General features: G+C 49.4%; 46 protein-coding genes and 1 other RNA gene (1 of these 47 running past the window's edge). 30 read left to right on the forward strand and 17 right to left on the reverse strand.

The window, feature by feature from the left end; all coding sequences use genetic code 11:
- From FYJ73_RS15710 to FYJ73_RS09100, 4 genes are all read left to right on the forward strand, one after another.
- Nucleotides 1-253: hypothetical protein (locus FYJ73_RS15710; RefSeq protein WP_206081751.1), on the forward strand; the 253-nt coding region annotated here is incomplete at its 5' end.
- A 23-nt stretch (nucleotides 254-276) separates the two neighbouring features.
- Nucleotides 277-459, forward strand: a complete 183-nt coding sequence (locus tag FYJ73_RS15715; RefSeq protein ID WP_154533302.1) for a hypothetical protein — start codon at nucleotides 277-279, stop codon at nucleotides 457-459.
- Nucleotides 460-608: 149 nt separating this feature from the next.
- A complete protein-coding gene (locus FYJ73_RS09095; protein ID WP_154534398.1) occupies nucleotides 609-1,397 on the forward strand; it encodes a GLPGLI family protein in 789 nt (262 codons plus the stop codon).
- A 12-nt stretch (nucleotides 1,398-1,409) separates the two neighbouring features.
- Nucleotides 1,410-3,962 (forward strand): peptidase associated/transthyretin-like domain-containing protein, encoded by a 2,553-nt coding sequence (locus FYJ73_RS09100; RefSeq protein WP_154534400.1) that lies wholly within the window; start codon nucleotides 1,410-1,412, stop codon nucleotides 3,960-3,962.
- On the opposite strand, the gene FYJ73_RS09105 is transcribed toward FYJ73_RS09100, so the two are convergent.
- From FYJ73_RS09105 to FYJ73_RS16235, 11 genes are all read right to left on the reverse strand, one after another.
- Nucleotides 3,957-4,736 carry an EFR1 family ferrodoxin gene (locus FYJ73_RS09105; RefSeq protein WP_154534401.1) on the reverse strand — a complete coding sequence of 260 codons (780 nt, stop codon included), beginning with the start codon at nucleotides 4,734-4,736 and terminating at the stop codon, nucleotides 3,957-3,959. The two genes, FYJ73_RS09100 and FYJ73_RS09105, sit on opposite strands and share 6 nt — an antisense overlap.
- Nucleotides 4,737-4,746: 10 nt before the next feature.
- A complete protein-coding gene (locus FYJ73_RS09110) occupies nucleotides 4,747-4,902 on the reverse strand; it encodes a hypothetical protein (RefSeq protein ID WP_154534403.1) in 156 nt (51 codons plus the stop codon).
- Nucleotides 4,903-4,928: 26 nt separating this feature from the next.
- Entirely contained in the window at nucleotides 4,929-5,819 is an 891-nt protein-coding gene (locus FYJ73_RS09115; protein WP_154534404.1) for an RluA family pseudouridine synthase, read from the reverse strand.
- A gap of 21 nt (nucleotides 5,820-5,840) precedes the next feature.
- Nucleotides 5,841-7,040: a cell division FtsX domain-containing protein gene (locus FYJ73_RS09120; protein ID WP_154534405.1), complete on the reverse strand. Its 1,200-nt coding sequence runs from the start codon at nucleotides 7,038-7,040 to the stop codon at nucleotides 5,841-5,843.
- Nucleotides 7,037-7,681, reverse strand: coding sequence for an ATP-binding cassette domain-containing protein (locus tag FYJ73_RS09125; protein ID WP_154534407.1), 645 nt, complete (start codon nucleotides 7,679-7,681; stop codon nucleotides 7,037-7,039). Before FYJ73_RS09125 ends, FYJ73_RS09120 begins: the two co-directional genes overlap by 4 nt.
- Nucleotides 7,682-7,737: 56 nt before the next feature.
- The gene (locus FYJ73_RS09130) at nucleotides 7,738-9,072 is read right to left on the reverse strand and encodes a DUF4836 family protein (protein ID WP_154534409.1); all 1,335 of its coding nucleotides are present in this window, start codon (nucleotides 9,070-9,072) and stop codon (nucleotides 7,738-7,740) included.
- Between the two features lie 79 nt (nucleotides 9,073-9,151).
- Nucleotides 9,152-9,877, reverse strand: a complete 726-nt coding sequence (locus FYJ73_RS09135) for a 16S rRNA (uracil(1498)-N(3))-methyltransferase (protein WP_154534413.1) — start codon at nucleotides 9,875-9,877, stop codon at nucleotides 9,152-9,154.
- A gap of 12 nt (nucleotides 9,878-9,889) precedes the next feature.
- The gene (locus FYJ73_RS09140) at nucleotides 9,890-10,486 is read right to left on the reverse strand and encodes a UvrB/UvrC motif-containing protein (protein WP_154534415.1); all 597 of its coding nucleotides are present in this window, start codon (nucleotides 10,484-10,486) and stop codon (nucleotides 9,890-9,892) included.
- Between the two features lie 13 nt (nucleotides 10,487-10,499).
- On the reverse strand, nucleotides 10,500-11,747 hold the full coding sequence (locus FYJ73_RS09145) for a nucleoside permease (RefSeq protein ID WP_154534417.1): 1,248 nt from the start codon (nucleotides 11,745-11,747) through the stop codon (nucleotides 10,500-10,502).
- Nucleotides 11,748-11,795: 48 nt separating this feature from the next.
- Entirely contained in the window at nucleotides 11,796-12,497 is a 702-nt protein-coding gene (locus FYJ73_RS09150) for a DUF3256 family protein (RefSeq protein WP_206081752.1), read from the reverse strand.
- Nucleotides 12,498-12,646: 149 nt separating this feature from the next.
- Nucleotides 12,647-16,996, reverse strand: coding sequence for a translocation/assembly module TamB domain-containing protein (locus tag FYJ73_RS16235; protein WP_206081753.1), 4,350 nt, complete (start codon nucleotides 16,994-16,996; stop codon nucleotides 12,647-12,649).
- Between the two features lie 274 nt (nucleotides 16,997-17,270).
- On the opposite strand from FYJ73_RS16235, the gene FYJ73_RS09160 reads away from it, so the two are divergent.
- From FYJ73_RS09160 to FYJ73_RS09230, 15 genes are all read left to right on the forward strand, one after another.
- On the forward strand, nucleotides 17,271-18,626 hold the full coding sequence (locus FYJ73_RS09160; protein ID WP_154534422.1) for a Na(+)-translocating NADH-quinone reductase subunit A: 1,356 nt from the start codon (nucleotides 17,271-17,273) through the stop codon (nucleotides 18,624-18,626).
- Nucleotides 18,627-18,659: 33 nt separating this feature from the next.
- The gene (locus FYJ73_RS09165) at nucleotides 18,660-19,817 is read left to right on the forward strand and encodes an NADH:ubiquinone reductase (Na(+)-transporting) subunit B (RefSeq protein WP_154534423.1); all 1,158 of its coding nucleotides are present in this window, start codon (nucleotides 18,660-18,662) and stop codon (nucleotides 19,815-19,817) included.
- 30 nt (nucleotides 19,818-19,847) lie between these two features.
- A complete protein-coding gene (gene nqrC / locus FYJ73_RS09170) occupies nucleotides 19,848-20,552 on the forward strand; it encodes an NADH:ubiquinone reductase (Na(+)-transporting) subunit C (protein WP_154534424.1) in 705 nt (234 codons plus the stop codon).
- A 12-nt stretch (nucleotides 20,553-20,564) separates the two neighbouring features.
- Entirely contained in the window at nucleotides 20,565-21,194 is a 630-nt protein-coding gene (locus FYJ73_RS09175; protein ID WP_154534425.1) for an NADH:ubiquinone reductase (Na(+)-transporting) subunit D, read from the forward strand.
- A gap of 41 nt (nucleotides 21,195-21,235) precedes the next feature.
- Nucleotides 21,236-21,862, forward strand: a complete 627-nt coding sequence (nqrE, locus tag FYJ73_RS09180) for an NADH:ubiquinone reductase (Na(+)-transporting) subunit E (RefSeq protein ID WP_154534426.1) — start codon at nucleotides 21,236-21,238, stop codon at nucleotides 21,860-21,862.
- A 19-nt stretch (nucleotides 21,863-21,881) separates the two neighbouring features.
- Entirely contained in the window at nucleotides 21,882-23,150 is a 1,269-nt protein-coding gene (gene nqrF, locus FYJ73_RS09185; RefSeq protein WP_154534427.1) for an NADH:ubiquinone reductase (Na(+)-transporting) subunit F, read from the forward strand.
- A gap of 211 nt (nucleotides 23,151-23,361) precedes the next feature.
- On the forward strand, nucleotides 23,362-24,636 hold the full coding sequence (locus FYJ73_RS09190; protein ID WP_154534428.1) for a replication-associated recombination protein A: 1,275 nt from the start codon (nucleotides 23,362-23,364) through the stop codon (nucleotides 24,634-24,636).
- A 106-nt stretch (nucleotides 24,637-24,742) separates the two neighbouring features.
- Nucleotides 24,743-25,693 carry a D-2-hydroxyacid dehydrogenase gene (locus FYJ73_RS09195; protein WP_154534429.1) on the forward strand — a complete coding sequence of 317 codons (951 nt, stop codon included), beginning with the start codon at nucleotides 24,743-24,745 and terminating at the stop codon, nucleotides 25,691-25,693.
- An 83-nt stretch (nucleotides 25,694-25,776) separates the two neighbouring features.
- A complete protein-coding gene (locus FYJ73_RS09200) occupies nucleotides 25,777-26,433 on the forward strand; it encodes a trimeric intracellular cation channel family protein (protein WP_154534430.1) in 657 nt (218 codons plus the stop codon).
- Nucleotides 26,434-26,536: 103 nt separating this feature from the next.
- Nucleotides 26,537-27,193, forward strand: coding sequence for a DUF3575 domain-containing protein (locus FYJ73_RS09205; protein ID WP_154534431.1), 657 nt, complete (start codon nucleotides 26,537-26,539; stop codon nucleotides 27,191-27,193).
- Nucleotides 27,194-27,201: 8 nt separating this feature from the next.
- Nucleotides 27,202-28,224, forward strand: coding sequence for a DUF5119 domain-containing protein (locus FYJ73_RS09210; RefSeq protein ID WP_206081754.1), 1,023 nt, complete (start codon nucleotides 27,202-27,204; stop codon nucleotides 28,222-28,224).
- A gap of 647 nt (nucleotides 28,225-28,871) precedes the next feature.
- Nucleotides 28,872-30,341, forward strand: a complete 1,470-nt coding sequence (locus FYJ73_RS09215) for a fimbrillin family protein (protein ID WP_154534433.1) — start codon at nucleotides 28,872-28,874, stop codon at nucleotides 30,339-30,341.
- A 63-nt stretch (nucleotides 30,342-30,404) separates the two neighbouring features.
- Nucleotides 30,405-31,796: a fimbrillin family protein gene (locus FYJ73_RS09220; RefSeq protein WP_206081755.1), complete on the forward strand. Its 1,392-nt coding sequence runs from the start codon at nucleotides 30,405-30,407 to the stop codon at nucleotides 31,794-31,796.
- Between the two features lie 30 nt (nucleotides 31,797-31,826).
- On the forward strand, nucleotides 31,827-34,475 hold the full coding sequence (locus FYJ73_RS09225) for a fimbrillin family protein (RefSeq protein ID WP_154534435.1): 2,649 nt from the start codon (nucleotides 31,827-31,829) through the stop codon (nucleotides 34,473-34,475).
- 52 nt (nucleotides 34,476-34,527) lie between these two features.
- Nucleotides 34,528-35,709 (forward strand): fimbrillin family protein, encoded by a 1,182-nt coding sequence (locus FYJ73_RS09230; protein WP_154534436.1) that lies wholly within the window; start codon nucleotides 34,528-34,530, stop codon nucleotides 35,707-35,709.
- A 308-nt stretch (nucleotides 35,710-36,017) separates the two neighbouring features.
- Here the strand turns inward: FYJ73_RS09230 and FYJ73_RS09235 are convergent, their stop codons facing one another.
- The 6 genes from FYJ73_RS09235 to FYJ73_RS09260 form a co-directional block, all read right to left on the reverse strand.
- A complete protein-coding gene (locus tag FYJ73_RS09235) occupies nucleotides 36,018-40,844 on the reverse strand; it encodes a hypothetical protein (RefSeq protein WP_154534437.1) in 4,827 nt (1,608 codons plus the stop codon).
- A gap of 108 nt (nucleotides 40,845-40,952) precedes the next feature.
- Entirely contained in the window at nucleotides 40,953-41,240 is a 288-nt protein-coding gene (locus tag FYJ73_RS09240) for a PqqD family protein (protein ID WP_154534438.1), read from the reverse strand.
- Nucleotides 41,241-41,318: 78 nt separating this feature from the next.
- Complete coding sequence (locus FYJ73_RS09245) at nucleotides 41,319-41,783, reverse strand: S24/S26 family peptidase (protein WP_154534439.1); 465 nt, start codon at nucleotides 41,781-41,783, stop codon at nucleotides 41,319-41,321.
- Nucleotides 41,770-42,708, reverse strand: a complete 939-nt coding sequence (locus tag FYJ73_RS09250; RefSeq protein WP_419471144.1) for a hypothetical protein — start codon at nucleotides 42,706-42,708, stop codon at nucleotides 41,770-41,772. The genes FYJ73_RS09245 and FYJ73_RS09250 overlap by 14 nt, the downstream gene beginning before the upstream one ends.
- 8 nt (nucleotides 42,709-42,716) lie before the next feature.
- Nucleotides 42,717-43,127, reverse strand: coding sequence for a hypothetical protein (locus tag FYJ73_RS09255; protein ID WP_235899303.1), 411 nt, complete (start codon nucleotides 43,125-43,127; stop codon nucleotides 42,717-42,719).
- A 159-nt stretch (nucleotides 43,128-43,286) separates the two neighbouring features.
- Nucleotides 43,287-44,759 (reverse strand): Do family serine endopeptidase, encoded by a 1,473-nt coding sequence (locus FYJ73_RS09260; RefSeq protein WP_154534440.1) that lies wholly within the window; start codon nucleotides 44,757-44,759, stop codon nucleotides 43,287-43,289.
- 308 nt (nucleotides 44,760-45,067) lie between these two features.
- Between FYJ73_RS09260 and rnpB the strand changes: the two genes are divergently transcribed.
- The 11 genes from rnpB to pheT form a co-directional block, all read left to right on the forward strand.
- Nucleotides 45,068-45,459, forward strand: an RNA gene (gene rnpB / locus FYJ73_RS09265) — RNase P RNA component class A.
- A 128-nt stretch (nucleotides 45,460-45,587) separates the two neighbouring features.
- Complete coding sequence (locus tag FYJ73_RS09270; protein WP_154534441.1) at nucleotides 45,588-46,022, forward strand: hypothetical protein; 435 nt, start codon at nucleotides 45,588-45,590, stop codon at nucleotides 46,020-46,022.
- A 32-nt stretch (nucleotides 46,023-46,054) separates the two neighbouring features.
- Nucleotides 46,055-46,459, forward strand: a complete 405-nt coding sequence (locus FYJ73_RS09275) for a YkvA family protein (protein WP_154534442.1) — start codon at nucleotides 46,055-46,057, stop codon at nucleotides 46,457-46,459.
- Nucleotides 46,460-46,653: 194 nt separating this feature from the next.
- Nucleotides 46,654-47,466 carry a hypothetical protein gene (locus FYJ73_RS09280; protein ID WP_154534443.1) on the forward strand — a complete coding sequence of 271 codons (813 nt, stop codon included), beginning with the start codon at nucleotides 46,654-46,656 and terminating at the stop codon, nucleotides 47,464-47,466.
- Nucleotides 47,463-48,644 (forward strand): GH25 family lysozyme, encoded by a 1,182-nt coding sequence (locus FYJ73_RS09285; protein ID WP_154534444.1) that lies wholly within the window; start codon nucleotides 47,463-47,465, stop codon nucleotides 48,642-48,644. Before FYJ73_RS09280 ends, FYJ73_RS09285 begins: the two co-directional genes overlap by 4 nt.
- 101 nt (nucleotides 48,645-48,745) lie before the next feature.
- Nucleotides 48,746-51,034 (forward strand): aconitate hydratase, encoded by a 2,289-nt coding sequence (locus FYJ73_RS09290; protein ID WP_154534445.1) that lies wholly within the window; start codon nucleotides 48,746-48,748, stop codon nucleotides 51,032-51,034.
- A gap of 13 nt (nucleotides 51,035-51,047) precedes the next feature.
- Nucleotides 51,048-52,232 carry an NADP-dependent isocitrate dehydrogenase gene (icd, locus tag FYJ73_RS09295; protein WP_154534446.1) on the forward strand — a complete coding sequence of 395 codons (1,185 nt, stop codon included), beginning with the start codon at nucleotides 51,048-51,050 and terminating at the stop codon, nucleotides 52,230-52,232.
- Nucleotides 52,233-52,250: 18 nt separating this feature from the next.
- A complete protein-coding gene (locus FYJ73_RS09300; protein ID WP_154534447.1) occupies nucleotides 52,251-53,597 on the forward strand; it encodes a citrate/2-methylcitrate synthase in 1,347 nt (448 codons plus the stop codon).
- A 141-nt stretch (nucleotides 53,598-53,738) separates the two neighbouring features.
- Nucleotides 53,739-54,290: a 30S ribosomal protein S16 gene (locus tag FYJ73_RS09305; RefSeq protein WP_154534448.1), complete on the forward strand. Its 552-nt coding sequence runs from the start codon at nucleotides 53,739-53,741 to the stop codon at nucleotides 54,288-54,290.
- 130 nt (nucleotides 54,291-54,420) lie between these two features.
- Nucleotides 54,421-55,119, forward strand: coding sequence for a DnaJ domain-containing protein (locus FYJ73_RS09310; RefSeq protein WP_154534449.1), 699 nt, complete (start codon nucleotides 54,421-54,423; stop codon nucleotides 55,117-55,119).
- A gap of 288 nt (nucleotides 55,120-55,407) precedes the next feature.
- Nucleotides 55,408-57,671 carry the 5' portion of a phenylalanine--tRNA ligase subunit beta gene (gene pheT, locus FYJ73_RS09315; protein WP_154534450.1) on the forward strand. It continues 205 nt past the right edge of the window, so only the first 2,264 of its 2,469 coding nucleotides appear in the window; its start codon is at nucleotides 55,408-55,410; its stop codon lies off the right edge, out of view.

The following is a 57,671-nucleotide window of genomic DNA, read 5'->3' on the forward strand; positions in this document are numbered from 1 at the left end:
GCTAAGGAAGGACAGATGCTCTCGCAAGAATGTAACTGTAAAGATTATCGGAACAAGTTCCAATGCGCAAGAATTGCTTGCTTTGGAACGTAAGGCCCGTGAGTTTATAGACTCACAACTTGGTCAGTCTATTCCGATGGACTATCATTACCCTTTCGAAGACGATCTTGAGCGTTTCCTCTCTGGTATTTCCAATACGCAGATTCAAGTGATTGGCCCCGAGCTATATATGGACGTCTTTACGACAAGATAGGTTATAGCGGGATAAACAACGAGATGTTCCGTCATTTGGTCATTTGTCGCCTATTTAATCCAGGCAGCAAACTCCGCACAGTGGAGTATCTCCGCCAATACCTGAATAAAGACTACGACGTGGAAGCCATATACAAGTTCCTTGATAACCTTTGTTTCCGCAAAGACAATATGCTCATAAAATCGGCTTTGGGTGGCGCAAAATAGGTAAACAGGATGAAGGATTTGACGATTAGATATGAATGTCCATGAATTGATCAATCATTCTATTTCTTGCATCATAATTTGCAATTCTGATTATTTATGCCTATCTTTGCATAAATTATTAAACCTATAGGTCAAATACCTTCATACTTATGAAAAGATATATTGTTTTAATACTTCTATTCAATTTCGTATCTTCTATGTATGCACAACAAATGGTTGTGGATACCATTCGCTATCGTTTCTCTTATGCAATAAAAGGGACTTTGTCAGAAACGTCTAAACGACAATACGATGATGAACTAAGTGTGGAAGTTGGAGATAGCGTGACGTATTGTTATAGTCGTTATCAGAAGGACAATGATGATTTATGGAAAAAAATAAAGTCATCCGGTGGCTCTGCCAATGACTTTCTTGCGCAGCAAGGCCCAATAAGCTTATACGATGAGGTGGATATTAAGCATTATCCTAACTATAACAAGATGACTGTTATTACCCTTCTTTATAAGCATTTTATCTACTCGGAGGATTTGGCTGAAATGAATTGGACTTTATTACCAGGTGATACTGTGATTTTGGATATTCCATGCAAGAAAGCTCAATGCACTTTTAGAGGTAGAACGTGGTATGCCTATTATACATTTTCGATTCCTATTCATGATGGGCCTTGGAAACTTGGAGGCTTGCCGGGTATGATCCTTTATGCAAAGGATCAAAAAGAGCAGTTCTCCTTTAGTTGTATTGGCATCAAAACAAATGTGAACATGCCAATGGTGGTGGACTTTAAAAATGCTCTTAAGTCAACCCCTCTTAAGGTTCAGAAATTGAAGCAATTGCAAGAGGCTAACCATCAAGCTTATTCCAAAATAATGGGTATTACCGGCATTCATTATGGTACCAAGTCAAAGTCTCGTGTGGCTTGTCTGAAAGAATATTACTAAACAGTTGCAGTATTGAAAAATTTAATATTACTGGTATTGTTGGCATTGCCTTTCAGTACAATCGCACAGGACTTCAGAGGCTTTGTTAAGGATGCTAAAACGCATAAACCTTTGGATTATGCGTCTGTAGTGGCAATGGACAGTATTGGCAATCCTGTAGCATTCAAGAATACAGTTGGCGACGGCAGCTTTTCTCTGAGCGTGTCTGACGATCAACGAGTGAAAAGCTTGTCTGTGAGTTATTTGGGCTATGCGATGGCCGAAGTACCAATAACAGAATATCGTCCCGGAATGACGATCTTTCTGCGTCAGGATGCCATTAACATCAAAGAAGTGGAAGTGAAGAGTAAGCGCTTACAACAGAAAAGTGATACTCTCATCTATTCTGTTGCCGGTTTTCGTCAGAAACAAGACAGAAGCATAGCTGATGTTATTGCGAAGATGCCGGGACTGGAGGTCTCCGACAAGGGAATGATCACCTATCAGGGAAAGCCCATTAATAAGTTTTATATTGAAGGACTCGACCTGATGGGCAGCAAGTATGGCATGGCTTCGGAAAATCTGTCAGCCAAGAAAGTAAAGAATGTGCAAGTGCTTAGAAACCATCAACCTATTAAAGCTTTGAAAGGTATAAATTTTTCTGATCAGGCAGCTTTGAATCTGATCTTAGAGGAAGATGCCAAAGAAGTGCTGAGTGGTGTGGCGGAAGTAGGCATCGGTGCTCAGATACAAAGTGGGGTAGGAAATGACTTCTTGCGTGACGGCAGAATAGTCGCGATGTTGTTTGGCAAGAAACATCAGAATTTTTCTATGTATAAATGGAACAATACAGGAAAGGACATACAGCATGAATTGAGAGATTTGACTTCGAGCTCTGATCTGGAAAGTGTTCAAAATGATTGGGTAAAAAATATTCCGGTCAGTGTGCCTGATCTGAAGTTGGAACGTTATAATTGCAACGATACACGAATCTTAGCCACCAATTGGCTTTCTAAGAAAGATGGAAACTCCACTCTTCGCTTTCAAGGTTCCTATCTGTTTGACAAAACCATAGGCTACAGAAAGGATGAGACGGTCTATACCACGATTTTGGGTATGCCAGTTATGGACGAGACGTATGACGCCAACAAATACAGACGGGAAGCAAAGATGGAAATACAGTATAAGCAAAATCAAGACAGTCTGTATTTGGAGAATCGTCTGAACGCGGCGGTCAACTGGAATGAATCTTCTGCTACAACAACGCTCAATGGAACTTCGGTTTACCAAAGCGTGCAACCAAGGAAAAGAGGCATCGATGACGATTTCAGCCTCATCAGGAAGCTGAGCAATGGGCGTAGCTTTCATATTGATGCGGGGATGAACTACAGCTATCTTCCGAGTAAACTGCTGACCTTGAGTGACACGATGCCGCAAAAATTGAATGTGGAGTCGCTTGACGCAAGGGTCTCTACAGCATTCCGCCATCTTCTCTTTGGTATGTATATCTCTTACGAAGCTCAGTTAAGCTATCATCATGATGGTCTTGATTTAGCAGGCAATGCGCCTCAAAAGGCCAACTATAGAGAAATAAAACTGAAGGTGTCGCCTCGCATTAGCTTTGAACGATATGGTATTCTGTCATCGTTGTCCGTGCCTTGCTATATTGGCGATTATCGGCTAGCAGGCAATGACGATAAGAAAATGTTTGTGAATCCCTATTTCAATATCGGTTACAAGGTTGACGCGACGATCGACATGGACTTTTATTATAGCCATCAGTATACTTGTTTTGGCATCAATAACAATGTGCCAATGAATTACTTTGTAGATTATGCGACTACGATAAAAGGCAGTGGTAAACTTGACTTCACTTCACTTGACAACTATAGCGGAGATTTTAAATATTCCAATCCCAACATTGGACTATTCTTTAATCTATCAGGGAGTTATGTCAAGACCAGTGATGTCCCTATGTTTACTTATGACTATCAAGACAATGTGTACACAATGCAAACGCTTGATAGAAAATCATGTAACGAACAGCTGCTTGGCTCTGCTGAGGTGAGCAAGGCTCTGGGGTATGGCAAAACAACATTTACGCTCGCTGGTCGTGTGATGCAAAACAACTATGGCGCATGGATCTCGCAACAGGAAAACCGCTGTCACTTGCAGTTTTGGTCAGCCTATTTCAAATTCTCTTTCATGCCAAGTACACGATTCTCTTTGGAAGAGATGTCTACATTCAATAGCGTGAAATCCAGTAACACCACACATCCTGAATTAAACACGACAGCAAAGAACTCGTTCAACCATCATATAACATTGTTCTTTATGCCCGGAAACTGGCAATTCGACTGGACTCATGAACTCTATCACAGCAATGATCATAGTGTCAATACCGCTTATTTCTCGGATTTCAAGGTGACGTACAGTCAGAAAAGATATGAGTTGAGTCTCTGTGCCAATAACATCTTTGGAACGACGAAATATGAGCGGACGACAATTTCAGACAGTTACATGCAGTATACTCTAAGTCGTCTGCGCCCAAGAGAGCTCATGGCGAAGATTGCATTCTCGCTATAGCTTTCTTCTGCCAAAGAAGTATTGTCCTTTATGCTTGGTTCTGTTGCCAAACTCGATGGCGTGGTGCGGACAATGGTGATAGCAGGCGAAGCAAGTCAGACATTGACCATTGTGGAGCCAACGGGGCTCTTTGCCGAGTCCACCGTCGATGTCGTGGACAGGACAGACAGAAGCGCAGATGCCGCATTTCACACAACGGTCTGAAACGACATGGAAAGGCTTGTCGGTGATCAGCCAGCGGTAGAAGGCTGCGCCGAGGACGCGACTGTTGATGCGCGGCCAACGGCCGATGGTCAGACGCTCTACGTGCTTCTGATGTTGTTCGATCAGTTGGGCAAACCCCTTCAGGTCTTCCGCAGCCTTGTCCTGCTTGGCTTTCTCCCGCTCTTTCTTGTCCACATCCATGAAGGGCAGGCCGACATACGACTCCGGCATCAGCAACGAGAAAGCGGCATCGAGCTTGATGCCTTTCTCGGACAACACGTGGCGGAAGATGTCCATGGCTTCGCCTACCGTGTCACCGGCAGTGCAGAGCGCATAGACATAGTGCCCGGTGGTATCGATGACGAGTTGCTTCACGAAGTCAACGACGATGCGCGGAGGACGCCAGCCGTGGATAGGGAAGCAAAAGCCGATGTCCTCGCCCGGTTCCAGCTGAGCGGTGAAAGGCTCGGCGCTGTTCTTGGCGATGTTGATGAGCCGGTCGCTGGTGTAGAAGCCCAACTGTTTGGCGGCCCAGGCGGTATTGCCTGTTGCGGAGAAGAAAAAGATCATGAGTGCTTAGTTAACCTTGCATGAGAAAATAAGCTGCCACCAACACCCCAAGGGTGACAGCAGCGACGATAAGTTTGAGAAGACAACTTGCTACCTTGCGCATGATGAGAATGCCAGCGACAAAGGCCAGTATCAGAATGACGTAGAAAGTGAAGTGAGTGTCCATAAATTGAGCTGTTGTAGTTAATGTCTCTATTGATGTTTTTGCGGATTACTGGTTCCAAAGAGCCGGCGGAAGGTCACGGGGATGGGCGTGCTGAACTCCATAGGCTTGTGCGTGACAGGGTGATAGAAGCAGAGCACGTAAGCATGGAGGCAGAGACGTCCGATCGGATCATCGCCATTGCCGTATTTGATGTCACCGCAGACCGGATGCCCCATGTCGGCGGAGTGCACACGTATCTGGTTTTTGCGTCCTGTCTCCAGTTTGAATTCCACGAGCGAGTGCTCTCTGCTGCGGTCGAGCGTATAGAAGTGGGTGATGGCCAGTTTGCCGTCGCCCTCCCGTTGACTGCTGTAGGTGACATAGGCCCGGTTCTCTTTGAGCCAGCTGGTGATGGTGCCCTGGTCTTGCTCCATCACACCGGAGAGCACTGCCACGTAGCGGCGGTCATAGACCGTATGGTGCCAGTCCTCTTCCAGTTTCAACTCAGTCTTCTTATCCTTGGCATAGATCATCAGTCCGCTGGTGTCGCGGTCGAGACGGTGCACCACGTGAGCAGTACAATGCTGTCGGGTCTGCTCGAAGTATTCGTCCAGCACCGACTTGACGTTCAGCGTGCTGTGACCGGCGGCCATGGAGAGGATGCCTACGTTTTTCTCTACCACGACGAGGTAGGGATCTTCGTAGACAATCTTCACGTAATGGTTTTTAAGCGTGAGGTTGCGTTTTGTCTTGCTGACGGCAATCTTCATCCCTGCCTTGAGTGGATAGTCGTATCGCGTGATCGTCTTGCCATTGACCTGAATGCCGCACCCTTGCAGTGTGGCTTTGATTTTGGAATGGCTGCCGTCGAGATGGGTGAGTAGCCAGTCCAGCAGTTGGGCATCAGCCTCAACCGTGTAGTGATCGAACTGTTTCATGCCAGAATAGTGTGTCGTTTTTTATTCTTTTCTCTTCCAAATGGAGACGATCTTGTGTCTGATGGCGATGATGTTGCAGATGCTCACCAAGGCAAAGAGACAGAGTCCGAGGAGGATAGCCGGCAGCATCGTACCACTGTCGATATCGGGGAAGAGCGTCTCGATGACACCCATGTAGTAGTCACGAACGAAGTAGAGCGTGCCCCAGGCAATGAGTAGCACACCGGTGTTGAGTCCGATGGTGAGCAATTGGTAGGGCCGTGCGACATTATTGGGGCTGTAGCCGATGAGCAGCAGGTTCTCAAGCTTCGATGAGTTCTTCTGTACGAGCAGGTAGATGCTCAGCATGAGAATGTAGAAACTCAGGATGGAGATGACCAGACCGACAACCATGACCATGGTGACGATCATTCTCAAGAAATATGTGGTCTTTTCTGCCTGCAACTTGTCGTCTTCCACCTCGTAGCCTTTTTGGTCGATATATTTCGTCACCTTCTCGTTGGCAGGATTGTCAACCTGCATGATCAGTCGGGTAGGATCGGAGTGGCTGCCCGGTGCGAAGTAGTTGTTGCTCCAGTCCATGAAGGCCTGCGGCACGAGAATCGTATTGAGTCGCGACGAGAAGCCGATGACCTTGCCTTTGAAGCGGTCGGCGTGTCCGTTGCCGTGGATGAAGATGTCGAAGTTGATCATCCCCACGAGGCCATCGCTGATCTTAGGCAGAGAACGGCTTTGGGCAAAGCCAAAGTTATACATGGTGATATAGGCACGCGGCAGGATGATGGGCACGACATGGTCGCCCGGCGTGTATTTCCAACTGCCCTTGGGCGCGTCGACGAAATGATCGGGGATGCTCTCGAAGAAGAGCTCGGAGTTGAGCACGTTGACCCCGTTGACACCCATATTGGCTTCCACCTTATATTCTGTGGAGGTGAAGGTGCCCACGCTGGAGGCAAACGGTTGATTCTCCACGTCGTTGACCTCAGCGGGCGTGAAAGTGTTGGTGCGGCCGGAGATGGTGTTGCCCATGCCAATCTTCTTGCTGACGATGATATAGTCGGACTTCATGAAGGAGTCTTCCGATGTGAAGACGGGCATCACGTCGCGATAGAACTGATAGCCCAGCAACACGATGAGCATGCCAAAGAGGTTGGCAAAGAAAAATCCCACAAACTGGGGTATGCTGATATGCTGACGGAGCAGCTTCCAAACTAAGTTCATAGCAATAATGTCTTTTCGTAGTTTAAGTCCATGTGTTTACCGATGCTGGTGACGACGACACCGGCTCCCTGTGCCTTGGCTTCGGTCATCATGATGTCTGCCATGATGCGTGAGTTGTTGTCGTCGAGGTGAGAGATCGGTTCGTCGGCGAGCAGGAAGTCAAACGGCTGTACGAGTGCGCGGATCATTGCCACGCGCTGCTGCTGTCCAAAGGACATGCGTCCGATCTTGGCATCGAGTTTGTCGCCGATGCCCAGCATGTCAAACCATTGGCGGATGGTGGCGTCGTCTTTGAAGTTGGTCAGCTTATTCTTGATTTGTACATTTTCCCAGGCAGTGAGTTCCGGAAACAATCTCAGCTCCTGAAACAGATGGCTGATATGCTGTTGACGCATTTCCACCCAGTCCTTGACTTTGAAGGTTTTAGTATCGCGGTCATCAAACATCACGGTACCGCTGTAATCGTGACGGTAGCCGACGATATAACTGCAAAAAGTACTCTTTCCCTTACCCGATTCCGCCTCTACTAGATAGAGGTGTCCTCGCTCGAATTTCACGTTTTGCTTCCATATCTCAGATTTCAGGTCTTTGCTCTGTTGGAACACCTGCGGCAGAACGGAAGTCAAATTAATGGTTTGCATATCTCTGAATGAATATAGTCCCATCCTTCTCTGAAATGAAGGGGATGGGCAGAATTTTATTTTAGTGTATATACGATGGCATTGAGTTTGCCGAAAAGCGGTGAAAGCATTCCAGTGACGGCCTGCGCCTTGCTGCCATTGACGGTGGCAAGGTTGATGACCATTACCAGTTTCTGTCCGATGATGGCTTGTTGCAACTGTGCGTCGATAGGATGAGTGGCTGCCTTGATGCTCTGTAAAGCCTTCTCCTTAGAGCTGCCGCTCATGTATTGCCAGTCCTGTGTGACACCAAAGAAGTAGGTGGTCTTCGAATCTGTATAGTAGTAGCAGTCTCTTCCCCAGTCACCGATGTGTCCGCCCTGCGGTACACTCTGCTTCCAATAGTCCACATCACCGAGCCAGTCAGCGTTTTTGAGTTGTGCGGCCATGGTCATCTGGAAATTGTCAGAGCCAAGGGAAGGCGCGATGATGGTCATGTCGCCATTGACGCCTTTGATGATGTTGTCCATATCGATGGCAGAGTTGATGCCGGCCAAGAGAGCCTGGAGCCCTCTGTTTTGTTGCATAAGTTTGATGAACTTCGTGCCGTTGACATTGAGGAACATGCCGATCATGTCGTTCTTGGCCATTGACTTCACATATTTGCCTTTGATGGGGCGGTAGATGGCATGAGCCTGCTGCAAAGCCTGCTCGATATTGCGCTTGAAGGAGAAGGTTTGCCCATTGATATGGAGGCGTCCATTGGCTACTTTCATCTCAGCGGCAATATACACGTCAGCAGGATTGGCGTCGCGCGGAGCACCTAAGGTGAAGGGAGCGACAAACTGGTCGGGTAGGGCACTGGTCTGACAGACGAGTGACATCGGTGCGTTGATGGAGTCGAGCTTGTCGTAGACGGGTGTTGCTTTGATGCCGTTGTCTTCGTCTTCCCCCAGATATTTAGCCATGAGCGACATCATCTCGGCTTGGGCGGCCGGTACGACGGGACCCATGAGCAATGCAGCCTGCTTTGACCAACCGAGAATCCAGTTGTTGGGCAAAGCCGCGAAGTTGTAGTCGCGCTTATGGTGTATGTCAATCTTCAGACGCTTGACGGTCTTTTCTAAGTCGTCATCGTCTTTAACTTTGGCACAGAGTCCCAAATTGCCTTGAGCGTCCTCAAAGAAGAATATATCCTCAGAGAGGTCGAGACCGGCATCCTCGATGTTGCTTACGTGAAGCATCGCTTTGAGCATGGTAGGGCTGCCGACGCCACTGAGCTTGGCAGGCTTCATGGAGATCAGCAGTGTGCTGTTGCCGGGGATGGCATTGATATAATCGTCATTGGAACATGAGCAGAGTGTCAATGCCAGTGCCATGAATAGTGAAAGTAAAAATGATATTCTTTTCATTGTCGTTACCCGTTATAGATCATCTATAGAGATTTCTGCTTTATACCTATATATAATAATGTGTCTGGCAATTGTCGCCTTAGACGTTTCGTTTGGACAGCTGAGCCATGGCGACAGCCATCAGTCCGGCAGTTTCTGTGCGCAGTCGGCTGCTTCCCAAGGTGATGGACTCATAACCTTGGCTGATGGCTTCCCTCACCTCCTCAATAGAGAAGTCGCCTTCCGGACCGATGAGTATGGTCACATCCTCCTCTTGTGGCGTTTGTTGTAAGGTTTGGAAGAGGTCGGCACGGTCGATTTCGTCATAGCAGTGGGCTATGAATTTCCGGCCTTCCCGGGGGGTATGGATGAAGTCGCTGAACTTTGTCAGTTCGTTGACAATTGGTTTCCATGCCTTGCGGCTTTGCTTGACGGCACCGACAACAATTTTCTCGATACGGTCGGTGCGGATCGTTGTGCGCTCAGAGAACTGACATCTGAGAAATGTGAGCTCGTCGAAACCGATCTCGGTGCATTTCTCTGTCATCCATTCCATGCGGTCCATCATCTTTGTAGGAGCGATGGCGAGATGGATCCGGCCGTTCCACGTCTTTTTCTGGGATAAAGTCTGCCGGATATTGTAGAGGCAGTGCTTGGTGCTGGCGGCAGAGATTTCAGCCTGATAGAAGGTGCCGCATCCGTCCATGAGAAACATCTCATCACCGGCTTGCATGCGCAGCACCCTCAAAGCATGTTGCGCTTCTTCTTTCGGCAGCTCGTTTTGATGGCTGGCATCTGGCACATAGAAATATCTTTCTTCCTTCATAGCTGTTGGATGTTATTGGGCATTCTCTGCTTTGTCTTTGTCTTCTTGGCTGCGTTTCTTATCCTCTTCCTCTCTTTTCTTCAACTCGTCCCTAAGCTCAGAGGCTATCTCGTAGCGTTCGGTCTTCACGGCATTGTCGAGGAGGTTGTGGAGCATAGGTTCGCTGAGGATGTTGAGAGGCAGTTGCAATCCTTTGGCATTGGGCTGATAGACAGAACTTTGTCTGCGAAACAAAGCCGCGTCCATGAAGATAGGGATCTCGTTGTGGCTCACAATCGAGAGCAGAATAGCCGTGTCGGCATTAATGGGAAGGCTGAACTGATTCTCTTCGTTGATAAGTAATGCCTTGTATATGCCATCTTCCAATGTGTTGATACGGACAGACAGTTCCAATGAGGTCTGCCAATGGATCATCTCCCAGAGAATCTTGGCAATGTCATCGTTGTTGATGTCATTGCTTTTTCTCTCAGTTATCTCTTTGAGAATCTTTCTGCTGCATGTGATCACGAGTTGACGTTGCTGCTCCTGATCAGAGAGGAGCAGCAGGCCGTCTTGTTCTTTGCCGTTAACCTCAGCGGCAGCTTGGAATTTAAGCTGTATACTTGCCATGGTCTGAAAGCGATTATTTTGTGGCTTTATCCTTCTTGGGACGGAAGATCAATGCGAAAGCGACGCCTACAATGAGGGCATAGCCTGCAAAGACATACCAGCATGCCTGCCATTGAGTGACACCACCGACAGTATGCAGGTCTACAACCTCTTGAGCGGCCAGTGAGCCGATCGTGGCGCCTAAGCCATTGGTCATGAGCATGAAGAGTCCTTGCGCCGAAGAGCGAAGGCAAGGGTCTGTGGCCTTATCGACAAACAAGGAACCAGAGATGTTGAAGAAGTCGAAGGCGACTCCATAGATGATCATCGAGGCCACGAACATCCAAACCTTGTTGCCCGGATCACCGGCACCGAGGAGACCGAAGCGAAGTACCCATGCAAACATAGCGATGAGCATGACGTTCTTAATGCCGAAATGCTTCATGAAGAAAGGAATCATTAGTATGCATAGCGTCTCGCTGATCTGGGAAATTGAATAGAGAATGACTGAGTGCTTCACACCAAAGGTATCAGCGAACTCCGGTATCTTGGCGAAACTCTCAATAAATGGAGTGGCAAAGCCATTGGTGATCTGCAGACTGACACCCAGCAGCATGGAAAAGATGAAGAAGATAGCCATCTTCTTTTGACGAAACAGCGTGAAGGCACGCAGACCGAAAGCATCGACCAGACTCTTATGCTTGTCGTCATGGCTGACAGGACAGGCTGGCAGGGTGAACGTATAGAGGAAGAGAAGGATGCTCAGTGCGCCGCTGACGACAAACTGCAACTCGTTGGCCTTGAATCCCATGATGTCGACAAACCACATGCTACAGATGAAGCCTACCGTACCAAAGACACGGATTGGCGGAAAATCCTTCACGGTGTCCATACCGGCTTGTGTGAGTGCACTGTAAGCTACAGAGTTGCTTAGTGCCAGGGTAGGCATATAGAATGCTACGCTGACGGAGTAAAGGGTGAACAAAGTGGCAAAGGTCACGTTCGTGCCTGCATAATAGCCATAGGCTGCAGCTCCCATCATAAAAGCGCCGGCCAACAGATGGCAGATGCCAAGAAGGCGCTGGGCCGGTATCCATCGGTCTGCTACAATGCCCATGAGAGCAGGCATGAAGATAGACACGATGCCTTGCATGGCAAAGAAGGAACCGATATGAGTGGACATTCCTGCATTGGTGAGGTAGATACCCATGCATGTAAGGTAAGCGCCCCATACAGCGAATTGCAGGAAATTCATGAATGCTAAACGCACTTTTAAGTTCATAGCTATTATTTACTTTATTGTTGTGATCAGTCTTGTTGCGTTAGTAACTTATTGTTGATTGACGGAATGATAGCTTCCGTTACTCCATGAGAGTTGTCTTATGACCAAGACCTGATGGAGTTCCTTGTATTCTTCATCGGACAGCAGAGGGCGGGATAATCTTAGACGGAGGGTGTTGTCTTCGGCACTTATTTCCGCCAACACCATTTTGGGATCGATCTTTTCCTTTAGTGCTTTGTAGGTCAGCTCCGACATTGTGTCGGGTTTTGTCGTCAGCATATCAGCGAGGTCGTTGACGGACGGTGCACCTAAGAATTGGGCCGTGGACAGCTCTTTCCAATCTTGTGTGAAGAAGCGTATGGCGCTTTCGCCTGTTGGGATGGAGTCCTTATCGACAGAACCGGCCAGCCAGGTTTCAACAAGACATACGATGGAATCCTGATTTGATGTGGGAAGTAATTTCAGTTGTATAGATTTGGTAGCATTGAGTTGGATATGGGCGTAACTGTTTGTCAATGTGTCCATTCTACATTTGCCTTCAAGCAGATTGTCGACACTTCCATCTACATGCATGGAAGCATAGGAGGGCATCTCCTGTCTTTGTTGCGGGTCGAGATAAGGAATAATAGTATCCGGCATCGTTTTCCAAATCTCAGCGACTGTCTTTGCCGGGAGGTGAATACTGAACGTTGTAAGCATCAGCACAAGAGTCATCAGCAGGGTCCGGCTGACGGCATGATCTTTTTCCATAACGATACTATTATTATATTGCATACTTAGATGGCTATTTGATTAAACCGGCAAATCATCTCATGGATGATCTTCCACTCTTCTTTTTGGCTTACAAAGTTATGAAAAAAGCGTGAAAGGAGGATGCATTTCTACTATTTATTTTCACCTTATTTCTTCTTATGCCATGTTTTCTTATGCCACAGTTCTTTCCAGTTGTCGAAGTCGTGTTTGATCACAAAGCCTACTCCCTGGGTGTTTAAGGAGTTGCGGGTGAAGTAACGGTCGTTGGTCTGATTGTAGATGCGTACGCTCAGATTGCCGTTGGGCACGATGAGATAACGGATGTCGAAGTCTCCGATAAACGACTGGTTTGCGGTGGCCGCATTGTCGCGATAGCCGAATTGACCGTTGAAGAGGAGCCGGTTGTTGAGGAGACTTCCACTGAGGATACCTTCATACTCGGCATTGTTCCAACCCTCCGTTCCTGTGGAGATATTGGCACCGAAGTTCCAATTCTTATTTTTCACGATAGAGCCGAGCACATTGTTGATCTGTTGACTCAGCTGTCCGCTGAGGATACTTTGCATGGCAAGTGTTGTCTGACTTTCTTTTGCCTCCATATCTTGGGCGTTGTTTTCTGTCTTGTTGTAGAAGCGGCCTACGGCAAGCAGATACAGCACTTGCTGCTTCATCTCGTCTTCGCTATTGATGATGCTGTAGATCATCTGCTTCACGTCGGCACTGACTGTTGGCATGTCCATGTCGAAGTCTACCTTTGGATCAGTCGGAGTGCCGGTGACTTTCATCAAACAGTTGACGCGAATGTTGTTGCCGGAGAATCTGCGACCCAGTTGCAGGTCGGCAAGATTCACGGAGTTGAGCATATATTGTGCTTCGAGGTTGAGGTTGGCTCTACCGGGATCACCGCCAAAGGTGATGGTGCCTCCTTGCTTGAAGGTGAAGTCACGCTTGATAATGTTTTGGATGGTCAGTTTATAGATGCCGCGATCTACAACATAGTTGCCATATAGGTTCACGCCACCTTTATTATAATAGGAGGCGCGAATGGTTCCAGTGCCGTTGAAGTCGATATAGTCGCCGCTTGTCTTGTCCATGATGATCTTCAGCGTAGCGTCGGGCGTGGCATGAATGAGAAAGTTGATGTGTATGTCGGTAGGAATGTCAACTGGTTCGGTGTCGTTGTCTGGAGGAAGGGCATGGGGCAGTATTGCTTGGAGGGAGTCTCTGGATACCCATTGGATAAACTCTTGCGTACCAATAGCTTCTGGGCTGGTAATGTCGTAGCACATCACAGAACCGCGGGAAGGTGTGGCATCTACCTTGATGTCTACTTCTCCTGGTTTGCCGTTGATGTCGACAGTTCCTGTGCCGGCTATTGTACCGTAGACAGTATTGCCGTTGTCGGGACCGAGCTCATAGCCCAAAAGATTGTTGGCCTTGACATGAAGGTTGTAGCTAAGGTGGGAGAGATGGGTATGGTATAGGGCACCGGTGAGAAGCCCACGGTTGCCGAGTCGGTCGTGGATGGTGTCATCCACAAACTGAATCTCATTTACTAAAAAGCGGATAGAGTCGTCGGCCAAATAATACCTTGTATTGATAGGCGTGATTGTTGTGGCTCCCGAAACCTTTGCTGCACCCGTGAGGTTTATCTTCTTCAAGTCGCCCCATAAACTGAGCTTGCCGTTGACCGAAAGGTCTATGTTGCTCATGAAGTTGGAGCAGAAGCCTTTGAGAAACTCTCCTCTGGTGTTGATGGCGTTGAAGGTGAGGTTGATGTCGTTGCGCTTGGGCGAGACGAAGCCATTGATGACAGTGCGTCGGTCTTGAATGCCTCTGGCGGTATGCATGGTGTCCAGGGCAAGGGCATCGATATCAATCTGTTTCTTCTCATTGTTCCATTTGACATTGGCATTCAGGGTTCCCATTTTCCCTTCTTCAAACTGGAAGTTCGAAACCATAATATTTCCTTTGGCTTTCGGTGTGTCGAAGAGCGAGGACAGATAGGCCTTGCCGTTGACATTGCCGGAGAAGTCCACTGAATGGAAGTTGACAAGGTCGAGGATATACTCGACATTGACATTGTTGAGGTCTACAATAATGGAATCTTCCCGATTGGGTGATGCTTGGCCATTAATGCGGATGGACTGAGAGTTGCTGGCAATATTGAGATTGTCAATGGTAAGATGCTTTTTACTGTATGTGAGTTGGTCGGCATGTATGGTGTACACAGAGTCGCCGACGAGCAGATGAGATTTCTTGACATCAAATGTAGCGACCACTTGTTTTTTTTCATTGGTGAGGAATGCCATGTTGGCATTGAGTAGTCCTCTCAACCTTTGCTTCTTGGCGTGGTTGTCCATACTCAAGCTTGTGCGTAAGGTATTGCCGACCGCTGTGGCTTGGAGTTGATAGTCAGTGCCCAGTCCACGATCGTCCGTCTTGGTGAGTGAGCCTCGGCAGTTGAGCTGATTGTTGGGTGAGGTGGCAATGACATTGACGTTCTGATAGTGGCCTCCGTTGTAGGCGAGATCTGGTACGACAACGTGACAGTCGATGGTCTCAGTCTTACTGTCCAAACTGCATGTGAGGGAGAGAGGTTGCAGAAGATTCAGGTCCACGCCGGTGAAGAAACGTAGCCAGTCGTCACGAAGTATGGTGGCAGTAAGTGCGAAGTTGTTGGAGTGGGTAGGACGATATCTGAAAGAGGTCAGCGTCTGAATACTGGGCAACTGATGGACAAAAACGTTTTGGATACTCTGCAATAACGTGGCATAATCAAATTGCCCTGTCACCTCGATATGTCCGAAATCGCTGAGCATCGTGACGAAGTGGTCATTGTTGCTTTTTCCTGCCTTTACTTGTAGGGACTGCAATTCATAGGTCTCATCACTTCTTTGTGCCTTGAAACTTGAAATCTTAAGAAGACCGTCAAGATTGTTAAGATTTGAACCTGAGATATTGGCCGAAATATTGGCTGCATAGTTAGTATCCCCTAATTTGCCTTTGAGAAGGTTGATAGCAGAAGGTCGGAAACGGGAAATCTCGGCGTTGAGAACATAATGATGTCGGGATAGAGATATTCCGCCCTTACTTTCTATGGTTGCAACGATATTGGGGTCGTTGATAGAGCAATGGCCCGAGAGAGTTTCATTCTTGAGTGCGCCATTGATGTCTATATGCTGATAGGAATAGCCTTTAAAGTCGATTCTGCCAATGCGTCCGTCTACCTGGAACATTTTTTGATGAAGGTTTCCTGCCACTTTTATGCTTGCTGCTAAGTCACCAAGATCGTTGTTGTCCGTGATCTGTTGGAGATTGAAACGTTGTGTCTCAATATAACAGTCAAGAGTTTGGTGATCCATTTTGAAATTCACCTTAGCATTTCCGGCGTCAGAAAGCAGGGCACCACTGACTTGGATTTGTTTTGAACCTTTTCCACGTCCACTGCCTGTGAAAGCAAGATGATCAAGACGGTCAGCCACTGCCGGGAGATTGATGTTAAATATGTTTTTACCTTCTTTGTTGATATAGAGGCTATGGCAGATGATGCTCCAGACAGGCTGGCGGTCGTCGAGTGTCGTATGTATGTCACCACTAAAATGGAGAATAGACGATTTACGGGCTGCATTGGGAAAGACGTCAAAAAGGATGTTCTCAATCGAGATGTGGTGTCTTGTGCCGCTGACTCGTGTACTGAGCTGGATATTGTTTGGGGATCTTTTGATCTTGTCAGTAAGGCAACTGATGTCGTAGGTGCTGATCATTGAAGGTTTAACGATACCTGTGTAAGATATTGTGTTCCAATCAATCATGTCATTGTTGCGTCGGAAGTCAGCAACGATCTCTTTCAGTGAAACCTTTGATGTCGGTGTGCGAAGGTATAGATGATCCAAAGTGATCTTGTGATTTAACAAAGACGCTTTGGCGGTGAGCTCTTTTATGTCCAAACCACACTGTTCTGTGAGGCTGAGTTTTTTGATGTTGATGCTGCCAGCCTCCTTTGTCAGATCAGACAACAGTATATGTGTGCTGATGTTCTGGATATGTAGATGGTGGAGATCAAAAGTGTGAATGTTTGGCATGTCAAGCTGGTCATAGCAGAAAGCACCGTGCCGGATGATCAGGCTATGAATCTGAAAATTGAGTTTAGAATGGCTTGTTGTGTCCTTGGAAGCCAGCGAGTCCACGATAAACTGATAATTCGGCTTGGCGCTTGCTGTAGCCCGGTTGATATGGATGTCAGCACCAAAGAGCTGAGCCGAGGTGATGCATATCTCGTTGTGTGGCAGTCGGAGCAAGTCGAGTTTCGCAGAGATACGTCCGGCACGAAGCATGGGATGACGTTGCTGGTCAAGCATCGTCACATCGTCAATGATGATTCTGTTGAACAGACCAACGTCAACACGGCCTACACATACCTTCGTGCCAAATTTTTCGGACAAGGCAGCGGCTGCTTGGCGTCCGAAATATTTTTGTACAGCAGGTATGTTCACAGCAATGGTAAGGGTGACGTAAAATGTCAATAAAACCCATACCACAGTATTGATTGTGTGCCTAAGCCATTTCATTTTATGTGCAAAAATATAAAATTAAACTCGAAAATGAAATAAAATGGCTGTCTTTATCATTTTTAATCTAAATTTTCAGTATATTTGCATCGCCAAAGATAGCTTCTCTGTAAGAAAGAGATGTTTAGATCTTGCATTTTGGGACCAGATAAGACAATTCAGCATCATATCATAAGAAGTATTACTTATTATTTTTTCTATGACAAATGTAGTTAAGATACGGAAAGGCTTAGACATCCATTTAAAGGGAAAAGCTTCGACGGAAAAACGTGTGGAAGTGATTTCGTCGGGAGAGTATGCCCTTGTGCCAAGTAGTTTCGTAGGTTTAAAGCCAAAAGTAGTTGTCAAGGAGGGTGATCATGTTCTTGCCGGTGATCCCCTGTTTGTGGACAAATTATCGCAAGAGGTGCGTTGTGCTTCTCCTGTGAGTGGCACTGTAGAGCAAGTACTTCGTGGAGAACGGCGTAAAGTGCTCTATGTGAAAGTAAAGGCTGATCAGGAGCAGAGCTTTCATGACTATGGCAAACACGATGCAACATCGTTGGACGGGGAAGCAGTGAAATCATTGCTGCTGGAGTCCGGACTGTTTGCTTATATCAATCAGCTGCCTTATGCTGTCGTGGCATCTCCTTCTTCGTCGCCTAAGGCTATCTTCGTTTCTGCCTTGCGCGACATGCCGTTGGCAGCGGACTTTGAAGTAGAGCTGAGTGGTAATGAAGCTGCTTTTCAGGCAGGTATTACTGCGTTGTCAAAGTTGGCACCAGTCTCTTTGGGTATCGGTGCTACACAGCAATCTGCTGCGCTTACTCAGGCAAAGGATGCAGAAATCACTATATTTGACGGTCCTTGTCCGGCTGGTAATGTGGGTGTACAAGTCAATCATCTCAATCCAGTCAACCGTGGTGAAGTGGTATGGACGGTCGATCCGTCAGCAGTCATCTTTATCGGGCGTTTGATGCTGACCGGTAAGGTGGATCTTCACCGTGTCATCGCCATCGCTGGCAGCCAGGTCAAGGAGCCGGCATACGCCAATGTGCTGGTGGGAACGAAGCTGTCTGACATTCTGAAGGATCGCTTGTCATCAGATCAGCACGTTCGTATCCTCAATGGCAATCCCCTGACGGGTGTGAAGAGTGGCTTGGATGATTATCTGGGTGCTCATACATCTGAGGTGACTGTCATTCCGGAGGGTGATGACCGTGACGAGATGTTGGGCTGGATCGCTCCTCGTACCAATGATTTCTCTGTGTCTCACAGCTATTTCTCTTGGCTTCAGGGCAAGCACCATGAATATGATCTTGATGCGCGCGTCAAGGGTGGCGAACGACATATGATCATGAGTGGCGAGTACGACAAGGTGTTGCCCATGGACATCTATGGAGAGTATCTCATCAAAGCCCTTATATCCGGCGACATCGACCGTCAGGAGCAATTGGGCATTTATGAGGTATCGCCCGAAGACTTTGCTTTGGCAGAGTTTGTGGACTCCTCTAAGTTGCCATTACAAAAGATTGTGCGTCAGGGACTTGATATCCTGCGCAAGGAAAATGCTTGATGTATATTAGCACAGAAACAATAATATAAAACTATGAATGGTTTAAAAAAATACTTTGACCGCATTCGACCCAATTTCCAAGAAGGCGGGAAACTTCATGCCTTCAACAGCATTTATGAAGGCTTTGAGAGCTTCCTGTTCGTTCCCAATACTACGTCGGATTCCGGTGCCAGTATTCACGACGCCTTAGACTCGAAGCGTATCATGAGCATCGTCGTCATCGCCCTGCTCCCTGCGCTGTTCTTCGGCATGTACAATGTAGGCTATCAGAATGCTGCGGCTGCCGGTAAACTGGCAGAGACTGGTTTTTGGTCACTCTTCTTCTATGGTTTCCTGGCAGTGTTGCCCAACCTGCTGGTGAGCTACATTGTCGGTCTGGGCATAGAGTTCGCGTGGGCTCAGTGGAAAGGCGAGGAGATTCAAGAAGGCTATCTGGTTTCCGGTATCATCATTCCGCTGATCATCCCAGTGACGACTCCTTTATGGATGTTGGCCATTGCCGTTGCCTTTGCAGTCATCTTCGCCAAGGAGATCTTTGGCGGCACAGGTATGAACATCTTCAACGTGGCTATTGCTGCCCGTATGTTCCTGTTCTTCTCTTATCCCAGCAAGATGACGGGTGACTCGGTGTGGGTAAGCACTGATTCCATCTGTGGCCTCGGCTATCAGTTGCCCGATGGGTTCACGGCCGCTACACCGTTGGGTCAGATTGCCCAGGGCATTACGCCACAGTCAAGTCTGGCTGACATGGTCCTGGGTTTCATCCCTGGTTCTGTAGGTGAAACCTCTGTGATCGCCATTGCCATTGGTGCTGTCATTCTGTTATGGACAGGCATTGCCAGTTGGAAGACCATGCTGAGTGTCTTTGTCGGCGGCATTGCCATGGCTTTGATCTTTTCCGTGACGGGTAAGACACCGATTCCTTGGTATGAGCACATCGTGTTAGGTGGTTTCTGCTTTGGTGCCGTATTCATGGCTACCGACCCTGTCACCTCTGCACGTACCGAGACCGGTAAGTATATCTATGGTCTCCTCATCGGTATCATGGCTGTAGTGGTGCGCGTGCTGAACCCCGGCTATCCCGAGGGAATGATGCTCGCTATTTTCTTCGGCAATATGTTTGCACCGCTGATCGACTACTGCGTCGTTCAATCCAACATCTCAAAGCGTGCCAAACGTTCTTCTAACTAATCAAGCAGACGACATTATATAATATAAGGTATGAAAACAAATTCCAATTCTTATACGATTGTCTATGCTGCCGTTCTTGTGGTGATCGTTGCCTTCTTGCTGGCCTTTGTCTTTCAGGCATTGCGTCCGGCGCAGGAAGCTAATGTGGCACTTGACAAGCAGAAGCAGATACTCTATTCGCTCAACATTCGTGGCTTGCAGGATCAGGCTGCTGCCGCCAAATATAAAGAGGTGGTCACTGCCGACGAGATTATCGATGCCAACGGCAATGTCGTTGACAAAGGCTCAAAGGGCGGCACAGCTGCCGGATTTAAACTCAACTCGGGGGATTTCAAGGCCGGCAAGTTGGCTGTGTATGTTTGTTCCGTCAATGGGCAGACCAAATATGTGATTCCTGTCTATGGCATGGGATTGTGGGGACCGATCAGTGGCTATATCGCACTGAACGACGACAAGTCCACGATCTATGGTGCTTATTTCAACCATGAGAGTGAGACGGCCGGACTGGGTGCTGAGATTAAGGACAACCAGAAGTGGCAAGAGAAATTCCAGGGCAAGAAGCTTTTCAAGGGTGACGATCGCAATGCTATCGCCATCTCGGTATTGAAGAAGCGCGACAGCAATGATCCCAACTCTGTAGATGCCGTTACAGGTGCAACACTGACATCCAATGGTGTCACGGATATGCTTCACGATTGTCTGGGACAATATATTAAATTTCTGAATGCTAAATAATAAAGACGAATTATGAGTTTATTCAGTAAGCAAAATAAAGAGGTGCTGGGTGGCCCGTTGAATATCAACAACCCGATCCTCGTTCAGATTCTCGGTATCTGCTCTGCATTGGCCGTGACATCTCAGCTCAAGCCGGCTATTGTCATGGGATTGGCCGTGACGGTGATTACGGCTTTCTCCAATGTGATCATTTCACTCATCCGCAAGACCATTCCAATGCGTATCCGCATCATCGTGCAGTTGGTCGTCGTTGCCGCACTGGTGACCATCGTTAGTCAGATTCTGAAGGCTGTGGCCTACGACGTGAGTGTTCAGCTCTCGGTGTATGTAGGACTGATCATCACCAACTGTATCCTCATGGGTCGTCTGGAGGCTTTCGCCATGATGAACAAGCCTTGGCCGAGTTTCCTCGACGGTATCGGCAACGGTCTCGGCTATGCCATGATTCTGGTCATCGTCGGTGCTTTCCGTGAGTTCTTTGGCCGCGGTTCACTCCTTGGCTTCAAGATCATCCCTCAGAGCTTCTACGACGCAGGCTATGTCAATAATGGTATGATGACCATGCCAGCCATGGCTCTTATCCTCTTGGGATGTGTCATTTGGGTTCACCGAGCCTATTTCTATAAAGAGGACAAGAAGTAAGGTTTGTCGGTATTGATCATTATTAAAGCGATATTTCTATTATGGAACATTTCTTTGGATTATTTTTCAGGTCGATCTTTGTCGACAACATGATATTCGCCTTCTTCCTCGGCATGTGCTCTTTCCTTGCCGTGTCGAAGAATGTGAAGACATCATTCGGATTGGGTATGGCCGTGACCTTCGTGTTGCTGGTCACCGTGCCCGTAGACTATCTGCTTCAGGTGTATGTCCTTGGACCGGATTGTCTGGTCAAGGGAGTAGACTTAAGCTATCTGAGCTTCATCCTGTTCATTGCCATTATCGCCGGTATCACCCAGCTGGTAGAGATGGCCGTGGAGAAGTACAGTCCCTCTTTGTATTCAGCACTGGGCATCTTCTTGCCTCTGATTGCTGTGAACTGCTGTATCATGGGTGCTTCACTGTTCATGCAGCAGCGTATCAACATGGATCCGTCGAGTGCGCAGTACATAGGTTCCGTGTGGGACAGCATCGGCTATGCCCTCGGTAGCGGACTGGGTTGGACGTTGTCCATCGTCTCCATGGGCGCCATCCGTGAAAAGATGGAGTACAGCGATGTGCCCAAGCCTCTCCAGGGTATGGGCATCACCTTCATCACTGTGGGCCTCATGGCTATGGCCATGATGTGCTTCTCAGGTATTAAATTTTAAGGAGAAGAAAACATAGATTATGGGACAGTTTATATCAGTAAGTATCGCAGTCTTCCTTGCTGCGATTCTCCTTTTGGTCATCATCCTGCTCATTGCGAAGAAATATCTCTCGCCCAGCGGTAATGTGACCATCACAATCAATGGTGACAAAAAACTCACGGTGCCCCAGGGCGACAGCCTGATGTCTACGCTCAATGCCAATGGCATCTTCCTGCCCTCTGCCTGCGGTGGCAAGGCCAGTTGCGGCCAGTGCAAGGTACAGGTGCTAAGCGGCGGCGGTGAGATCCTCGATTCAGAGCGCCCTCACTTCACACGTAAGCAGATCAAAGAGCATTGGCGTCTGGGATGCCAGACAAAGGTCAAAGGCGACTTCGACATTAAGATTCCGGAGTCCATCCTTGGCGTGAAGGAGTGGGAGTGCACCGTCATCTCCAACAAAAATGTCTCCAGCTTTATCAAGGAGTTCAAGGTGGCATTGCCACCGGGTGAGCACATGGACTTCATCCCGGGCTCTTATGCTCAGATCAAGATTCCGGCTTACGATTGCATCGACTATGACAAGGACTTCGACAAGAGCATGATTGGAGACGAATATATCGGAGCTTGGAAAAAATTCAATATCTTCTCGCTGAAAGCTCATAACCCGGAGCCTACCGTACGTGCTTATTCTATGGCCAACTATCCCGCTGAGGGCGACATCATTACGCTGACTGTGCGTATCGCTTCCACGCCGTTCCTGCCAAGACCACAGGTGGGCTTCCAGAATGTGCCGACAGGTATCGGGTCGTCTTATATCTTCAGCCTCAAGCCCGGTGACAAGGTGATGATGAGTGGTCCTTATGGAGACTTCCATCCGCGCTTCGATACTGGCAAAGAGATGATTTGGATCGGTGGTGGTGCCGGTATGGCTCCTCTGCGTTCTCAGATCATGCACATGACCAAGACGCTGCACTGCACTGACCGTGAGATGCATTTCTTCTATGGTGCCCGTTCGCTGACAGAGGCCTTCTTCCTGGAGGACTTCTGGGAGCTGGAAAAGGAATTCCCCAATTTCCACTTCCATCTCTCTCTCGACCGTCCTGATCCCAAGGCCGACGCAGCCGGTGTGAAGTACTATGCCGGCTTTGCAGTGAACTGCATCCGCGACACCTATCTCAAGGATCACGATGCACCGGAAGACTGCGAGTACTACCTTTGCGGTCCTCCAATGCTGATCAAGACCGTGACCGACTATCTCGATTCTCTGGGTGTGGAGCCTGAGAATATCATGTACGACAATTTCGGGTAAACCTATGCAAACCATAGGGATACATACATAAACTACACAGAAGCCGCTGTATTTCAGCGGCTTTTTTGTATATACGTATCAGGACTCATAGCGTATCCATAAGCCTTGCTTTTTCAGCGATTAATTTTATTTTAATGAAAAGACGATGCTGTATCATAGAAAATATGTAAATTTGTAAATCGTAAAAATGTATATGAATATAAAATAAGATATGTCAGAGCCATTAGCAGAACGCATGCGGCCGCAGACGCTCGACGACTATGTCGGGCAGGACCATCTTGTGGGGCAGAATGGAGTGTTGCGGCGGATGATAGCGTCGGGGCATGTAAGCTCCTTCATCTTGTGGGGACCTCCCGGAGTCGGCAAGACGACGTTGGCGCAGATCATCGCCCACACGCTTAAGGTGCCGTTCTATACACTCAGTGCCGTTACCAGCGGTGTGAAGGAAGTTCGGGATGTCATTGCCCGTGCCAAGCAGGGACGGTTCTTCCAGGAGCAGTCTCCCATCCTGTTTATCGATGAGATCCACCGCTTTTCCAAATCACAACAGGACTCGCTGTTGGGGGCGGTTGAGCAAGGAGTGGTGACACTTATCGGTGCCACGACAGAGAATCCTTCCTTCGAGGTGATCCGTCCCTTGCTCTCTCGTTGCCAGCTGTATGTACTCAAGTCGCTTGGCAAGGACGATCTGCTGAAGATCCTTCATCGCGCCATTACGACGGACACGGTGCTGAGCAAACGACATATAGAGTTGAAGGAGACGGGTGCCATGCTCAGATACAGTGGGGGTGACGCGCGCAAGCTGCTTAATATATTGGAGTTGGTGGTAGGTGCAAACGACACTTCCGATATTGTCATCACAGACGCTCTGGTCGAAGACCGCCTTCAGACCAATCCGCTGGCCTACGACAAGGATGGTGAGATGCACTACGACATCATCTCGGCTTACATCAAGAGCATCCGAGGCTCAGACCCCGATGCCGCCCTCTATTGGATGGCAAGGATGATAGAGGGAGGCGAAGACCCGCAGTTCATAGCGCGTCGCCTGGTTATCTCTGCCGCGGAAGACATAGGGCTTGCCAACCCCAACGCACTGCTCTTGGCCAATGCCGCCTTTGATGCCGTCATGAAGATCGGCTGGCCTGAGGGGCGTATTCCTCTTGCCGAGGCCACTGTCTATTTGGCGACGAGCCCGAAGAGCAACTCTGCTTATCTGGGCATTGACACAGCACTCTCTGAAGTCAGAAAGTCTGGCAACCAACCCGTCCCCTTACCCTTGCGCAATGCGCCCACCAAGCTGATGGCAGAGCTCGGATACCACGACGGATATAAATATCCTCATGACTACCCCGGCAACTTCACGCCTCAGCAATATCTTCCCGATGATCTGAAGAACCAGCGCTTCTGGCATGCCCAGCATTCCACCTCGGAAGAGAAGCTTTACCAGCGCATGCTCAACTGTTGGGGCGACCGGTATAAGGAATAAACGACACGGGGCCAGACCTCTATCTTCACTTGATGCTAACTATATATATAAGGTGTCATATCATCATTGACAAGGAATAAACATCAAAAGTAAAAGACATTAAATCATGAATATTGTAGAACTTGACGGTTATGCCGCCAACCCTGGAGATCTGTCTTGGGAGCCTTTGAAGGCTTTTGGCGATCTCACCGTTTATCCACGAACAGCTCCCGAAGACGTGGTAGCGCGTGCAAAGGACGCTGATATCGTGTTGATCAATAAAGTCAATATGACAGACGAGATCATGGAGCAGCTGCCCCGGTTGAAATATATCGGTGTGCTGGCCACCGGCTATAATGTGGTGGATGTGGCTGCTGCCCATCGTCGCGGCATTGTGGTGACGAACATCCCTTCGTATAGCACCGAGAGCGTAGTACAGATGACCTTTGCTCACATTCTGAACATCACTAACCAGGTGGCCCACTATGCTGAAGAGAATCGTCAGGGCAAATGGAGTCGCAATGCTGATTTCTGCTATTGGGACACACCGTTGCCAGAGTTGGCCGGGAAGACGATGGGTATCGTAGGACTCGGCCACATCGGCATGAGAGTGGCGCGCATCGCCTGTGACTTGGGAATGGATGTGTTTGCCTTGACCTCCAAAAATGCTTCTGACCTTCCCAAAGGCATACAGAAGACGACGCTGGAGGGGGTATTGGCTGTTTCAGACATACTTTCTCTCCATTGTCCTTTGACCAAAGACACCTATCATCTCATCGATACGAAGCGTTTGAAGTTGATGCGTCCGTCAGCAATCCTTATCAATACCGGGCGCGGACCTCTTGTCGACGAGACGGCTGTGGCCAGTGCTTTGGCAAAGGGAGAGCTTGCTGCCTATGGTGCGGACGTGATGACCGAGGAACCACCACGGGCCGACAATCCTCTCTTTGCCCAGCCTCATGCCTATATCACTCCGCATATCGCGTGGGCTACGAAGGAAGCAAGGGGACGGCTGATGAAAATATGCGTAGAGAACATTAAAGCGTTTGTTGAAGGCAGAGACTTGAATCGTGTTTAAATCCTTCGGTTTGTGCAATCTGCTTAAGCACGGATTGAATGCTTGTTGAGAGTCTGTCCATAAATAGGAATCATCAATATAGAATGTTTTATCACGATCCTGTTTTCATCCATTCTGTTCAGCAGACGATAGAGATCTTAGGAACCCTGGCTTTTGCCATCTCCGGCATACGCCATGCTGCCGCCAGACGTTATGACTGGTTTGGAGGTTTTGTGTGCGGTTTCGTCGTAGCTATCGGCGGTGGTACTTTGCGCGATGTCATGTTGGGAGTGACTCCCTTCTGGATGACATCGCCGATGTATATCGTCTGCACCTTTCTTGCCCAGGCGATGGTGATACTCTTTGCGCGGTTGCTTCGTCATCTGGACAATGCCTGGTTTTTCTTCGACACGCTTGGCCTGGCTCTGTTCACGATAGCCGGCATACAGAAGACACTGGTCTGTGGGCATCCGTTTTGGGTGGCTATTGCCATGGGCTGTATCACTGGTTCGGCGGGCGGTGTCATCCGTGACCTGCTGCTCAATCGTCCGCCGGTGATCTTCCGGAAAGAGATCTATGCCATGGCGAGCATCTTGGGTGGACTGGTCTATTGGCTGATGACCTCCTTGCATGTCAATGTGGCGGTCACCGTGGTGGTGGTGTTTGTCATCATTGTGGCAGTCAGAATATTAGCGGTGAAATACCATCTCTCTCTGCCTATACTTAAAGATGAAGAACTGAAAAAAGACGATAGTCAGTAGGAGAGAGCGAAATATTTTTCCTTTGGTTTGATAAAGACATGCAGTTGTAACATTTGCTGGATTACATAGAAATTTGTAACTTTGCAGCGAACTATATAAAATCTTGTTAGAAGAGAAGTTGATGAAGATTTGCCAGTGTGTTAAGTTTGGGGGGCTTTGTGTGGCTTTCGCCTTCTCGCTCTTGTGTCATGGACAGAATCAGTCTATGAGGGGCGACAGCTTGCGACCTTTGTTTGCCATAAAAACCAATTTGCTTTATGACGCTTTGCTCACTCCAAACTTTGAGATAGAGAAAGACCTCGGATCCCGTCTGAGTCTCATGGCAGAAACGGCTTTTCCATGGTACACCTGGCACAACAATCTTCGGAGCTACGAAGTCTTTGAGGCTGGTGGTGAGCTGCGGTGGTGGGTAGAACACTCCCGCAAGGCGCCATTACGTCGGCTCACGGGAACTTTTGTGGGATGCTACGGAGCCGGCGGCTATTACGATTTGGAATGGTCGGGCACCGGACATCGTGGTAGTTTCTGGTCTGCAGGATTGTCTGTAGGCTGTTCGCAGCGGATTGCACGTCACTGGAATTTGGAGTACACTCTGAGCCTCGGCTATGTGGGAGGTCCCTACCGCAGTTATCAAGCCGATGCGGCTTATCGGCTCATCAAACCTGCGCACAATGGTCATCTATGTTATATCGGACCCACCAAGGCGAAGATTGCTTTAGTGTGGATGATTGGTAATAGAAAAGAAAGGGAGCGGCGATGAAGCACTACATGATATTTCTTTTGACAGGGATACTGTTGCAGGGCTTCTGCTCATGTGGAGAGGATAGTTTTCTCAATCGTCGTGAATTGGGTGACAATCGCGGTGAGGTGACTGAGATGATGTTGTATGTCGATTGGAACAAGTATGCAGATGGCAAACCTACCGGCATGACGGCTTTCACCTATGGTGAAGAAGCTGGGAAGGCCTATGCGGTGAGCAATAATGTCGACTCTATGTTGCTCAGCCGTCCCATGGACAAGTATCGTCTGCTTCTCTTCAATCTGTCCCCCGATGAGTATGGATCAATGGATTTCCTTGATATGGACAATTTCGATTCGGCGCGAGTTATGCTTACGCCTATTACGCAGCGTCAGAATCACTCTTGGGATAAGGGGGTTGTCTATCAGCGTGATCCAGAACAACTCTACGTGGCTCGCGACACGCTTGACTTTTCCTATCAGTCATCGCAAGTGACTAAGCGAAGCTCTGATATGACTGACACTTGGCGCTATTCGGCGTTAGAGCAGCCTCAACCTTATGTCACGCAGCTCGTCATTCGTGTCAGGGTTATCGGCATCCGTAGTCTCAAGTCCGTAGAAGGAAGCATTAGTGGTTTTTCGGCAGGCTATTATCTCGGCCGAAACTGTGGCACGGACTCCACGGGGACACAATTGCTCGACGCTTGGAAGATTACCGTTGACTCGGTGGGCGCTAACGATGGGTATATCACGACTTCTATCTCTACCTTTGGACTCCCCCCAAAAGCAGACCGTCAATCTTCTGATAATGTGCTGAAGCTTGCATTCACGCTCGTAGACAACACTGTTCGTGTCTATACCGTCGATGTGGGAAACAAAATTGTGGAATTGCCGGATCTCGAGGTTGGGTCTAAACTGAAATATCAGATGACACTCTACAGCAGTGTCGCTGATGTCAACTTGCCCAACGTTAAGCCTTCGGGCGAGGGGAGTGGCTTCAACGCTGAGGTCGACGACTGGGACAATGGGGGAGACTATGACATCGTGTTCTGACGGCACTTGACAGTGCTCACGACTGTCACCATATGTGTCGGTTAGATGGATAAACTATGTTTTTTGTTGACAAAAGTCTGTTCGCTCCTTGTCTCAATCTAGAGAACGGCGGACAGATCTTTTTCGGCTTGAGACTGCCAAAAGTGGACTTTTGTACTTCTTTTTGCCTAATGAAGGTGTCATTTCAGTTAGTTGACTTGGTCATCTCAGTTGTTTTTAGCGGTCAGAACAGTTAGATGATGCGGTCATATAACTGTTCTGACAGAAAATTCTCTAGAGAATTTTTGGTCAGAACAGTACTTTGATATGAACTTAAAACGATGGTCTTTTTAAGACGTTGATTATCAGTGTGTTGTAAAACTGGCTAAAAATCGCGAAATTGGTGCCAACTCTTCTCTTATTTTCAACGAGCCGCTTCTCGTGCTCTGTTTTTTGTCAGTTTATTGAACATTTGTTGAGGAAATATTTATTATATGTTAATATTTCGTGAATAATGATGCTATTACAGATATTACGTAATTTTGCATCGGATAATAGTAACGTAGAAGAATTTTATGAGGGCATGATCTCGCAAACACAAACATGTAGGTATGTTTCTCAGAGTAATTCAATAGGGTATTAAGTTAAGGTTAGATTAATTATTTAAAATGAAAGACATGTTGATGGGCTCTATCGCTATGATGGCGGTAGTGTCGCTTGCAAGTTGTTCTGCTAACTCAGATTTTGACAACACAAACACGACAGATCCTAACACAAAAGAGTCGGTATTGTCACCGGTTGAGTTTGGAACGTATCTTGCGCAAAGTAAGAATACGCGTGCAGGGGAGTTTACGCGTGCGTCAGAGATGACAACGACCGAGCTGGAGACCACAGGCTTCGGTGTCATGGCCTTCTATACGGAGTCAACCCAGTATGAAGCCGGTCAGACATCGAAAGAGCCTAACTTCATGTATAATACGGATGTGAGCATAAAAAGTGGTGACAAGGACTGGAGCTATTCTCCTATTAAGTACTGGCCGAATGGCGGTCAGACGGGTGATGCAACGCCTTTGGATGCCACTCAATATTTGAGTTTCTTCGCTTACGCGCCGTATAAGGAGGTTGTAGACAAAAAGACTGGTTCGACAGGTAGTGATACGGGTATCACGGCATTGTCCGCCAATGCAGCGAAGGGCGATCCAACCGTCACTTATGCGCTTGGTGCTACCGATGCTAATGCTGATCTCCTTTGGGGTACAGCAGGTACGAATGGTACTACAACAAGCGGAAAAACTGCTCAGGAAGGCACTAATTTCAGTGGCAAGGCAAAAGTCAACGCCAACCTCACGAAGATGAAGGTCGACGGCAAGGTGCAGTTCAACTTCCTGCATGCGCTGGCAAAGTTCGGTGGTACAGGTGCTGGCACCGCCCCCAAGACCTCTGGTCTGATGGTGGTGGCTGATATCGACAATGGCTCTGCCACGACGGGCGGAACCCTCGATGGCAATACTACCAAGATTACCGTCAAGAGCATCAAGATTGAGAGCGTGAAAGCCGGCACAGACGGTAAGATGGCTAAAGATGCCAGCATTCCTACCAGCGGTACACTCAATCTGGCTACAGGCGTGTGGACAACAACAGATACCAACAACGGTAAGATCGACTACGAGATCAACTCTAAGGCAGTAACTACTACTGCCACTGCGGGTGCTACTACCCAGACCATGAACGACGATATCGCTGAGCCGGCAAGTGTCAGCTCTTGGAACGATCTTAGTAGCGTTACTGGCGTTACTACCACTCCTCAGAGCGTATACACCGAGACAACTCCGCTGTTGATCATCCCTGACGGTAAGGATCATGTCTTCCGTATCACCATCGACTATATCGTCCGCACCAAGGACGAGGCGTTGCATCAGGGTTATACCCAGGTGGAGCAGAGCTTCTACAAGGATCTGACCTTGAAGACGGTTTCGCTCAACGCTAAGTACAACCTGCTCATCCATCTGGGTCTGACCAGCGTGAAGTTCGACGCTACCGTGACTGACTGGACTAATACTGTTAACGGTGGTACTGAGAGCGGCAACACAACAGACACGGATCCAATGGTGATCTATATGCCTGCGAACGTTAAGTAATGATGATGTAGGGACGGGGATATCCCCGTCCTTATGTCAATATCTGAAGATCAATTTTTTAGAATGGGGAGAAGGAACATCCACTATGAACTCATAGGAAGCATATTGCTGCCCTTGTCGTTGGCGGCTTGTTCGCAAGAACCGGCTACCGACGATGTGGGAGGGCGGCAGTCTGTCGACTTCACGACCTATCTCTCTCGTTCCACCTCAGCGGAAGCTACAACCGGTTCTACACAATCGGCTGTAGCTTCTGCTGTTTCCAGAGCATCCACACGGGCGACCACTCCTTATTATAATATAGAGACTGCCAACGACCTCCGTCTGACAGGCTTCGGCGTTACCGCTTACACCACCGGAGAGACGGATTACGCTGCCGGGAAAATGGAGTATCTCCCTAATTTCATGTACAACCAACGGGTGACTTACGACCCTGCCTCCAGCTCTTGGGGCTATGCTCCTTTGGTGTACTGGCCGGAGGGCAAGACGAGTTTCTTCGCTTATGCCCCCTACCAGCAGGATGCCTCTGAACGCCTCACCGCCATGAACGGCAGCACCAGTTTTCCAGGAGGCAACAGTCACCAAGGCGATCCTACGGTGACCTACTCCGTCGCCGAAGATCCCACGAAGAGCGTCGACCTGCTGTGGGCTACCAACACCGAGGGTCTCCCGTGGCTCAACCAGGTGAAGCCCACGGTGAGCTCGCGTCTGACCTTCTACTTCCGACATGCCCTCGCCAAGGTCAACCTCCAGGCGGAGTATGTGTTGGAGAAGGGAACGGAGGAGGATAGCAAGGCGGCCGCCAACACCCTCGTCCTCATCGACTCCATCTATGTGGAGGGCGACGAGTACCTGCCCTCGACAGCAACACTCTCGTTGGACAACACCACAGCTTCATCGCCCCTGTGGTCGCAACCCTCAGGAAAGGTGAAGGTCGCCATCGGCGCGTCGGCGCTCAACAGCCTCTACGCCTCGGCGAGTGTCTCCGACGCTGACGCCTTCAAGAAGCTACGGAGTGAGGGTGGAGGACTGCCCATGATCCTGAATGGCGGGGCGGATAAGGCTACTGATATTCTTTCGTCCATGTCCACGCCGGCGGGCAACGCTACCACGGCAGCGTTGATGCTCATCCCTTCCTCTGCCACATCATCGACCACTGCCACGGTACGTGTGACGGTGGTCTATACCCTCGTCTCCTACGACGAGAACCTCATATACAACAACCCTCAGTATCTGGTCTTCACCCGTCATCAGCGCGTCAGCGGCAGCTGCACGTTCTCCGACGGGCTTGTTGCCGGACGCGTATATAGCGTCCGACTGAAGATAGGACTCCATGCCCTCCGCTTCCAGGTCGATGCCGACAACTGGCAGGAGCCCGTAGGCTTCTCTCCCGCCGTTTATCCCTGGACGACGGGCGACGGCAGCGACGAGGATCTGACCATTGACAATAACAATTAAAGAACGATTGACAAGAACATGCGGATACGTGTGAGAAGAATATTACAGCTGTTCCTGATGCCGCTCGTTTTCACCGGGTGTCATGACAACCTCTTCCTGGAGAAGGAGGGTGGAGTAGGGGACATCACCTTCAGGGTGTCTACGGCTCAGATGAAGGCTACGGCACAGAGCGGAGTGACATCACGTGCCAACCGCACTGTGGCAGGCCATGCTGTCTATCTGTCGAAAGTGTCTGCCAGCGATATCAACCTGCACCGCGCCACAGATGCCTCGCTGACCACACGCGGCGAGATGGTCACGGATGACAACTTCTACGACTCGTTCCATGTCCTCGGCTACGCCTTCGCCAGCGACGATGACACGCAGCCGAAGCTCTTCCTCAATGATGATATCAAGAAAGACAACAACTGGACAGCCACGGAGCTATGGCCCGACGCTGGCAGCTACGATCACACGCAGTTCTTTGCCCTCGCGCCCTACGACAGTCAGGTGACGGATCTGAAGACGCAGACCGACGGCTCCATGCCGTCGTTCACCTATACGGTGCCTAAAACCATCTCTGAGCAGCACGACCTCTTGGCCGCGGTGCAGACCGTCGGTGCCAACCGCGTGGAAGGCTCGGCAGTAGATATGAAGTTCTATCATCTGCTCACCGCCGTGGATGTTGTTCTCGGGCAGATGCCCGACGGCGTGACCGTCAAGTCGGTGTCCGTCAGCGGCGTGGCCAACCAGGGCATCTTCTCCAACAGTGAATGGACGCCGGCCTCGTCCACGGGCTCCTTCTCTACCACAGGACCTGCTGTTGACGCAGCCAATAATCAGAACGTGTCCCTGCTCTCCGGCAAGGGTACGTACCTGATGATGATTCCGCAGACGGTGCCCGACGGTGCCAAGCTCAGCGTGAACGTTGATGTGGCGGAGAGCAACAAGACTTCCAACTACACCCTCTCCACGAGCATCGCCGGTGACAAATGGCAGATGGGACATACCTACACTTACACCATCAGCACCTCCGCCGTCGGAAAGGGATATATCCTTACCGTGTCGCCGGAGAACAGCGAGTTGGGCGGCACCGGAGGCACGACCGCCGTCGGCATGTACAGCTACAGCTATTACAAAGGCAGCGACAAGGACGAACGCAACAGCGTGGATCTCTATGCCGAGTTTCAGGAATGGAACGAGGCCAAGCGGACTTGGGGCTCATGGAGCGCGACGATGCCCTCATGGCTCAAGTGCGATGAGTTCGTTACATCCAATGGCTATCAAGTGTTTAAAGGCGACAGCAAGAATGGCACCAACCTCAATTTCACTGTTCAGTCACCTACGCCTGTGGAGGGCATGCATTCGACGAATATCGATGCCAGTGTGTTGCCTTACGACTATTCCGCCGGCAACACGACGAGCTGGTGGGATCTCTCACAGGGCACACGGCTCACGACGTCGTCCGGTGACTGGGACAAGAGCGTGACCACGGCCAACTGCTATATCGTCAGTCATCCGGGTCGTTATCTCTTCCCGCTGGTCTATGGCAATGCCATCATCAACCATGGGGCCAACCGCGCCGCATTCAACGGCATGAAAGATTATCAGAACAATGATATCACCAGCGAGCGCATCCCTGACTCACAGGTGGCGTATGCCAGAGTGCTGTGGAAAAATCCCGATACAGAATGGATAAAGATGTCGGGCGATGGCTTCACGCCGTCCAGCAAGCCCAGGCGCGTGGTGTTCGAGATTCCGAAAGGCTCCGGCGTGTCCGGCGGCAACGCTGTCATCGCGGCCTACGACTCCAACGACGTGATTGTCTGGAGCTGGCATATCTGGCTCCTTGACACCAAGGATCTTTTCGGGCAGAATACCATGCAGGACATTACGGTGACCAATGCTGCCGGCTCACAGATCTCGCTTATGCCTGTCAACCTTGGATGGACACCGACCAACAACACCTATACTTATTATCCCCGTCACCGTGTCCGCGTGAGACTGACGCAGGCCACTGACGGAAATCCGGCCAACCAACTTACGGCCAGTGGCGGTCAGACAGCCTTGTTCACCATTGACCAGCATGCGCAGTACGACGAAGCCAGTTCGCAAGGCTACTGTCCCTATTACCAGTGGGGACGTAAGGATCCGCTGCTGAGCGCGTCGAAGGAGACACCGGGCATCAACACGTCGTGGCCTTTTATGGAGTATTCTATCTCTCATCCTTGGGCTTTCTTCACCAACTGGACCAACAACATTTTCACGTCGTGGAACAATGGCTCGGAGCCCAATTACACGAAGACCGTCTACGACCCGTGTCCTGTCGGCTACCATGTGCCGAGAAGCTTTGCCTTCACCGGCTTCACTGCCGACGGTAATCAGTCGTCAGCATCCAATCCGGCAAATATCTGGTCCTACGACAGCCATGGCGTGGCTTTCTATAGCGACCGTCAGACCGACAGCAAGGGAGCGACGATCTACTTCCCTGTCATCGACTGGCTGGATAATAACGAGAATGCCGTCAAGACGGGCTCTATCTATTGGACGTCTTATCTGAACAAGGACACTCAGGGTGCGGAAGGTCATAAACTCAATTTGCCAACGTTCCTGTTTGTAGGCAGCGATTTCCGTACGGTTGTCCCGCAATATAAGGCCAACGGCTTCTATGCCGGATACATAAGGCCGGAAAGGGAGTGATGAGTGGTGAATGATGAATGTTGAGTGATGAGTGTTGAATGATGAATTGTCAATGATGAAAGTCGCATTAACAAAGATATTATTAGGACTATTTGCATTGTCGGCGCTTGCCGGATGCAGCAGTGAAGACGGTGGAGCAGGGGCTGATGTCCCGGCACCGATAGCATTTGGTGCTACGGAGGTGTCACTTGGGTCACGAGCGTCGTCGGCTTACTACTCCACGGCGGAAACAGGCATACCATTGGCACAGTCGATGGGTGTCTTTGGCTATCAGTATCCTGCCACGGAGGACTGGGCTGTGAGTGATACGGCCAACTTCATGTACAACCGCCGGATGGTGAGCAAGGGGAGAAACGACGATGGCCATACCGAGTTTTACTACACACCTTTGGCCTTCTGGCCTCAGGCTGACACCTACCGGTTGGCTTTCTTCGCCTATTATCCTTACGCTTCTGCATCGTCCGACACGGGCATTGAGCCTTCCGTGGCACCCGGGACAGGCATGGGAACCTTTGCCTTCACCACCAAGGACAAGAGCAGTGAGCAGGTCGACTTCATGATGTCGGATCTCAAACCCAATCTCACCTATGTGTCGTCGACGACGACAGCATCGGGTGATACGGTCTCGTTTCGCATGCATCACATGCTCTCGCAGGTCGTCTTTCATGTCGACACCGCCTCGGTGCCCTCGGGCTATACATCATTCCAAGTGAAATCCATCGTCATGCACAATGTGGCCAAGAAAGGCACGCTGAAACCGACGTATACTGCCGACAAGGTTACTACCTTTGAGTGGACCGTGGTCGCCGCCACCGACAACGACTCGCTGACGGTCGACGGTATACAGAAAAACTCTACGGAGGATGTGCCCTGTCGTCTGCTGCTGTTGCCACAAGACAACCATAACATCAGTCTGCGCGTGGAGGTTGAGGCCATACCGGTGGGGAGTCAGCGCCCCATCGTCGGCTATGCCACGATGCTGATGAGCGGCACTACGGCGGCTGGCATTTGGAAACAAGGAATATCCTATTACTACACCCTCCGGCTGAAGGAGCTGACCAAGGAGAACAAACTCTATATCTATATCACCTCCGGTGCGCCCGATGATCCTGACCAGGACGACGACTACACCGGTGGTACGGCCATCCAATGGGGTGGCACCTGGAATGGCGGCCCCATCGACGCAGCGAAGAAGGCTACCTCTTCCTGCACTGGTTTTTCACACGGATTGTAGGGGCGGGGTTTATCCCCGCCCTCATACTCTTGCCGGTAATTAAATATCCCGGCTATCCCCCCTTGCCAGTAATGATATGTCATCATCACCATGCGGGGGTGAGGGCGGGGATAAACCCCGCCCCTACATACCACCACCACCCCGGACGCACGGTGACACCGTAGGGGCGGGGTTTATCCCCGCCCTCACATTCTTGCCGGTAATTAAATATCCCGGCCATCCCCCCTTGCCAGTAATGATTATGTCATCATCACCATGCGGGGTGAGGGCGGGGATAAACCCCGCCCCTACGGCGTTCCGTGTGAAGGCTACCGTCTTACCACCTTCATGCCATTGATGATATATATTCCCTGCGGCAGACGGGAGATTGCGGCGGGATTATCGCCGACACACTGTCCACTGAGATTATATATGCGGTTGTCTCGCCATGAGACAGCCGCTTTCTTGTTATGGTCCAATTCCATGATACCTTCTATGGAGGTCATCGTTGCCCCCGCTTGCCCGATGTTACCATGCTCCTTGCCGTCGAACGACGTGTAGAACGCCTTGGCGGGTGAGTCTGACTGCTTGCCGGAGAAGTCGATATAGGCATGATATGCCGACAGGCTTGCCGCCACGCTGCCTATAGTGTAGAGCTTGCCGCCTCCGTCCTGCTTGCCGTTGCTGCCCACCACAACGAGAGAACCTTGGGTCAGCGAGGTCGTGGCAAAGAGCCCTTTCGCCGTATAGTCGCTGTTGCTCGGCGCCGTGAGATAGTAGTAGGAGGGTGTCGCCTGCCTGCCCATATACACCGTGTCGACGGTAAAGCCTTTGGTGAGGGTCGTGTCGGGATAGATGAAGTAAGGTCTGCCTGCAACAAGGAACTGGTAGTAATGGCGGGTGAAGAGCACGCTGTCGTTGCGCAGGTCGTCGAAGGCGATGACATGGGCACGGCTTCCGAAGGTGCGTTTGAACTGGCCCTCGTTCATGCTGAACGGCAGACAGATACTCGACCATTTGCCCTTGGTGTAGTTGTTAGGGACTTTGACATTCACGAAGGTTCCCGTGTAAGCTGTCGGCGTGGCCTCTCCAGCCTCCGGCAGACTCACCGTCCGTGTGCTCTGATGCTCATCCTCCACATAGGAGAAGCCACAGAGACCGATCTTCGACACGTTTGAGAAGAGAAAATAAGTCTTTCCTGCCTGCACGTCGAAGGTATATCTGACATAAGCCTTGGAGATGATCTGATGGGCTCCGTCTTTGGTGGAGAACACCTCCTCGGCGTCACCTTTGTGATAACTTTTCCAGTTATCGATGATATAATTCTTGCGCCAGGTGGTCAGGGAATCGTTGCCCTTGGCGTCTGATCCCATGTCGCTGAAATCCCACTTCACGGTCTGCGAACCGATTTTTTCCTCGAAGTCCACGCGGTAGATTCCTTTGGTGTTGGCTCCGGGCGCATGATTCTCCTCTTCCTCCATGGCGATGGCATTCGATGCCACGCCATTCTCAGCCGTAAAGGTCACGGGCTTCCCCGTCTCGTCAATCAGATAATAGGGTGTCCACTTCACCTTCGCCGTGTAGGTCCCGTCGGTGTTGGGCTCTATGTCACTGGGATTGCCAGAGTACTGGCAGCATCCGTTCTGCAGGACGTAGACGTTGAGCCGTCCGTTCGACATCGGTTCGAACTTCAGGTAGGCCCCCCGGCAGGGCACGTCCCAGGTGCTTGGCGCCGACGGCAGGTAGTTGCCCGTGTTGCGGTATACGTTCTCGTGCTTGGCGTTCTGTCCGCCGCCTGTATAGTCGGGGAAGCCGGCATAGATACGGTTGTTCGTACCGGTGGAATCCATTTTCGCCACTTTCCACGAGTCGAGGGCGTAGGTGCCTTTCGTGGGGTTGGCGAGATAATAGTTGCTCCAGCCACCGTAGGTCATGGTGATATCGGTGACGGGTGTGGTGGTGACCTTCTCCCCGACGATAGGTGTCTCTCCGTTTCTGACAATGTAAACGGGCAGTCCGGAGAGCTCCACCGCCATGAGGGCATGCTTGACGGCATTGGCTTCCGACGACTTCACGCTTGCCAGCACGCCAATACCCGGCTTGTTGACCAGCGGGTGTTTGTTGATCGCGTCTTTATTGACTTCGCTGCTGACACCGATCTTGCCGGCTTCATCCACCACGACATATTTTGGTTTATCTGTCTTTTGCTCTTCAGTCTCCTTCGAATCTTCAAATTCCGTAGTAAACGTCACCCCTTTCGTCTTTCTCGATACCACCTTGGGCAAATGTCCCGTGTAGGCGCCGATGTATATCTTCGTACGTTTATATCCTTCGGTGTCATACCGCGTCATGAGCCATGCTGGCTGGTAGTTGACGCCATAGAGCTGAAGGCCTTTGTTGGAGGCTCCGTTACCAATGTTAAACAGGTAATAGGTGTATCCCGCGAAGAGCGGGAAACTGAAGGAGTGGCTGTCTATACCGTCACTGGTGGCGGTGTAGCTGTCGTCCTCGTAGCTGCCGTTGCCTTTGTCCCACCGCACGACCACCTTGTTGCCACTGAGGTAGTGGGCTTTCACCGTGACGAAGCCGTTGACCTTAGGCTGGAGCATATAGAAGGTGCCGTCGCTGGGGATATTGCTATTTCCGGAGAAATTTACCTCCTTGGCGACGCAATAGAAGGCGCCGTTTTCGTCCGCGCTGACCGTGAAGTTTTTGCTGTCCTCCTTCCCGAAGGTGACGGTCAGTCCCGGCACGCCGGCGATGCTCGTTCCGGCCTGCATCGTTCCGGCGGCGGTGAAGGTGAGCAGCCCGGCATCCGTGGCTGTCACGCTGACGCTGCGCGCCCTATTGTCGTAGTTGTAGGCATAAGTGTCCTCACCTTCCTGAATGGTGTACGCCCAGGTAGCATCCTTCTTGTTCCATATCCTGAGGCGGTAGGTGGCGGTGCCGCTATAGTATTTTGCCTTGTCGTCGTCGGTGGTGGGTGTGGCCTTGACGGTGATAATGGCATAGCTCTGATCGTTGCCGATGTTGACCTTTCCCGTGTTGGCGTCGATGGTAGCGTTGCTGCCGTCGTTAAGGTCTATGGAATAAGAAAGCGTGAAGTGCGATGAGATGTCCGTGCCGTTAGGGTCCGTGATCGTCAGCGTAGGCTCTTCAAAGTATTTGCCGACGTTGGCTACACAGCTGTCCTGCGAGAAGGTCAGCGTCGGGGTGATCTTGTCGAGGACGGTGAGGTGCATAGGAGCGCTCACGTCGCCATAGTGCGTGGTGTCCCAAGGACGGAAGATAAATACAATATCGGTATTGGTGACCGCCTTGCCGAAGGACAGCCGCCAGTTGCTCGCCGATTTGTTGTATTTCAGCTTGTCATAGTCGTAGTATTTCCATTGGATGCCGTGAGCGTCGGTGACAGTAGAGTCCGGGTCGAAGGTTTGGCCATAGGTCTGCGCGCTGGGCTCAACGGCCGCCGCCACCTTCACCAGATAGTGTCCCCCCACTTCCTGACCGTTGTAGTCGTTGTGGAGTGTTGGTTGGTTGTCCTCATCGATATATCCGTTGACATAAGTGGTGAAATAGGTTGGCGAGACGATGAGACGTGCATAACGTTGCGCAGTGGAATAGCTGAGAGTCGTCTGGCTAGCGCCAAAAACGGATGCATAGGACCAATCAGGCTTGGCATCCACATTGAAGACGACGGTACCCTGCACGGAGCCGTTGGTCTGCATATACCAGTTGTCAGCGGCCCAGTTGCTTGTCCAGATGTTCTGGCAGACACCTTGCGGGTCGCTTTTGACCGTCATGAAGATCTTGAAGCAACTTGTTACGTCATTGCCGAGGTCGTCGCGCACGATCGCCGTGTCGAGTTTCACCTGCGAGTCGGTGAGTTTGATGGAGTGCGTCTCATGCGGGAAGCTCACGGTAGTGGGTATGATGCCGGTGGCATTGATGATGGTGACGGGCACATCCCGCTCATAGCCGGCATACTGCGTGGCATTCTTAGGCGTGAAGGTATAGTGGAAGGCAAACGAGCCCACATTGGTCAGCGAGATAACCTTGTGCTTGTCGTTTGTATAACTGAATAATTTGCCTTCGGGATTGCCGCTGCCCGTGGTGGCCTTCGCTGTGATGTCTATGTCATACTTGTCGGTGATATCGCTGCCCCGTACATCGGTAATAGTCGCCGTTGGCAGAGCGATCTCTGTTCCGAGATACGCCTTAATAGTGTCCTGGCTAAGGGCCACTTGGGGTTTTATCTGTGGAATGTGGATGAGGTAGGCACCGTAGACGGTGGTAAAGAGACTGTCGGAGTAGGGCGTGGCACGTATCATCACATAGGCGTCGCCGGGCTTGTCGCCGATGGTCACACGGCCGTAGAGCTTCGACACCGTACTGCCGGTGCCGGCATCGGTGGTCGTTACGGTATTGTCGGTGAGGTCCTTGGCTCTGCCGAAATAGAAGTTAATCGAGAACTGTGAGGTGATATTTGTCTTCATCTCCGGGTCGGCGAAGATGGCATAGGTGGGATTCTGCTTGAAAGACTTCTGGAGGATCGACTGCTCGAAATAGCTGCCCGACAGTCGGATGTAAGGGATGGCCTGCTTGGTTTCTATATACGACACCGTCATACTGCCCGCTTTGTCATCGAGATACAACGGCTCACCCTTCGTCGTGAAACGCAGGGTGTGGTTGTAGCCGGGCACGGCGATATCGCCATCATCCATCGTCCAGGTCACCTCTTCGGGATTGTCGGCATTGGCGGTGAGTGTGCCGCGGTTAGGGATGATGGAGTCGAGGAGCGTCTGGTTGAAAGTGCCGAGCTTGTCAAAGACGATCTTGTTGAAGAGATACCCTTTCTGTGTGGCGGTCTTCTGCTGACTGTTGATGGTGATGGCGCCGCCGGAGGAGATCATCACGGCGTTGCGCGCAGCGTCCCACGTAGCCTTCTCAAGGATGATGGTAAAGCCATCCGTGGTCTTGCTCACCGTCGGCGCACCTTTGAAGTCGGAAGGAGAGAACAGCTTGGAAAGATCTATCGTCTTCGTCTCGGCTTGACCATAAGCAAAATAGGGTAGCCCGAAAAATGTCAGCAGGCAGAGAAGAAAGTAAACTATATGCTTATCCCCTTGCCATTTATTAATACCTATTGTGTTCATGTTACTAGTCCTCTGTATGATACCATACAAAGTTAAACAATTTATTGCATATTCCCTATTTTTTCTTCGAAAACATTTGGGCTATTTTTAAATGGTAGGTGTCCTATTTTAGGCCTCGATGATTCCAGCCTTCTTCCAATCTTTAATGGTACATTCTGCATCTTCAAGTGCTTGGGAATGGGGAAGCGGAGTCGTATCGTCGAGCTGATAATTATCCATTAGTATTTTTGCGAGTGTCTCTGCAGTAAACTCTTTGTCTTGTATCTCGTTCCAAAGAAGGGCAGCGCTCTCGTTCATGCTGATTATAGAGGTGAAGTCTATATTTTCCTTGCCCTCAGCAACGATGAGGTTTTGACCACATACCTTTCTGATTTTAAATCCTTTCTTAGCTTTCATATTCTTATTTATTATTACTTTATTTGATAGTAAGACTCCTTAGCTAAATAATGCTGTTGTAGCCTTTGACTTTAGTGGTTAAACTGTGCCGAAAACAGGAATCCAAATTCTTCTGTAAAATGCAAGCAAGTATCGTCGCACAGGGAATAAACGTGTCCAAATCCAAGAATAGATCTTCCATTTCTTTCCATCTGTTCTGTCGAGTTTTTCTCTTCCTTTTCGATAAAAACCGACTACTGCTCCTTTTATATCGCTAAGTCGGCAAAGCTCTGTACCTATATTACCGTCACCACGCAACGTCACCTGATCATGGTCGATGCTGATGATGCGGTGAAGCACATAGTGCCTGGGAGCTATCTCTGCTAAAACGGGATCGCCAACTTGCGGATGAGTCGCCTTGGTCATTAAAGCCTTGTCTCGGTTGTCTTCCAAGAAGGGTCTCATAGAGTAGCCTCGTAAACGAAGCGTGATCGTGTGCCCTTCATTCATCAGTCTGACGATTTCTGGTAAAATCACCGAATTAGGGCATTTAATTTCTTCCATGGCCGTTGTTGATATGGATTTCTTGGTAACAGATCTCTGCTGCTTCCTGATTGGGGAGACAATGCAGTGTATAGACAGGCACATGCTCTATGATTTTACCAATCGTATTACAGATGTGGTCGAAGATGTCCGAGTCCCATTTCATGGAAGAGCACGAGGGAAGGAAAGATGCAAAAGCATCTATGGGCGATAGCTTTTCTATAGAGTTTACCTTAGCTCTGTCAATACGTGTGATAGCGCCTAATCTTGCTTTGACTTTTCTGTAGCAGGGAGTCTTTCCGCTCCAAGGAGATCCATAGATATAGACATTATCTTCTATGATCCTGATGATAGGATTATCGTCATTCATCAAATCAGAGCCAGGAATATAGCGTAGCCACATGCTGACTTGTGTTGATTTGCCAGTTCCGCTTTTGGCGATGAAAGGATATCCCCAACCATTGTTCCTGACTAATGAGGCATGAACAAGGAGTGTGTCGCGATAGCTTGATGCAAAAGCAAATACCAACATGAGTGCATTGTTGAGCCCAAACTTGCGCATCGTGTTGTTGCCGTTCAATGCGCATTGGCATTGAGAGAAGTCTTTGTTCGTTATCAGCAGACAACATTCGCGTCCGTGTATGTCTTTGATGATATATTGATATCCCCCATTGTCAAGTAGGTCTACAATGGTGTCTCCATTGCCAGTATCAAAGACGCGGATACGTTCGCGCTTGTCTTTCGGCCAAGGCTTGGTCTGATCGTCTACTCGTAGAGAAAACAATACATCATTGCCTTTACCATGCTCTGTAAGAAAAGGACGCAGTGAAGGCAACAGCTGTAAATCATTGACATCGTTGGGCGGAAAGCCGATGAAGCATTCGAAGTCTGCAACTTCAAAACAATATGAGGTGGACTGATGAGGCTGAGGTGGTGTATATTCCACTGTAGATGTTAGTTGTCTTCTGGTTTGATGGCTTGATAAGTGAAATCACTTAATTTCAGATATTTGATGTCAAACTTACCTTTGTCGACGTATTTCTTTCTGAGATTCAGAAATTTCTTCTCTGCCTCTTTCTTGGTCAGTCCATACGAAGTGATACAGACGGCATGCTTCCACCCCTTTTGGTCAAGATAGTCTTGGAGCTGATAGGAATAGTTTTCTCTACTGTAGAGAAAATTTGTCTTTGTGTCGATATATGCCGAATCCAGTCTCTGTAGCTCTGTGAAGTAGACCGTGGAGTCGTTGAAAGAGGCAGCAAAGCCATAAATATAAATGGTCTTTGCTGTGTTGGCTGCTGAGATGCCTAACGTAGCAAACATAGCACAAATTCCCAACAGACATCTTTTGATATTTCTCTTCATATTGTTTCTTTATTACGTGATTTCTTGTTCCTCAAGGATGTCAGTGCTCTCCCCAAAGATATCATAGTGCAAAGATACGAAAAAAAAGGTGTATAGAGCAAGTCCATACACCTTTTTTAATATATTAGAGCTTTCTATTGCATCATGTGCTTCTCTTATTTATTTGTCAGTACCGATATTTACGGCCTTGTAGTCGGTCTTGCCCGATGGCCATTCTCCTGTGATGAACAGCACCGGATTCTTGCTTGTAGAAGCATCTTTGACAGCATCCTGGAGATCGGAGATGGTCTTCATCGGCTTGTCATTGACGGTCAGAATGATAAATCCATTGCTGATGCCGCCATCTTTGAACGCACCGCTCTTTACATCCTTGACCTGCAGGCCATAGCTGATACCCAGCTGCTTCTTTAAGTCTGCACTGACAGGAATGACCTTGGCACCAAGAACATCCAGGTCTGCGGTCTTGATCACTTTGGTGTTGCCTTGCATATTTTTGACGGTGACCGACTTGCTCATCTTCTTCTTGTTGTGAAGCCAAGTGATTGTAATCTTGTCGCCCGGATGCTTGCTGTTGATGACCTCTTGCAGTTCTGCCATCTTGGTGATATTCTTGCCGTCAACACCTACGATGACATCGCCTTTCTCAATACCGGCAGCAGAGGCGGCACTATTGTCTTCTACTTTGGCTACATAGACTCCGTCTACGGTACCAAGGTCGGGCACATCCTTGTTTTGATCTTTCAGGTTGTTGATATAGTTGAGCACATCCTGACCTTGAATGCCAAGATAAGCGCGCTGTACGGTGCCGTATTTCTTCAAGTCGTCGATCACCTTTGTCATGATGGCAGTAGGAATGGCGAAGCCGTAGCCGGCATAGGAACCGGTTTCGGAGAATAGCATGGCGTTGATGCCGACGAGCTCTCCCTTAGTGTTGACGAGCGCACCACCCGAGTTGCCTTTGTTGATGGCGGCATCGGTCTGAATGAAGCTTTCAACACCGTTGGCACCGAGTGTACGTGCCTTGGCACTGATGATGCCGGCCGTAACGGTGTTGTTCAGTCCGAAGGGATTACCTACGGCGATGACCCATTCACCAACCTTCAGATTGTCGGAGTTGCCGATTGGAAGGGTAGGCAGATTCTTACCGTCGATCTTGATTAGGGCAAGGTCGGTGGTTGGATCCGTGCCTATGATGCGTGCGTTGAACTCTCTGTTGTCTTCGAGGGTGACGGTCAGCTCATCAGCACCGTTGACAACATGGTTGTTGGTGACGATATATCCGTCTGGGCTGATGATGACTCCAGATCCGGCTGCTTCCTGCTTTGGCGTTCTGATCTGGCGTTTTTGTACGCCGCCGTTGCCGCCATCGGGATTACCGAAGAATCCGAATGGATCAAAGAAGTCGGAGAAAGGATCGTTCTGTACCTCCACTGTTTTTGTTTTGGAGTTTTGGACGTATTTAATGTAGACCACCGCAGGCAGAGCCTTTTCGGCAGCATAGGTCAAATCAACCGGTTGTCCTGCTATTTCCACTTTGTTGGTGGCTGCAGAAGCATTGGCATACTCGCCGATGGGTAGGGTCAATGCCATGGAGCAAAGTCCTACAAGCAAATAATTGGAATACTTTTTCATTCTTTCAATGGTTTATGTTTATTACTTTATGATTTACACTTGAATCTTTGTTTCACATTGTTGTCAGTTCCTCTATATCCCTGACAGATAATTGACGAATACTGCTGATACGCTTGCAAATATAGCATCAAAAGATGAATGACTGACATTTTGTCCTATTACTTTATCTGACTTTAACACATTCTTTTTTGAACTTAACTGCTATTAAGTAGAATAAAAGTTGATTTTACATTCCTTTAAAAACTTACAAAATATTAATCGGTCGGTTGGTCGTTTGGAGATTATTTATTACTTTTGCAAGATGTAAGGCAGTGCTCCGGCTCGTCGCTGGCATCGCTTCAGATGCGAGAGGAAAGTCCGGGCAGCAAAGGACACTTCACTTCCGAAAATAGAAGCTATTGGCAACAGTAGGTGTAGGCAGAAGAAAATAACCGCCGCTCCTCGTGGGCGGTAAGGGTGAGAAGGTGGTGTAAGAGACCACCAGCCGGCGGGTGATCGTCGGGCTGTGCCGTCTGGGGGCTGCAAGTTCATGTAAACTATCGTCATGTCAGGGTTGTCCGCCCGATGCTACTTTGATGGCAACGATAGAGGGTAGAACGCTTGAGTGATGGGGTGACTCATCAACTAGATAAATGACAGAGCACCGTCTTTTCCTGAGAACAGACGGTTACGGAACCCGGCTTATCAGGGCACTGCCTTACTTTTTTTGTCATCGCATACAATATAAAGAGAGAAACAGGGTTATCTCAGTTGGAGATATTCTCTTTTCCAATAACCAACATAAGAGAATTTTAGGCAGAGACATTTTAATTTAATTATTCATGGCTTATGAAAGATTTAGAGCCTAACATACTCAACGATTATGAGCACCGTATTGCCCGCATCATCGAACACTATGGCGACGAGGAGAAGTTTCCCCGGATGGAGCAGTATGGCATAGTGCGTGAAGAGCTGGACAGCTTCCTTTCGGCTTATCAGGACATCCTTGACAGTGAGGGCACGCAACGGCAGCAGCTCACGCTCTATGGTGTTATCGCTGTACTACCTGTATTGGTGTTGAGTGCTTTTCCTGAGGAAAGTTTGCCTTGGGGTAACAAGTCGCTGTTTGTGGGTATAGCCGTTGGATTGGCTTTGGCGTTCATGGCCAAAGGAGTGAGAATGTTGGTGACACGCTATCGATTGTCTCAGTTGAAAAAGGAACAGAAAGCGTACGCACAATACGCAGACGCGGTGGATCAATACCTGCTCACCAAATCTTTATGAATACTTAATTACAATATCTATATGACAAATTTATGAAAGACTTACAGTTGCCGGATTTTATGAAGTACAGCGACAAATACTCAGCAACGGGGTTTGTCGAGAAGATTTCTCATATCGCTAAACGGGCAGGAGCCAAACTCGTATATGCTGCGCTCATTCTTTACTACACGCTTCAGAGCAAGGATGTACCATTGAAGGACAAAGCGATTATCATTGGTGCTTTGGGCTATCTGATCAGTCCTTTGGATGTTATCCCCGACGCAATACCTATCGCAGGATTGGGCGATGATGTGGCAGTATTGTTGTATGTGTTACGCAAAATCAAGGGTGACCTTACCGACGATGTGAAGAAGCGTGCTTACGACAAACTGTCGAAATGGTTTGATGAGGACGAGATTGAAGAGGCCAATCATCTCTGGGACGATGCCGACCAATAAAAAATACTCTTCCGTTTGCAAAGGATTCTCATTTATGTTTAGTAACTTTGCACTCGTATTTAGGAGTATCGAATTGGAGGATTGAGATCAGAGTGATGCTGAGAAGAAAGATCATACCATTCATTGTGAGGCGGAGGGTCTATTTTGCGGTGATTCTCCCATTGATGTTGTTGTTTTGGCTTACTTGCATGGCTTTGCCAGCAACGGAAAACGACATGCGCAAATCTGTCTGTTTGGTGGACGGCACTGCTACGCTTTGCCTGAGTGATGGTCAGCATGTTACAGACTTACAGGTGCATCCCATCCATCAGCAAGGTGTCTGGATCAATCGCCATTGGTGGTGGCCCAGTTGTGACGGCCGGGTATTAACATTGCTTGCCTTACCTTCTTCTCATTTTAGCAAGATACAGCCTGACTCTGCTTTGAAGCGTCAGCGCGACTCACTGGCGGTGGCTCTTCATCGTTCTACTTTGGTCAGGAAGGAGTTGGAATATTATCTCCGTTGTCATAATGTTCAGGATGAGGGCTACAACCGCATTGCTGCTTACAGCGCATGGCAGCAGCACCAGCTTGACTCTTTGAAAAGTTTAAATGTTGCAACAAGTAAGTTGGGGCAACGCCATTTGACTTTTCTCTATAAATGCAACTTCACAGTGTCGTGGTACGATGACAAGGGACAGTCGCATCATCGTTCGTGTCGGCAATTGCGGATTCCGGTAGACAGTATCAGCCTGCCCATCATTGTTCATACCGACAAGACTGTCGTTCCGTGGGGATGCCGTGCAGTGAAGAATGTGCCTTGGGGAGTATCCAGGCACAAGGAGGTGATCACCGTCACCCTGACGACAGCCGACAACCGGCGGAAAGACCATACGATTCTTACCCGTGGCGATTATGACCTTGGGCAGAAAGTTGGGGTGGCACACGCTTTTGCACAACCGGGCACTGCTGTCTTTACGCTTCATGGTCGTTTTGTGGGATTGGTGGGAAAGGAGGGTTCACTATGAAATCTTCATTGAGAAATCTTCTCTCTGCTTTTCTTTTCATGCCGTTATTGTCTTTTGTGTTCAACGGCTGTACAGTGAAGACCAACGACGTTGCCAAGATGTCGTGGCAAGGTAAGACTTACCAGGGACAGACGCTTCATGGCAAGCCTGATGGCTTGGGTACGCTCACAGATGGTGACTCCATTATATATAGTGGTATATGGAAGAATGGTTTGCGCCAGGGTAAAGGGTGGACTTTGGACTCATTGGGAAACCGCATAGACGGTGTATGGAACCATGACACACTGACGAGTGGTGTGCGTAGGGATTCTGCCGGACTTTATAAGGGTGACTTTAACCGTCAGCTTCAAGCCAATGGCTATGGCACGCTGATCGATCATCAGGGCACGCTTTATGAGGGCTTTTGGCAAAAGGGAAGTCGCAGAGGTTTTGGCTTTTCCAGTCAGCATCGTTTCTTCAGAGTAGGAGAGTGGAAGGATGATGTGTATAAAGGAGAACGGTTGAACTACAATTCCTCACGGCTCTATGGCATCGACTTGTCGAAATACCAGCATGTGAAAGGAAAGCGTCATTATGGCATCGACTGGTCGCGCCTGCGTATTACCCATCTGGGCACGCTGTCGAAGAAAAATGTAAGTGGACACGTGAACTATAAAGTATCGTTTGTCTTCATTAAGTCAACGGAAGGCAGTTCCATGCTCAATCCATACTATCTTTCGGATTATGCCGCTTCACGTAAACACGGCTATTCTACGGGTACCTATCACTATTTCACGCATCGCTCGTCTGGCAGTCAGCAGGCAGCTTTTTTCTTGTCTAATAGCCGTGTGGCGCAGAATGACTTGCCGCCGGTGCTGGACTTGGAGTTGCTGCCCAGTCAAATACGTAAGATGGGAGGAGTGACAATCATGTGGCAAAATGTGAGAGCATGGCTTCGTACGGTAGAGCATCGCACGGGCAAGCGTCCTATTCTTTACATCAGTCAGACTTTTGTCAACCGCTATCTCGACTCGGCTCCGGACATCAAGCATAGTTATCCCATTTGGATCGCACGCTACGGTGAATACAAGCCCGACATCAAACTGAAGATATGGCAATTGGCACCCGACGGGAGAGTCGATGGTATTCACGGAGAGGTAGATATTAACGTGTTTAATGGCTATAAAATCGAATTTTAATAGAATTTCCTTTCATTTTGATTGATTTTTATTCAAATATAGTATCAATTCAAATAAAAATTACTATATTTGCAACGAGTTTAATCAATAAAGGGAATTATATGTTGGATATCGAAATGGTGAAGCAGTTCTACGCTGCTTATTCTTCCAAGATTTCAACGGTAAGAGGGACATTGAAAAGACCGTTGACCTATGCCGAAAAAATACTCTTTACTCATCTTTATGATGAAGCATCGTTGAAGCCACTGAAGCGTGGCGTCGATTATGCTGATTTCCGTCCGAACAGAGTGGCAATGCAAGATGCTACGGCACAGATGGCCTTGTTGCAGTTCATGAATGCAGGAAGAGAGCATGTCGCTGTTCCAGCTTCAGTGCATTGCGACCATCTCATTCGAGCTGATGAAGGTGCCAAGGATGATCTTGGAGTGGCTTGTAAAGAGAATAAGGAGGTATATGATTTCCTTCGGTCTGCATCCAATAAATATGGTATTGGCTTTTGGGGTCCTGGTGCAGGCATCATCCATCAAGTGGTTCTGGAAAACTATGCATTTCCAGGAGGCATGATGATCGGCACGGACTCTCATACGCCCAACGCGGGAGGACTGGGCATGGCCGCTATCGGTGTCGGCGGTGCTGATGCCGTGGATGTTCTTACCGGTCAGCCTTGGGAGCTGCGTATGCCTCGTATCATCGGCGTGCATCTCCACGGAGAGCTTCAGGGATGGGCGGCACCGAAAGATGTCATATTGACGATCCTCGGACTGTTGACAACCAAAGGCGGTACCAATGCGATCATGGAGTATTTTGGTGAAGGCACCAAGAGCCTGTCTACCACGGGTAAGGCTACGATCTGCAACATGGGAGCAGAACTGGGTGCAACCTGTTCTTTATTCCCCTATGACGACAATGCTGATGAGTATCTCTGTCAGACCGGGCGAGAGCAGGTGGCCACGATGGCGCGTCAGCATGCTGTGGATCTCAGAGCTGATGCTGATGTGGAGTTCCATCCTGAGATGTATTATGATCAGGTCATCGACCTCGATCTGTCCAAGATAGAGCCCCATCTCAATGGTCCGTTCACACCGGACGCTGCCACACCGATTTCTCAGATGAGAGAGAAAGGTCCCGCCAACGGTTATCCGATGAACGTGGAGGTAGCACTGATAGGGTCGTGCACCAACTCGTCTTACCAAGACTTGTCGCGTGCGGCTTCTGTCGCCCGTCAGGCTTTGGCATTGCATCTGAAAGTGAAGGCACAGCTTATCGTATGCCCAGGTTCAGAGCAGATCCGCTGCACTGCTGAGCGCGATGGGATCTTGGATGACTTCCGTGCCATAGGTGCCGTGGTCATGGCCAATGCTTGTGGGCCCTGTATCGGTCAGTGGAAGCGGCACACCGATGACAATACCCGAAAAAATGCTATTGTCACTTCTTTCAATCGTAATTTCCGCCGCCGTGCCGACGGCAACCCCAATACCTATGCTTTTATCGGCTCGCCTGAGATGACCGTTGCTTTGGCTCTGGCTGGTAAGTTGGACTTCAACCCAGCTACGGACTGCTTGGTCAATGAAGAGGGAAAAGAGGTGATGCTCAAAGAACCTCAGGGATTTGTTTTTCCTCCTCAAGGCTTCACCTGTGGAAATAAGGGAGATGCCATCAGCACTTTGGAGCAAGAGGGCCTTTTCGTACCTCCTACAGAGCAACACACCGATATGAATGTTGTTATCTCCCCCGATTCACAACGTCTGCAACGGCTGGAGCCTTTCGCGGCTTGGGATGGAAACGACTTACAGGACATGCCGCTGTTAATTAAGGTGAAAGGTAAGTGTACGACCGATCACATCTCCATGGCGGGTCCCTGGCTCCGTTTCCGCGGACATCTCCAAAACATATCCGACAATCTGCTGATGGGTGCCGTGAATGCTTTCAACGGTGAGAGCAACAAGGTGAAGGATCAGATCGACGGTCAGTATAAAGCCGTCTCCGCCGCAGCGAAAGACTATAAAGCCCACAACATGGGCAGCATCATCGTGGCAGAGGACAACTATGGTGAGGGGTCTTCGCGCGAGCATGCGGCTATGGAGCCCCGTTTTCTCAATGTCAAGGTAGTGTTGGCAAAGAGCTTCGCCCGCATCCATGAGACCAACTTGAAAAAACAAGGTATGCTCGCACTGACGTTTGCGAATAAGGATGACTATGATAAGGTGCAGGAGGATGACCGCATCTCTGTGGCTGGTCTGAAAGCGTTTGCGCCCGGCAAGCCGCTGACCGTCACTTTGACGCATAAGGATGGAACGAGTGATAGTTTCGAGGCGCTCCACACCTATAATCAAATACAAATCGAATGGTTCAAGGCTGGCTCAGCTTTGAACAACCTTTTAAGATCATAAACAGGATACTATTATGAATATCAGCAAACAAAACGGGGCACTCATAGTACCCGATCATCCGACTATCCCTTTCATCGAAGGAGATGGTGTAGGCAAAGAGATATCACCCATCATGCGCGAGACTGTGGATGCCGCAGTATCGAAGTGCTATGGCGGTAAGCGCAAAATCGAATGGAAAGAAGTGCTCGCCGGTGGTAAAGCCCACGAGCAGACCGGAGAATGGCTGCCAGAGGCCACGATGGATGCCTTCCGTGAGAGTCTTGTGGGCATCAAAGGTCCTCTGATGACTCCTGTCGGTGGCGGTATTCGTAGTCTGAACGTAGCGCTGCGCCAAGGACTCGACCTCTATGTTTGTCAGCGCCCTGTACATTGGTTTGAAGGTATCGAGAGTCCTGTGAAGCATCCGGAAAAAGTGGATATGTGCATCTTCCGTGAAAACACGGAGGACATCTACGCAGGCATCGAGTGGGAGGCAGGCTCAGACGACGCCCGTAAGTTCTACCGTTTCCTCCATGACGAGATGGGGGTTACGAAGGTTCGTTTCCCTGAGACCTCAGGCTTTGGTGTCAAACCCGTCAGTCGTGAGGGGTCAGAGCGTCTTGTCCGTGCGGCCATCGAATATGCCTTGTCCCACAATCTTCCGTCCGTGACCTTAGTTCACAAAGGCAACATTATGAAGTTCACCGAAGGTGGATTTAAGAAATGGGCTTACGAGTTGGCTGAGCGCGAGTATGGTGATGCTTTGAAGTCCGGACGCCTGGTGATAAAGGACTGCATCTGCGACGCTTTTTTGCAAAATGCGCTTTTGAAGCCGCAGGACTATAGTGTCATTGCCACGATGAATCTCAATGGCGACTATATCTCTGACATGTTGGCGGCTCAGGTGGGTGGTATTGGCATTGCTCCTGGCGGTAATATCAATTACCAGACGGGACATGCCATCTTCGAGGCTACTCACGGCATCGCTCCCGACATAGCAGGAAAGAATATCGTCAATCCTTCGAGTATATTGCTTTCGGCGGTGATGATGCTCGACTACATCGGATGGAAAGAAGCCGGAGAGGCCATAGAGCAGAGTTTGGCAGAGCTCTATCGTCACCATACGGCCACGGCTGACCTTGCGCGGATGATGACCGACGGCAAGTCGTTGGGTACGAGAGAATTTGGTGACGCTGTCATCAAAGGTATTTTGAAGTAAGCTAAAAGTTACGGTGTTATGAGAAAGGAATATCTGATATACAAGTTGAGCGATGAGGTGAAGAACTCTTGCAAGATCCCTCGCGAGGCTTTTACTAAATATGGTGTGAAGCGTGGACTGCGCAACGAGGATGGCACAGGTGTGCTTGTCGGACTGACCAATATCGGTAATGTCGTTGGCTACGAGCGTAATGACGACGGATCGCTGCGTCCTTGTCCGGGTCGGCTCTACTATCGTGGCTATGAACTCGACGATCTTGTCTCTCCTCTGTTGAAAGAAAAGCGCTTCGGCTTCGAGGAAATCGCTTATCTGCTTCTTTCGGGCAATCTGCCCGACGAGGAGGAGTTGACGGCTTTCCGTGAGCTGATCAATGAGAATATGCCGCTTGACCATCGTACGATTGTGCACATCATCGACTTGGAAGGCAGCAACATTATGAACATCCTGGCCCGTTGCGTGCTGGAGATGTACACCTTCGACCCCAATCCCGATGACATCTCGCGCGACAATCTCATGCGCCAGTCCATCGAGTTGATCGCCAAGTTCCCCACGATCATCGCCTACGCTTATAACATCTATCGACACTCCATGCAGGGCAGTAGTCTCAATATCCGTCATCCCCGTGAGAACATGACGATCGCTGAGAACTTTCTCTATATGCTTAAGGATGAAGACTTCACCGAACTCGACGCGCGTATGCTCGATTTGCTGCTTATCATCCAGGCTGAGCACGGTGGTGGTAACAACTCCACGTTCACGGTTCGCGTGACCTCCTCAACCCGCACCGACACCTACTCCAGTATAGCTGCGGGAATCGGCTCTCTCAAGGGACCTTTGCATGGTGGTGCCAATATCAAGGCGATCAACATGTTTCATCATCTCAAGGAGCAGATCTCTGACTGGACCAATATCGATGAGATCGACACCTATCTCAACCGCATGCTCAACAAGGAGGCTTACGACAAGACAGGTTTGGTTTATGGCATCGGCCATGCCGTATACACCATGAGTGATCCGAGAGCTGTGGAACTAAAGAAACTGGCCGGTGAGCTCGCCAAGGAGAAAGGCATGGTCAAGGAATACAACTTCCTGAAACTCATCGAGCAGGAGGGCGTGAAGTGCGTGTCCGCATTCCGCAAGACCACAAAGCCTATCTGCGCCAACCTCGACTTCTACAGTGGTTTCATCTATGAGATGATCGGGCTCCCGCAGGAGATCTATACACCTATCTTCGCTATGGCACGTATCGTCGGTTGGACAGCACACCGCATCGAGGAATTGAATTTCGAGGGCCGCCGCATCATCCGACCTGCTTACAAGAACATCTTGGAGCAGAAAAGCTATGTGCCCATCAAGGACAGATAACCTTGACGGCTTAATAATTCTTAAATATTAAGTGATTGAAAGCCGTAGACACACAGCATCTTGGAAAAATGTAGTAACTTTGCATCTGCTTCTACGAGTTAGGAGCATGATACAAACAATTAATCGTTTATACAAAACAAAATGGCAACAAAAATCAGATTACAGCGCGGTGGTCGCAAAGGCTATGCTTTCTATAGCATTGTGATCGCTGATGTAAGAGCACCACGTGATGGTAAGTTTACAGAGAAAATCGGTACTTTCAATCCGAACACCAATCCTGCAACCGTAGATTTGAAATTCGACCGTGCTTTGTACTGGGTAGAAGCCGGTGCACAGCCTACAGACACAGTTCGCAACATCCTTAAGGGTGAGGGCGTCTACATGATGAAGCACCTGCGCGGTGGCGTTAAGAAGGGTGCTTTTGACGAGGCTGCCTGCCAGCAGAAGTTCGACGCTTGGAAAGCTGCCAAGGAGCAGAAGTTAAATGCTGTTCGCAGTGCAGAGACCAAGAGCCGTCAGGACGCAGCTGCTAAGGAGTTGGAGGCTGAGAAGAAAGTGAACGAGGCTATTGCTAAGAAGGTGGCTGACAAGAAGGCTGCTGAGGCTGCTGCTAAAGCAGAGGCTGAGGCTGCAAAGGCTGCTGAGGCTGCTCAGGCTGAGGCTCCTGCAGAGGAAACACCAGCAGAGGCTTAACCCTCACTTTTCTTTCAAAGAAATAACTAAAGGATGTATTGCTTATAGCAGTGCATCCTTTTTTTATGGCATTTCGATTGCGTGGCATGTTTTTTGTTGTTAATATCTCAAAAAACAGGAGGATAAGATTATGGCATTTATTGATTATTACAAGATTCTTGGCGTCGACAAGGACATCCCGCAGAAGGACGTCCGTCGGGCATATTTGAAACGTGCAAAACAGTTCCATCCGGACTTGCATCCTGATGATCCAAAGGCGAAAGCCAAGTTTCAGGCTCTTAACGAGGCTTACGAGGTGATCAATGATCCTGAGAAACGTAAGAAATACGATCAGTTTGGCGAGCACTGGAAAGAGGCTGATGCTTTCAATGGAGCCGGTGGCGCAGGAGGTAATGGCGGCAGCACGTTCCATTGGAGTTCGAGTGGCGGTTCACCGTTCGATGATTTTGACTTTTCGCAATTTGGTGGCGGTGGAGGCTTCTCCAGCTTCTTCCAGGATCTCTTCGGCGGTATGGGCGGCGTTCATTCCTCGGCTGGTGGCAGCAGGATGCGGACAAGTAGGGGTGAGATGAATGCCAATGTCTATATCGATCTCTACACCGCATTGCTCGGTGGAGAAATCGTCATTCAGCTCAATAATGGCAAGAAGATCAAACTGAGAGTAAAGCCGGAAACCCAAAGCGACACGAAAGTGCGTGTACGTGGTCAAGGCTATGACAGGGGTGACGGTACCTATGGCGATTTGATCATTACTTACAAAGTGAAGTTGCCGACAAATCTCAACGATAAGCAAAAGAGTTTGCTCCATCAGATGCAGATGGCACAATAAACACGGGATGTCATAGGACAATTCTCGTTATCATAGAACAAAGAATTTAGTTCAAGCAGTTTCTATCTCATGGTAGGAGCTGCTTTTTTTGTTTTCGCATCGTGACTGCTCATTGAAAGTGAGAGAAATAAAGCCACTTTTGCGTCATTCTCTTTGTGTTGAAGGCTTGATAAGAAAGAATGATTTTCAGGCATTTCGATTTTTTCTAAAGTAACTTTTGAGGGCTCGTTTTTTTTTAGTAACTTTGCATCATATTATCAATACGCGGAAACATAAAATCATTATATAATGAAGATTTCTTATAAATGGCTCAAGGAATACGTTGATTTCGACCTCACACCACAGGAGACAGCGGACGCGCTCACTTCTACAGGTTTGGAAGTTGACGCCTTGGAGGAAGTTCAGGCAATCAAAGGAGGATTGAAAGGACTTTACGTTGGTAAGGTGCTCACGTGTGAGATGCACCCCAATAGTGACCACTTGCATATCACTACGGTGGACCTTGGTAAGGGCGAGCCCCAGCAGATCGTATGTGGAGCTCCCAATGTGGCTGCCGGTCAGAAGGTCATTGTGGCAGACCTTGGCTGCGTGCTTTATGACGGCGACAAGGAGTTCACCATCAAGAAATCAAAGCTTCGTGGCGTGGAGAGCTATGGCATGATCTGCGCAGAGGATGAGATCGGAGTGGGTACTGACCATGCCGGTATCATCGTGCTCCCCGACGACGCTGTCGTCGGCACGCCCGCAGCAGAATACTACCATCTCGAGAGCGACTGGGTCATCGATATAGACATCACCGCCAACCGTGCTGATGCGCTCAGCCACTACGGCGTAGCGCGTGACTTGTATGCCTGGCTCGTCCAGCGCGGCTACAAGACCAGTCTGCACCGTCCCGACTGCTCACGTTTTCATGTCGACAACAACGATCTGCCCATTGAGGTAGATATAGAGAACCACGAGGCCTGCAAGCGCTATGCCTGCTTGAGCATCACAGACTGTGATGTCAAGGAGAGTCCTAAATGGCTTCAGGACAAGCTGACGGTCATCGGCCTCCGTCCGATCAACAACATCGTGGACATCACCAATTACATCATGATGGCCTATGGACAGCCGATGCATTGCTTCGATGCTGATATGGTCAAGGGGCATAAGATCGTGGTTCGGACGCAACCCGAGGGAACAGAGTTCATCACACTCGACGGCCAGAAGCATATCCTTGGCGAGCACGACCTCAGTATTTGCAATGCCGAAGAGCCGATGTGTATTGCCGGTGTCTTTGGCGGAAAGGGCAGTGGCACCTATGAGACAACCAAGAATGTGGTCTTGGAGAGTGCTTATTTCCATCCGACATGGATCCGCAAGAGTGCCCGCCGTCATGGATTGAGCACAGATGCCAGCTTCCGTTTCGAGCGTGGCATCGATCCCAACGGCACCATCTACGCTTTGAAGCAGGCCGCCATCCTCTGTCAGGAATTGGCTGGCGGAAAGGTGTCGATGCAGATCAACGATGTCTATCCGGAGCCGTTACCCGACTTTAAAGTAAATCTGAAATATGAATATTGCGACAGACTGATTGGTAAGCAATTAGGTCACGATACAATCAAGAGTATCGTCAAGAGTTTGGAGATGCGCATCGACCATGAGGACGAAGAGGGACTCGAACTCACCGTACCTGCTTATCGTGTGGACGTGCAGCGTCCCTGCGATGTCGTTGAAGACATTCTTCGCATCTATGGTTACAACAACGTAGAGATTCCTACTCAGTTGAAATCTTCGTTGACGGTTGCTGGTGAGGAGGATAAGGATCATCGACTGGAGAATATCGTCAGCGAGCAACTTGTGGGTTGCGGTTTCAATGAGATTTTAAACAACTCTCTGACCAAGACTTCATACTATCAGCCCAATGAGCTCAATGCTTATCCTTGGGAAAAGGCTGTGAAGATCATGAATCCGCTCAGCTCAGACTTGGGCGTGATGCGTCAGACGTTGCTCTTTGGCGGCTTGGAGTCGCTGTCCCGCAATATCAACCGCAAGGCCAAGAATCTTCGCTTCTTCGAGGTTGGCAATGTCTACAGCTATGCAGCTGAGAAGAATACCCCCGAGGCTCCTATCAAGGCTTATTCCCAAGACTATCATCTCGCCCTTTGGCTGACAGGTAAATTTGTTGAGGGGTCTTGGGCACATGCCGACGAGGACGCTTCAGTCTTCCAGTTGAAGGCTTATGTCTGCAATATCCTGAAACGCGCTGGTGTCGCTCCGCACATGCTTGTCGAGGCTCATAGCGAGAACAACATCTTCTCGGAAGGTATCGCACTCAACAACCGCGCCGGCAAGACGCTCGTCAACTACGGAAAACTCAGTCATAAGGTGTTGGCACCGCAAGGCATCGATCAGGATGTCTTCTACGCAGAGTTTGACTGGACTGGCATCTTGAAGGCTATCAAGAAAAATAAGGTTGAGTTCAAAGAACTCAGCAAGTATCCTTCCGTGAGCCGTGACCTGGCTCTGTTGGTCGACGACAACGTGGAGTTTGCTCAAATCGAGCAGATCGC

It is taken from the genome of Hallella mizrahii (genome assembly GCF_009695775.1).
GTDB classification, from domain to species: Bacteria; Bacteroidota; Bacteroidia; order Bacteroidales; family Bacteroidaceae; genus Prevotella; species Prevotella mizrahii.

Excerpts from the sequence above, each read along its gene's own strand:
- FYJ73_RS15715 (WP_154533302.1), top strand. The coding sequence starts at position 277 with ATGTTCCGTCATTTGGTCATTTGTCGCCTATTTAATCCAGGCAGCAAA.
- FYJ73_RS09095 (WP_154534398.1), top strand. The coding sequence starts at position 609 with ATGAAAAGATATATTGTTTTAATACTTCTATTCAATTTCGTATCTTCT.
- FYJ73_RS09105 (WP_154534401.1), bottom strand. The coding sequence starts at position 4,736 with ATGATCTTTTTCTTCTCCGCAACAGGCAATACCGCCTGGGCCGCCAAA.
- FYJ73_RS09110 (WP_154534403.1), bottom strand. The coding sequence starts at position 4,902 with ATGGACACTCACTTCACTTTCTACGTCATTCTGATACTGGCCTTTGTC.
- FYJ73_RS09115 (WP_154534404.1), bottom strand. The coding sequence starts at position 5,819 with ATGAAACAGTTCGATCACTACACGGTTGAGGCTGATGCCCAACTGCTG.
- FYJ73_RS09120 (WP_154534405.1), bottom strand. The coding sequence starts at position 7,040 with ATGAACTTAGTTTGGAAGCTGCTCCGTCAGCATATCAGCATACCCCAG.
- FYJ73_RS09125 (WP_154534407.1), bottom strand. The coding sequence starts at position 7,681 with ATGCAAACCATTAATTTGACTTCCGTTCTGCCGCAGGTGTTCCAACAG.
- FYJ73_RS09130 (WP_154534409.1), bottom strand. The coding sequence starts at position 9,072 with ATGAAAAGAATATCATTTTTACTTTCACTATTCATGGCACTGGCATTG.
- FYJ73_RS09135 (WP_154534413.1), bottom strand. The coding sequence starts at position 9,877 with ATGAAGGAAGAAAGATATTTCTATGTGCCAGATGCCAGCCATCAAAAC.
- FYJ73_RS09140 (WP_154534415.1), bottom strand. The coding sequence starts at position 10,486 with ATGGCAAGTATACAGCTTAAATTCCAAGCTGCCGCTGAGGTTAACGGC.
- FYJ73_RS09145 (WP_154534417.1), bottom strand. The coding sequence starts at position 11,747 with ATGAACTTAAAAGTGCGTTTAGCATTCATGAATTTCCTGCAATTCGCT.
- FYJ73_RS09150 (WP_206081752.1), bottom strand. The coding sequence starts at position 12,497 with ATGGAAAAAGATCATGCCGTCAGCCGGACCCTGCTGATGACTCTTGTG.
- FYJ73_RS09160 (WP_154534422.1), top strand. The coding sequence starts at position 17,271 with ATGACAAATGTAGTTAAGATACGGAAAGGCTTAGACATCCATTTAAAG.
- FYJ73_RS09165 (WP_154534423.1), top strand. The coding sequence starts at position 18,660 with ATGAATGGTTTAAAAAAATACTTTGACCGCATTCGACCCAATTTCCAA.
- nqrC (WP_154534424.1), top strand. The coding sequence starts at position 19,848 with ATGAAAACAAATTCCAATTCTTATACGATTGTCTATGCTGCCGTTCTT.
- FYJ73_RS09175 (WP_154534425.1), top strand. The coding sequence starts at position 20,565 with ATGAGTTTATTCAGTAAGCAAAATAAAGAGGTGCTGGGTGGCCCGTTG.
- nqrE (WP_154534426.1), top strand. The coding sequence starts at position 21,236 with ATGGAACATTTCTTTGGATTATTTTTCAGGTCGATCTTTGTCGACAAC.
- nqrF (WP_154534427.1), top strand. The coding sequence starts at position 21,882 with ATGGGACAGTTTATATCAGTAAGTATCGCAGTCTTCCTTGCTGCGATT.
- FYJ73_RS09190 (WP_154534428.1), top strand. The coding sequence starts at position 23,362 with ATGTCAGAGCCATTAGCAGAACGCATGCGGCCGCAGACGCTCGACGAC.
- FYJ73_RS09195 (WP_154534429.1), top strand. The coding sequence starts at position 24,743 with ATGAATATTGTAGAACTTGACGGTTATGCCGCCAACCCTGGAGATCTG.
- FYJ73_RS09200 (WP_154534430.1), top strand. The coding sequence starts at position 25,777 with ATGTTTTATCACGATCCTGTTTTCATCCATTCTGTTCAGCAGACGATA.
- FYJ73_RS09210 (WP_206081754.1), top strand. The coding sequence starts at position 27,202 with ATGATATTTCTTTTGACAGGGATACTGTTGCAGGGCTTCTGCTCATGT.
- FYJ73_RS09215 (WP_154534433.1), top strand. The coding sequence starts at position 28,872 with ATGAAAGACATGTTGATGGGCTCTATCGCTATGATGGCGGTAGTGTCG.
- FYJ73_RS09220 (WP_206081755.1), top strand. The coding sequence starts at position 30,405 with ATGGGGAGAAGGAACATCCACTATGAACTCATAGGAAGCATATTGCTG.
- FYJ73_RS09230 (WP_154534436.1), top strand. The coding sequence starts at position 34,528 with ATGATGAAAGTCGCATTAACAAAGATATTATTAGGACTATTTGCATTG.
- FYJ73_RS09235 (WP_154534437.1), bottom strand. The coding sequence starts at position 40,844 with ATGAACACAATAGGTATTAATAAATGGCAAGGGGATAAGCATATAGTT.
- FYJ73_RS09240 (WP_154534438.1), bottom strand. The coding sequence starts at position 41,240 with ATGAAAGCTAAGAAAGGATTTAAAATCAGAAAGGTATGTGGTCAAAAC.
- FYJ73_RS09245 (WP_154534439.1), bottom strand. The coding sequence starts at position 41,783 with ATGGAAGAAATTAAATGCCCTAATTCGGTGATTTTACCAGAAATCGTC.
- FYJ73_RS09255 (WP_235899303.1), bottom strand. The coding sequence starts at position 43,127 with ATGAAGAGAAATATCAAAAGATGTCTGTTGGGAATTTGTGCTATGTTT.
- FYJ73_RS09260 (WP_154534440.1), bottom strand. The coding sequence starts at position 44,759 with ATGAAAAAGTATTCCAATTATTTGCTTGTAGGACTTTGCTCCATGGCA.
- FYJ73_RS09270 (WP_154534441.1), top strand. The coding sequence starts at position 45,588 with ATGAAAGATTTAGAGCCTAACATACTCAACGATTATGAGCACCGTATT.
- FYJ73_RS09275 (WP_154534442.1), top strand. The coding sequence starts at position 46,055 with ATGAAAGACTTACAGTTGCCGGATTTTATGAAGTACAGCGACAAATAC.
- FYJ73_RS09285 (WP_154534444.1), top strand. The coding sequence starts at position 47,463 with ATGAAATCTTCATTGAGAAATCTTCTCTCTGCTTTTCTTTTCATGCCG.
- FYJ73_RS09290 (WP_154534445.1), top strand. The coding sequence starts at position 48,746 with ATGTTGGATATCGAAATGGTGAAGCAGTTCTACGCTGCTTATTCTTCC.
- icd (WP_154534446.1), top strand. The coding sequence starts at position 51,048 with ATGAATATCAGCAAACAAAACGGGGCACTCATAGTACCCGATCATCCG.
- FYJ73_RS09300 (WP_154534447.1), top strand. The coding sequence starts at position 52,251 with ATGAGAAAGGAATATCTGATATACAAGTTGAGCGATGAGGTGAAGAAC.
- FYJ73_RS09305 (WP_154534448.1), top strand. The coding sequence starts at position 53,739 with ATGGCAACAAAAATCAGATTACAGCGCGGTGGTCGCAAAGGCTATGCT.
- FYJ73_RS09310 (WP_154534449.1), top strand. The coding sequence starts at position 54,421 with ATGGCATTTATTGATTATTACAAGATTCTTGGCGTCGACAAGGACATC.